Here is a 57,671-nt window from a genome sequence, read left to right as displayed (position 1 = left end):
CGTTGGGTCGTGCCGGCATGTCGACCTCCTCAGCGCCACGCTCGGACCGTGGGGGACGGGCCAGCGGTACGCCCGCGAGGGCATCTCCCTATTAGGACATGCCGCGTGACCAATGAGGAATCACCCGCAGCGGTGACCGGGACCCGGTAGCGGCCGGAGGCGGATCGAGACACTTGCCGGCTTCGTTCAACGTCATCCGAGATTCAACAGGTCCGCAGATCTTTGCCCGACTCTCATGACTTATCGATGTCTATATTCGGACTTCGGTGGGGGACAGAGTGGAACCTCACCCCAGATCACAACAAATCGGGCCGACCCAAGGAGCAACCACATGGACAAGGCCGACGTGCTGGCCGAGCTGCGGACCATCTACGCCGAGGCGCTGGAGTATCCGAAGGAGGTGCTCACCCCGGACGCGCACCTGGAGGCGGAGCTGGGGATCGACTCGCTCAAGCAGACCGAGCTGCTGAACAGGGTGACCGAGCACTTCGGGATGGAGCGGGTACCGGACGACGGCGTGGAGACCCTGGACCGCATCGCGACCGCGGTGCTGGCGTCCGCCCGCCGGACGGGGTCGAAGTGACCGCCGTCGCCGTGGTGGGCATGGGTGTCGCGCTGCCCGGCGCGAGCACCCCCGACGAACTGTGGGATCTGCTGCGCAGCGGGCGAAGCGTGCTGTCGGCCGCCGACGCCGACCCGGCCGGCCTGGCCGGACTCCACGACCCGGACCCCGCCGTCGCCGACCGGAGCTACAACCGCGTCTACGGCCCGCTGTCCGACCTGCGGCCGCACCCGCGTCTGCGGGCGGAGACGGACGTCGGCGACGCGCCACCGGGGCTGACCACCTACTGGCTGCGGCACTGCCTTCTCCAGGCGCTGGACACCACCACCGTCGCCGACCGGGACCGGTGCGCGTTCGCGATCGGCTACGGCGTCAGCGGCTCGATCAACGCCGAGCAGGCATTCCTCGTCGAGGCCGTCGCGCAGGGCGTCGGCGCGTACGACGCGGACGCCGGGCAGATCCCGGACCTCGTACGCCGCGCGCTCGCCGGCACCTACCCGTTCGCCGGCCCCGAACCGCACGTGTTCCTGCCACACGAGGTCGGCCGGCGGGCCGCCGCCGGGCTGCTGCCGCCGCAGACGGAGATCGTGACCATCGACACCGCGTGCTCGGCGAGCCTCTACGCGGTCCAGGCCGCGATCAGCGCCCTGAGCACCGGCACCGCCGACGTGGTGTTCTGCGGCGGAGCCTGCAACGTCACCCCGTCGGAGTACGTGATGCTCAGCCAGGTCGGGCTCGTCTCGGCGAACGACCAGCTCCGGTCGTTCGACGTGGCCGGCACCGGCAGCCTGTGGAGCGAAGGGGCGGCGGTCGTCGCGCTGAAGACCCTCGACCGGGCGGTCGCCGACGGCGACGAGGTGCTCGGCGTCATCGCCGGACTCGGCACCTCCTCCGACGGCCGTGGCCGCGAGGTGCTGGCGCCCGACAGCCGGGGCCAGGCCCTGGCCATCCGGCGGTCCCTGGAAAGCGCCGGCGTCGCGGCCGGCAGCGTCGACTGGATCCTGGCCCACGCCATCGGCGTCCCGGCCGGCGACGCGGTCGAGTTCGCCGCCCTGCGCGAGGCGGCCGACTCCGCGACGGACTGCCTGGTCACGGTGAACAAGCCGCAGTTCGGCCACACCTCCTGGGCGTCCGGCCTGCTCTCCCTGGTCCACGTGCTGCTCGCGTTGCGCAACGAGACGGTGCCCGCCCAGCGCCGGTTCACCCGTACCCCCGAGTCGTACCGGCAGGAGGCCACCAGGCTGCGGATCCCGGTCACCGACGCCCCCTGGCCGCGTACGGCCGACCGCCCCCGGATCGCCGGCGTCAACAGCTTCGGGTTCGGGGGGACCAACGTGCACGCCGTGGTCACCGACACGCCACGGGTGGGCGGGTTCGCGCGGCGCTCCGGCACGGGGGAGATCGCGGTGGTGGGGTGGGGAGCACACCTGCCCGGTGCCCCGACCGCGACCGAGGTCCTGGACCAGCTCCGCCGCGCCGAGTGGCACGTTCCGCCCGGATTCGGAGAAAGCTATCCGCTGCCGGACCCGGTCCAGCTACGCATGCCACCGATCGCGGCGCGCAACCTCGACCGGACGCAGTTGATGCTGATCCAGTCGATGCTCCAGCTTGCCGGCGAGCACGGCGAGGTGTGGGCGCCGTTCACCGACACCACCGGCGTCTTCGTCGGTCACCACGGCGTACCGGGCGCCTTCGGCCCGGTCGTCCTGCGCATCAACCGCGACCTGATCGCGGGCGCCCTCGCCGGCGTGACCGATGCGACGGCGGCGCCGGCGGTCGACCGCTTCCTCAAGTCCCTGCAGGCGCTGGCCGCCGACCCCGACGAGACCGTCGGCGGGCTGCTGCCGAACTTCATCGCGTCCCGGGCGACGAAACGCTTCGACCTGCGCGGCATGGCGATGGTCGTCGACCAGGGAATCGACTCCGCGCTGGGTGCCGTCCACCTGGCGATGCGGGCGCTGCACACCCGGGAACTGGACATGGCCCTGGTCGGCGGGGTGAACGGCAACTCCGGGCCGGAGTTGCGGGCGATCCTCGGCGCCCCCTTCCGGTCGCCGGCGGTGGACCTCGCCGAAGGGGCGTTCACCCTGGCCCTGGCCCGGCCCGACACCGCGGCGGAGCACGGGCTGCCGATCCTGGCCCGGCTGCGGGCCGGGCAGGACCCGCACGACGGCCCCGCCACCGTGCGGTGCGGTCCGAGCGCGGGACGCAGCTATCTGGGTGGCGACGGGGCACTGGCGATCCTGAGCGCCGTCGCCACCGGCGGCACCGTCCGGGTGGAACCCTACGACCCGGCGATCCAGCCGGCCGGCATCCTCGTGAGGGTGTGAGGCGCGATGACCGAGGAGTCGCTTCGCCCCGTGGCGGCCGCGAGCCCGGCCGCCGCGGCGGATACGGTCGCCGTGGTGGGCATGGGCCTGGCGCTACCGGGTGCGGTGACCGTGGAACAGTTCTGGGCGCTGCTGACCGGCGGCGAAGCACAGATCACCGCACCACCGGCGGGCCGCTGGCGGACCGGGGACTTCGTCGACGCCGACCGCTCCGCCACCGACAAGGCGTATCAGCAGGCCGGGGGATTCGTCACCGGGCTGCCGGACGCCGGCACCGACGACTACGCCCAGGTGTGGCTGCGCCACTGCGTGGAGCAGGGACTCACCGGGGTCGGCCGCCGGGACGGCGACCGCTTCAGCCTCTGCCTCGGCTACACCGCCGACGGCAGCCTGCATCAGGAGGAGGCCCTTGTCGTCGGCGGAGTGCTGGCCGAGGCCGAGTCGCTGGGCCGCCGGGACACCCGCGAGATCGAGAAGGCGCTGCGGCGTCGGTACGTCCGCGCCGCCGAACCCACCGACCACACCGCACACCGGATCGTCACCAATGCCATCCGCGGGCTGATGCCGGCCGACACCCGGGTGCACGTCGTCGACACCGCCTGCTCGTCGTCGCTGTACTCCATCGACCTGGGGATGCGGGAGATCCTGGCCGGGGCCGTGAACATCGCCGTGTGCGGCGGCGCCATGGCGCTGACCCCGTCCGTCTCGGTGATGTTCGCCAAGAACGGCGGACTCTCACCCACCGGCACCGTACGCGCCCTCGACGCCGGCGCCGACGGCGTCATCTTCTCCGACGGCGCCGCCGTCATCGTCCTCAAGCGACTCGACCGGGCTCTCGCCGACCGGGACACCGTCCTCGGCGTCGTCGCCGGCTCGGGACTGTCCGCCGACGGCAAGGGGACCTCCATCTACAAGCCGGCGCCCCACGGCCAGGAACACGCCCTGAACCGGGCGTACGACAACTCCGGGCTGCCCCCCGACGACGTGGACCTCATCGTCGCCCACGCGACCGGCACCCCCACCGGCGACCTGACCGAACTCGCCGGGCTGCGCCGCCGCTACCCGGGCCGCCCCCCGGTCCACGTCGTGTCCAACAAGTCCCTCGTCGGCCACACCGGCTGGGCGGCCGGGGCGGTGTCCGTCATCCACCTGCTCCTGGCCATGAGGCACGGGACGATCCCCGCCCAGTACGGCTTCCGGGAACTGCCCGCACCCGCCGCCACGGACGACTCCCGCCTGGTCGTACCCACCACGGCACAGCCCTGGCCCCGGCGGGGCCGCCCGCGCGCCGGCGCCGTGTCCGGCTTCGGCTTCGGGGGCACCAACGCCCACCTGCTGTTCCAGGAGTACACCGGCGACCCGCCGGCACGCCGTCCGACCAGCGTGATCCCACTGGACGAACTGGTCCTCGTCGGGTGGGCGAGCCGACAGCCCGACGAGGGAACCGGTTTCGGCGCCGAATACCCGATGCCGGGCATGCGGGAGCTGCGCCTGCCGCCCGCCACGGTACGCCGCATGGACCGGACCCAGCTCATGCTCGTCCAGTGCGTCCACCAGCTCGACGACACCCTCAAGGACGTGCTGGCCCGCCGCCACCAGCGGGTCGGCGTCGTCGTGGGACACACCGGGCCGACCCGCAACGCCCTCCTCTGCCGGCTGCGCGCCCACCTCGACGAGATCCAGCGGGTCCTCACCGACGACCTCGGGCCCGAAGCCGACGGGTTCCTCGACACCCTGCGGTCGACCGTCCACGGCCTCGTGCCACCGATCACCGAGGACTCCTACCCCGGGGAGATGCCCAACGTCATCTCGGGCCGGGTGGCGAACCACTTCGACCTGCGCGGCCTCAACGTGACCGTCGACCAGGGCGCGGCGTCGCTCCTCGAGGCGTTCGAGGTGGCGGCCCGCTACCTCCAGTTCGGCGACATCGATCTCGCGCTCGTCGGGGCGGTCAACGGGAACAGCCGGCCGGAGTGGCAGGCGATGCTCGGCAGCCCGGCCCCGCCGCACGAGGGCGCCTTCCTGTTCGCGCTGACCACCCGGCAGGTCGCGGCCGCCACCGGCCTACCCGTCCTGGCCGGGGTCGACGACCTCGGCGGGTGCGACGACCGGGAGACGCACCCGGCGACGCACCTCGCGGGTGCGGAGGGCGGTGACGAACTGCTCGCCTTCCTCACCGGAACAGCGCCCACGGCCCGGATCGTCCGGCGCCCCGAACCGCAGGCCCCGGCCCGGGCGCTCACCCTCAGCCGGCCGGCGGCCGTCGCCGAGCCGGCACCGCCCGCCGTCCGGGCCCTGGAGCGCTACGAGCTGAGCCTCGCCCCACTGCCGGCCACCGGGGCGGCGCACGACCGGCCGTTCGTCCCGCCGTCGGCCGTCGTACTGACCAACAACAGCGCGGCCCTGGGACCGCTGCCGCACGACACCACCGTCGTCGCCGTCGGCGACGGTGACGCGCTGCTGCGGCGCGGCGGGTCGACCAGCCGGATCGACCTGTCGGAGGCGGGCTTCGACCAGCTGCTGTCCGATGTGGAGCCGACGCACATCAGGGTCGTCTGCGACCTGACCACGGTCGGCCCGCGGTTCGAGGCGGAGGACACCGGGCATCGCGGCGTGGTCGGACTCCACGACGCGATGTTCCTGGCCGCCCGTGGCGCCGCGACCGGCTGGACGCCCCGCCACTCGTTCGCGGTCCTGCTGCTCGGCGGCGTACGCCCGGACCGGGTCCCGCACCCCCTGACCGGCCTGTTCACCGGCTTCACCAAGGCGCTCGCCGGGGAGTTCGCGTCGTCGGAGGTGTACGCGGTGGCACACGAGGCGGCCAGCGTCGACGCCACCACCGACCTTCGACCCCCGCCGCTGCTACCGGTCGCCTACCACGTCGGCGGGCAGCGGCTGGCGGTGCGGGCGCGGCACCGACCCGCGCCCGCCGCCCCGATCGGCCTCACCGCGAACTCGGTCGTCGTCGCCGCCGGCGGCAGCCGGGGAGTCGGCGCCGAACTGCTGCGCGCCGTGGCGCGTACCGCCGGGCCGCGACTCTACGTGCTGGGAACGACCCGGATCGACGACACCGACACCCGCCCGGTCGCCGGGGGCCGGGCCGCGTTCATCAAGGCGCGGGTCAGTGAAGGCGGTACGACCGCCGTACGGGCGAGCCGGGCCTTCGACCACCTCACCCGGGTGGCCGAGATCCGTGCCACCCTCGCCGAACTGGCCGGCCACTGCGGCAGGGACCGGGTCACGTACCTCGTCTGCGACCTCGGGGACCCCGCCGCCGTCCACGCGGTGATCGACCGGATCCTGGGCACCGAGCAACGGGTCGACCTGTTGCTCAACGTCGCCGGCCGGATCGGCACCGCACCGGTCGGCGCCAAGTCCCTGGCCGGCTTCACCGCCGTGCGGGACCTCAAGCCGCACGCCCACGCCAACCTCACCCGCGCCTTCCACGGCCGGCGCCCCGCCGCCTGGTGCAACGTCGGCTCCTTCAACGGATACTTCGGCCTCGCCGGCGACACCGACTACGCGGCGGGCAACGACTACCTCCTCCACGCCGCACAGCACGCCGCCGCGGACGGCCACCACGAACACACCATCGGGTTCAGCCTCTGGGCGGAGACCGGCTTCGTGGCCGCCCACCACCTGGGCGGCCGGGCCGACCTCGGGCGTACCCCGGACCTCACCCCGATGACCACGGCCGAAGGCGTCGGACACTTCCTCGGCGAACTCGCCGCGCCCGGTCCGGCCGGTGTCGTACACCTGGGATCACGCGAACGCGCCGCCGTCGAGCGCGCCGCACCGGGCTACTTCGCCTGGTGCGGCGAACCGGACGGGGCCGCGCCGCGACACCCCGCGCCGCGACACCCCGGGGCCGCCGCACCCGGCTATCGGGTCGAGGAGCACGACGAGCGCGGTACGACCCTGCTCCGGCTCTTCGACCTCGAGCGGGACGGCTACCTCGCCGACCATCTGGTACGGGGCTATCCGACGCTGCCCGCCTCCTTCTATCCCGAACTCGCCGCCACCGCGGCCACCCGGCTCTGTCCGGGGCGGGTCCCGGCCGTCTTCACCGACCTGGAACTGCTCGGCCTCCTCCGCGTCCACCCGGGCCGGCGGCACCCCGTACGCGTCCGCGCGCGGCTGCTGACCCACGGCGCCGAGGAATCGGTGGTCCGGGTCGACATCTGCGGCGACGTGGTCGCGCCGCCCGGTCAACTTCTCGTCCGCGACAGGCCGTATGCAAGCGTCACCGTGCACCTGCGGGACTCCTTGCCGCCCGCGACCCGTTGGGCCGGCCCCGCCGCCGGCGGCGGGGAGGCCACCCAGCCGCTGTACGGGCCGGCATCCCCCGTCGGGCTGGCCGGGATGTTCCGGTCCCTGACCCGGCCACGGATCCACCCCGGCGGCCGGGACGCCCTGCTGTGGCTGGACCCGGTCGACACGGACCGCTGGTTTGCGGACGAGGCCACCCCGCGGCGGATTCTCGAAGGGCTCGTGCAACTGTCCTACCTGCGTCCGCCGTGGGAGTCGGCGGCCATCGGCATCCCACGGACGATCTCGTCGATCGAGTTGTTCGCCGCCCCGGACCGGAACCCGCACGTACGGTTGCACGGGTCGGCGTACGACCCCGACGGGGTGGCCCCGCGTGACCGGGGGGTCGCGGTCACCGCCGACGGACTGGTCCGGGCGCGGATGACCGGAATCCGTACGGCGCCTCTCGACGGGCGCCGTACCCCGGAATGACGATGCGGTGACTTAACCGTCGACCTCACCTCCCGGACGTGCACCTACCACGGCTGGAACGACGAGTCCTACGTCGAGTCGTATCCGGCCGTGACGATCTGACCCACCGCCGGCTCACCAGGAACAAGCATCTGGGTTGAGCCCCGGGCCGCGAGGTCGGTGAACGTCGGCCCCAAAATCTCGGCGAGCACGACCCCGTCCGGTGCGACCGCCACGCAGGTGCCGCGCCCACCGTCGGCGGCTATCCGGATTCCGTCGCGATAGGTGCCGGCCAGGTGCGTGTCGGGGCCGGCGTGGTGGACCCGGACCTCGCGTAGCCGGCGGGGGACGGCGGCGGCCATCCGGTCCGCGGCGACCAGGGGCAGCGCCGCCACCCGCACCATCGCGTCGAGCAGCAGCGCCGGCACCGCGCAGCCCTCGAGGTGTGCGTCGAGGTGCTCCGGCGGCGGACACCACAGCGCGCTGGCATACCCGGGATCCGCGCGGCATTCGCGGGTGTTGTGGAACATCCCGGTCAGTCGTACGGGGCCGTCCGGGTGATAGGTGGGATCCCGCACCGGTCGCGCGCCATCGGTACCGCCCGGCCAGCGCCGCTGCGGCGTGGGGCCGGCGCCGACCGTCACGACGGCGGTGCAGTGCGGGCGGTCGCGACGCAGTACCCGTCCGGCGCGTACGACGTCGGAGACGATCGTCACCTCGACATCGGTCTCGGTGCCCCGGCGCGCGACCACCGTGGCCCGGACGGCGTAGCCGCGGGCCCGGCCGGCGTCGCCGCGGATGAACGCGTCGAAGGCCGCGCCGCGGAAGGCGATCGGCCGGGTCCCGGGCAGCAGGTCCAGTGCCGCCTCGGCCGCGACCTCCAGCGCGAAGGTGCCGGGCAGGGTGGGCGTGCCGTCGACGAGGTGGTGGCGGAGCACGGGATCGAGGCGTCCGTCGAGCACCAGCGACCACCGGGCCCGGTCCGCGTCGCGGTGTTCGGGCCGGCCGAGGTAGGGCCGGGCGGGCGCACCCCGTTCACCCCGCCGGGCGGCCGGGTCGTCGGCGAGGCGGAAGCCGGGGAACCGGTCCCGTATCGACCTGATCTCCAGGCCCCCGGCGACCGCGACGACCGCGTGGGCCGCGTCGCGCCGTGGGGGCCGCAGTTCCGCCAGGAAGTGCGCCACGCCCTCGGCGTCGCGGATCGCCGAGAAGCGGTCTCCGGAGTACTCCTGGTTGTCGACGAAGTCGCGGGTGACGATGCCGGAGTCGGCCCACTTCGGCCACTCGATGGTGTATTCGTGGGTCGGCCGGTGGCGGGCGGCGGCCGCGAGGATCTCGTTGGCGGCGGCGTAGTCGGCCTCACCGGGCAGCCCGCAGAAACCGGCCATGGAGCCGAAGTTGCACCACCGCCGGGGTGGGCGGGCGGCGAACGCCGTACGCAGGTGGTGGCCGCCGAGCAGTTTGACGTCACGGACCCGGCGGAAGGTGGCCAGGTCCTTGCCGGGCAGGGAGGTGGCGCGGTGCTGGCCGGCGCCGTTGATCAGCAGGTCGACGTCCCCGTGGTCGAGGATGGTGGCGGCGGCGCGGTCGACCGCGGCCGGATCGGTGATGTCGCACCGCAGGTAGGTGACCCGGTCGGCGCCGACCTGCTCGGCGAGGGTACGGAGGTTGGTGACGGCCTCGTGGGCGTCGCGCAGCCGGTCGAACCGCCGGTTGATCTCGGCGACACTTGCCCGTGGGTCCGCGGTGCGCTGCTCGCGGATGTAGCGGGTCCGGCCGCCGTGGACGTTCCGGTCGAGTGCGGCCAGGTCCCCGGTGGAGAACCGGTCGAGATCCCCGCTGCCCAGGACCCACAGCCGTGGCCGGTAGCGGCGGGCCAGCGCGGCGACGACCGCGGCCGTGATGCCCCGGGCACCGCCGACGGCGACGACCGTCGACCGCTCGGACAGGCCGGTGTCGTCGGTGGGCGGTGGTGCGGGGGCGAGCGTCTCGGCGAGCCGGCGGCCGTCGTGGTACCAGGTGACGGGCAGGCCCCCGGCGCCGCCGAGCTCGTGATCGACCTGAGCCAGCGCGGTCTCCGGCGTACCGGTGTCGGTGATCAGTGCGTGGACCGAGGTCGGCGGCAGTTCCCAGGCCATGCTCTTGACGGTCCCGGTGAAAAGGGCGGTGTCGGGATGCACGGCGCCGCCGGTCGCCGGATCCATCAGCGCGACCGCCACCGATCCGCCGTCGGCGATCCCCGCGAAGTTGGTCTTCACCGCGAGGAACATCAGTTCGTGCAGGGCCAGCCGCGCCGCACCGGGCGGCCTCGGCCGGTGGCCGGCGCCGAACGACGCCACCACGCGGATGTGGCGGGCCGGCCCGGTCGCGTCGAGACTGTCCTCGTCGACGTGGGTGACGACGGTGGCCTGCGCCGATGCCGTGGGATCGGTGCACAGCAGCCGCCCGCCGGCCCGGGCGACCATCGGGGCGAGCGCCGCCGCCGTGGCGGCCGAGTCGGTGAGCACGAGGGCGTTTCCGGGCAGTTCGGGTGTCGTACCGGCACGGTGTGGGCGACCCTGTTCGGCGAACGTCGCGAGGTACCGGCGGGCGGCGTACGGCGGGTCGGGTGGGGTGGGCGCGGCGGCACCGTCGTGGACGGGGAGGACCGCGACCTGCGGGCTGTCGGGCGCGCCACGGACCACGGTGCCGGCCCCCGGCCGCAGCGCGGCGCGCAGGACCGCCAGCACGGAGTCCGCGCCCCCGTAGCTGTACCGGCCGACGGGTTCGACCGCGCGGACCTCACCGGTGCCGGCCCCGGACCGCAGCGCGGGCCGGAGCCGGGCCAGGACCGGCCAGTTGTTGTCGGCGACCGTCCGGCCGCGCGCGACGGCCAGCAGGAACGCCCCTTCCGCCAGCGGCGGACCGCCGTCGGTGGGATACGGGTCGAGCAGGTTTCCGTGGGCGCCCAGCACGAGAGCGAGGTCGATCTCCGCGCGGCGCAGGTACGCGGCGGCGGCGTACAGCGCGGCGAGGCCGCTGTCCGGGCCGGTGTCGAGCGTCATGGTGGGCCCGCGCAGGTCGAACTGCCTGGCCAGCCGGGCGGGGATGACGTTGGGCATGAGCCCGGGCATGGTGTCCTCGGTGATGGCCGGGGTCTGTTCACGCAGCCGCCCCAGCCATTCCCCGTAGGGCGCCGCCTGCGGGGTGCCGGCGAGGACGCGCTCGATGCCGTGGGCGTACGAGCGCGCGGTCGCCTCCATCGACAGCCGGGTCAGCCCGGTGTGGGCGCAGAAGACCCCGGTGCGTTCCTCGATGCCGTGCCAGAGCCGGCCGTGCTCGCCGGCGAACGCGGCGGCGGCCGACAGCGCCATGAGCTGGCACCGGTCGACGGCGCGGGCCGTCCGGCGCGACATGCGGATGTCGGCGAACGGCGGCAGCGGGTAGTCGTCGCCGAAACCCGGCTCGGTGGCCGGGCCGAGGCCGGCGGCGATGCGCGCGGCGACCTCGTCGTGTCCCGGGCCGCCCGGCAGGTGTGCGCTGAACGCGACCAGCAGCAGGTCGTCGTCGACGGGGGGCCGGCCGGAGGCGGGTGGCGGCTGCCCGGCCGGGGCGTCACGCAGCAGCAGGTGCGCGTTCGTACCGCCGAAGCCCATCGACGACACCCCGACGGTGCGTACGGCTGCGGTGAACGCGGCGGGCTCGGTCGGCACCCGGACCAGCAGGTCCCGCGCGCCGTCGGGCAGGCCGGTGAACAGCGGCTGGGCCGGGATGCTCCGCTCGCGCAGGCACAGCGCGGCATGGATGACCGACACCACCCCGGCGGCCCAGCCGGTGTGCCCCAGCAACGCCTTGTTGGCCACGCACGCCATGGCACGGGAGGTGGCCCCGCTCGCCAGGGCGGACAGTTCGGTGCCGTCGCCGGCCACCGTTCCGGTGGCGTGCGACACCACGAGATCGACGTCGTCACCGCCGACCCCGTTGACCTCGTACGCCCGGCGCAGCGCGATCCGCTGGCCGTCGACGTTCGGGGCGTAGATGGCGGTGCCGCGCCCGTCGGACGAGGCGCCGAAGCCGGCCAGGACCGCCAGCACGCGGTCGCCGTCGGCGCGGGCGCGGCTGAGACGTTTGAGGGTCACGATCCCCGCGCCGTCGGAGAACAGCGTGCCGTCCGCGGCCGTGTCGAAGCTGCGTACGTGGCCGGCCACCGACAGGCCCTTGAGCTTGGCGAACACGACGAGGACGCGGGGGCGAAGGCGTTCACCCCACCGCAGTGGGCCACGTCCGCGTCGCCGTCGAGCAGGGCGCGTACGCCGAGGTCGATGGCGTACAGGGAGGAGGAGCAGGCGGTGTCCACGGTCAGGCAGGTGGTGTCGGGAGCCAGCACCCCTCGCATCGCGGCCCGGGCGATCTCCCGGGGGGTGTGGCGGGCGGGGGTGTCGCTCACGCAGCCGAACTGCCGGCGCAGCAGGCGCAGGGTCTGCTCCCCGTCACCGCAGGCCGTGGCGACGCCCCGCGCGGCCAGCCGTACGGCGACGCTCTCCTCCAGGTGCTGGCTGCCGTCGGGCCACATACCGACCACGAACGCCGCCCGGTCACCCGGGGCGCGGTGGACGCCGGCGGTGGCCTGCCGCAACGCCCGCCGTAGCCAGGTCGTGGCGAAGTCCGAGCCGTCGGCCGGCGGGTCTTCGTGGATCACGCCGGCCACGCGGGCGTAGGTGCGGTCCATCGCGGCCGGGTCCGTGGAGTGGAAGTCCGTCAGCCGGTACCGCCCACCGGGCTCGCCGTAGGTCGGCCGGCCCACGCCGAGTACCCGCCACAGGCCGTCGACGTCGGCGACGCCGGGTGCCACCAGGCCCATCCCGACGATCGCGACCGGATCGGGCTCGGTCGTCGGCGCGCCGGCCACCGGTGGGGTGGCCGCCGTGTCCTCCCCGCCGCCGCTGGTGCTCACGCCGACGACGGAGAATCCGCCGTCGGCGATCAGGGTCTGCCCGGTGACCCAGCCGGCTTCCGGGGCGGCCATCAGCAGTACGGCCCGGGCGAGGTCCTCCTCCCGGGTCATGCGCCCGCCCGGCGTGCCGGCGATCAGCGCGCCGCGCATCCGGTCGGGGTGGGGAAAGTAGTCGGTCACGCGGTTGTCGACCGGCGGCGCGGACACGACGTTGACCCGCACGCCGTGTCGGGCGAACTCCCCGGCCTGGTAGCGGGTGAGCGCCTCCAGCGCCGCCTTGCTGACGCCGATCACGCCGTACCCTTCGAGGGTCCGCTCCGAGCCGGTCGACGACATGTTGATCACAACGCCGTGGCGGGCCGCCAGCAGCGGCAGCGCGGCCTGCGCGCACCGGCGGGCCCCGTGCAGATTGGTGTCCAGCACGCGGTGCCAGTCGTCGTCGGTGGCGTCGCACAGTTCGCCGAACACGCCGCGGGCGGCGTTGTTGACCAGGACGTCCAGACCGTCGAGGCGCGCGGCGAGCGCGGCGAACATGTCGCGTACCTGGTCGGGGTTCGCCACCGAGGCGCGGATGGTCTCGGCCGACCCGCCGGCTTCGACGACCTCCTGTGCGGTGGCGGTGGCGGCCTCGGGGGAGTGGAAGTAGTTGACGATCACGTGCGCGCCGTGGCCGCCGAAGGCCCGGGCGATCACCCCGCCGATGCCCCGCCCGCCGCCGGTGACCAGTACGGTCTTTCCGCTGAACCGGCCCCGCACGGCTACGCCGTCGCCCGCGACGACGACAGCCGGACGAGGCCGTCGGCGACGGCCGGCAGCGTCCGGAAGCTGGTCACCCGTACGTCCGCGTCGGGCGCGGGCAGGCCGAAGCGGTTCCTGAGCCGGGCGAACATCTCGACCTGCTTCAGCGAGTCGACGCCCAGGTCGGCATCCAGGTCCGCGTCGTCGCTGAAGACGTCCTCGGGATAGTCCAGCGCCTCGGCGTATTCCCGGCGCAGCACGGCGATCAGTTCGTCGCGGGGCGGCAGCCCGGCCGCCGCTGGCAGCCCGGCCGCCGCTGGCAGCCCGGTCGCTTCCGGCAGCCCGGCCGATTCCGGCGGTGCGGTCGCTTCCGGCGGCGCGGGCGGCACGGCGGTGGGGGCACCGGCGGCGGTGGGGGTGCCGGCGCGGCGCCGCCCCGGGCCGCGGCGACGGCCGACGCCGCGCCGACGCGCTGCTTGAGCGGGGCGTGCGTGGTGACCCCGGACAGGTTCTGTCCCACCAGGTCGGTGAGGATGGACCGGGCGCCGCACTCCACGAAGGTCTCGACGCCCTGCTCGTACAGGTCGCGTACGGCGTCGGCGAAGCGCACCGGTGTCGTCAGGTGCGACGCCAGCGCCTGGCGGAGGTCGTCGTCGGCGGTGTAGTAGCGCAGGCCGATGGCGGAGAAGACGCGTACCGCCGGTGGCCGGACGGTGATGTCCCGCAGCCCGGCGGCGTACTCCTCGGCCACCGGACGCAGCACGCGGTTGTGGAACGGGTACGGCGCCCGCAGTCGCCGCGCCCGTACCCCGGCAACGGCGGCCAGGGCCTCGACCCGGGACAGTTCCTCCTCGGGGCCGGACACCACCGTCTGCCGCGGCGCGTTGACCGCCGCCACCTCGACCTCCCACGTGCCGAGGGCGGTCAACATGGCACCGGCGCGGGTCGCCCCGGCCGACAGGCTCACCATGCCGCCGTCCGGCGGTCGTCGCCGGGCGCAGGCGGCGTCGCGGGCCGCGACCATCCGGGCGCCGTCCTCGACCGTGAGCGCTCCCGCCGCCGTCAGTGCCGCGATCTCCCCGAAGCTGTGGCCGAGCAGCACGTCCGGGCGTGCGTCGGTGGAGTCGGTGAGCAGCCGGTACAGGGCGACGGAGGTGGCGAAGATCGCCAGGTGGGCCCGTGGTGGGTCGGTGCCGGCGAGTTCGTCGGCCGGCACGGCACCGGCGTCGAGCAACAACGGCGAGACCGGTTCGTTCCCGTTCCGCCGGGCCACCAGGTCCACCGTCTCCAGGACGTCGCGGACGGCCGCGTCGTCCGTGAGTTCCATCAGTACGCCGGGAAGGTAGGCGCCCTGGCCGGGAAACAACAGCGCACGTCGAGATCTCATGTACAGCCCTCCTGCTGTGGTGCCCGGCTCACGCCACGGGCCAGTCAGTCGGTGATGGGGGCGCCCGGCATCTCCACGGCCTGGAGGCGGGACAGGCTCTCGGATCGAAGTGGCAACTGGTCGTGCAAACCGCCAGTTATCCGCATGGATCAGGCATACCTAGAAGCTACGGCAGCTCAACGGCTCATGTGTCCCGATCATCGAAAGTTGCGGACCGGTCGATGACGGTCTCGCGCGGTGGGTCCGACGCCGCCGGTTCCGGAGGCGGGAGCAAGTGCCGGTGCGGCCCGGCGGTCAGCCCGCCGGAGATGGTGGACGCTGTTCGAGTCTCATCGAGACGTACTCGGTGAACCCGGCGCGCCGGGCGAACCGCACCGGACGCCGCCGGTACGGGGTGAAGCCGAGCTTGCGGTAGAGGGCGAGGGCCGCGACGTTGGTGTCCTTGATGTCCTGCAGGACGTACGTCCGGTGCTCTGGCAGGGCGAGCAGGTGCGTGAGCAGTGCCGTGGCCACCCCGCGCCCCTGATGGGCGGGGGCGGTCGTGACGAAACCGATCTCGGCGACGTCCTCGCCGGCGTCGTCGGGAACACCCATGAACTGACTGCGGACCACCAGATGGCTGATCGTGCCGTGGACGAATCCGAGGTGCCGCCGGAACTCCCGCCGTCTGGGGGCGAAGCACTGCTGCTCCCCGGTGGTGAAGGAGGCGACCGCGGCGGGCTTGCCGTCGACGAGGGCGACGTGGAAGCGGTCGGGCAGGATCATGTGCGCGAACGCGTCGGTGACCTTCGCCGGGTCGGGCGAGAAGTACGCGAAGTCCTCGGCGAATCCGCCGACGAGGACCTCGGTGATCGGCCGGCGGTACTCCTCGCCGAGTTCGTCTCCCCGTACGACGTCGGTCATCGGTCGCTCCGATCGGTGTCCGTGGGGGCGAGCACCCGCAGGACCGCCTCCGGGCTGGGCAGGCTCACCTCGTCGGGCAGGGCGAGTCTGGTCGTGACGATGCCGCTGAGCAGTGCCAGATAACAGAGGACCATCTCGGCCGGATCCCCGGCGCCGAACCGGCCCCGGCGTTGACCGCGCCGGATGACCTCGGTCAGTGCCTGTCTGAACGCCTGATGACCGGGCCGGAGGCGGTCGCGGACGCCCGCCGGCTCGTCGGCCAGGAAAGCCTGGTTGACGACCATGAAGAACTCCGCGGCGTCCCTGTCGGTGGCGATGTCGGCGAGGAAACGCCGGGTGAAGTCGTGCAGCACGGACGCCGCGTCACCGTCCCCGGTGAGGGTGCGCGCGGTCGCGAACAGGCCGTCGGCCGCCCGGGTGACCACCTCGGTGAAGAGTTCGTCCTTGCTCGCGTGGTGCTGGTAGATCAAACCGGTGCTCACCCCGGCCTCGCGGGCGATGTCGCGCATGTTCGTCGCCGCGAACCCGTGCCGGGCGAACAGCCGGACCGCGGCGGTCAACACGGCCTCGTGGGTGGCCGCGCGCATCGCCTCGTTACGGGCCGCCGAGCGTGGCACCGGACCCTCCCATCATTCAGTGAACCAATGTTCACTATACAGAGGTGGGTCGGCCTGCCCGTTTCCGGGCGGTCCTCACGTCCTGCCGGCGGCGCCCCACGCGGCCTCGACCAGGGCCGGGAGTATCCGGGCGGCGGATCCGCGCAGGTTGACGTCGCAGATCGCGTCGAGCGGCGTCGGCAGCGGGTTGACCTGCACGACGGTGGCCCCGGAACGGGCCGCGATCCGGGGGATCTCGGCGGCCGGGTACACCACGCCGGACGTGCCGACGGTCAGCAGCACGTCGCAGGTGGCGGCGGCCTCGGCCGCCGCCGTCAACGCGGCCTCCGGCAACGCCTCGCCGAACCACACCACCCCGGGCCGTACGAGCGCCCCGCAGTGCCCGCACCGGGGCGGTGCCAGCCGGCTGCCCTCGCCCGGATCGGCAACGTCGTTCGCCGGGTCCGCGAAGGCGGCGGGGTGGGCGGCCCGGCCCACACAGCGGGGTGCGAACAGGCTGCCGTGCAGGTGGACCGGGGCCCGGGAGCCGGCCCGCTCGTGCAGGTCGTCGACGTTCTGGGTGACGACGACGGTGCCCGGGACCAGGTCCTCGATCGCGGCCGTGGCCAGATGCCCGGGGTTGGGCCGGGCCCGGCGCACCCGCGCGCGCCGCCACTCGTACCAGCCCCAGACCAGGTCCGGGTCCGCGTGGAACGCCTCCGGGGTGGCGAGCTGCTCGGCGTCGTACCGGGCCCAGAGCCCGGTGAGGTCGTCACGGAAGGTCGGCACGCCGCTCTCGGCCGAGATCCCGGCGCCGGTGAAGACGACGACCCGACGAGCATGCCCGAGGAGTGCGGCGGCACCCGGAAGAACACTCTCCATCCGGGAAATCCTGCCATCGGCGGAGGCTCGTCCACGTGCCGTGCCGTCGCCGGCCGAAACTAGCGCAGCGGCCGGAAGCCGGCGCGGACCTCTTCCGAGAAGGCGTCCGGTCGCTCCCAGGCCGCGAAGTGCCCGCCCTTGTCCAGCTCGTTGTAGTAGACGAGACCGGGGTACGCCGTCTCCACCCAGGTCCGTGGGGCCTGGTACAGCTCGTGGGGGAAGACGCTGACGGCGGTCGGCGTGGCGACACCCTTGGTGGCGAAGAACGAGAGCTTGTTCTCCGCGTAGAGACGGGACGCGGACACCGCCGTGTTCGTCAGCCAGTAGAGCGTGAGGTTGTCGAGGACGTCGTCCCGGGTGAGGCCGCCGGGGCGACCGGTGAAGGCCTGGGAGATCAGCTCCAGGCTGCGCGCGTCGTGGTCGAGCAGGAAGGCCGCCATGCCGACGGGTGAATCCGCCAGTCCGGTCAGCGTCTGCGGCCGCGTACCCATCATCAGGGAGTAGGCGACGTGCTTCCAGACGAAGTCCAGTTGCTCGCACGCGCGCCGTTCCTCGGTGGAGAGGCCGGAAGGAAGCGAGCCGAGTGCGTTGTTCGCCCCGGTGATGTCGCCCTGGAACAACTTGTCGATGTCCGGTGGGACCGCGCCCGGCATGTTGGTGTGGATGCCGATCAGTTCCGGCGGTGCCTGCACGCCCATCAGGTCGGTGATGATCGCGCCCCAGTCGCCGCCCTGCGCGACGAACCGCGCGTACCCGAGGCGCTTCATCAGCTCGGTCCACGCCCGGGCGACGTGCTCGGGGCCCCACCCGGGCGTGGTCGGCTTGCCGGAGAAGCCGTGGCCCGGCAGTGACGGGATCACCAGGTGGAAGGCGTCCGAGGCGCTGGCACCGTGGGCGGTGGGATCGGTGAGCGGTCCGATGATCTTCAGTTGTTCGATCACCGAACCGGGCCATCCGTGGGTGACGATGAGCGGCAGCGCGTCGTCGTGTTTCGAGCGGACGTGGATGAAGTGGATGTCCAGCCCGTCGATCTCGGTCGTGAACTGCGGCAGGTCGTTCAGCCTCGCCTCGACCTTCCGCCAGTCGTAGTCGCTCTCCCAGTAGCGCGCGACGGCCTGGATCGTCGCGAGCGGTACGCCCTGCGACTGATCTCCGACGGTCTCCTTTTCGGGCCAGCGGGTGGCCGCGACGCGCCGGCGCAGGTCCTCGAGTGCCGCCTGCGGGATCTCCACCGTGAACGGCCGGATCTGTGCGGTGCGCGTCGGTGCTTCGGTCTTGACAGCCACGTCGGTCTCCTGCTCCCGTCCTCTTTGGAAGGTCGAGCGCGGATCATGTCCGCCCGGCCTTTCCGGCCAGCCCTCCCGCCGACACTAGAGCGCCGTCAGCGTGGGCCGTGGGGCATCCGAACAATCTCGTTCGTCGTCTCGTTCGACGCCGTTCGGGGTGTTCGTCACCACCGGGTCTCTTCATCCCGGGTCGCCGCCGGCGCGACCGTCAGCGGGATCGACCGGGCCGGCCGGCACCGGTTCCGCCGGCCGGAGCGGGCGTCGGCGCGAACGGACGTACCAGGCGACGGCGAGCGCGACGCCGAGGCCGGGCAGCCCCCACGGGTGGTTCCGGACGGTCGCGCTGAAGACGACCGGCTGGCTGAGCCCGCCGATCTCACCGCGTACGGTGTAGCGGCCGACCGCCGGGGCGGGAATGGTGAAGGGCAGCCGGACGACCCGCTGCTCGCCGGGCGCGATGGTGTCCAGCAGCGGCGGGGGTACGAAGCCGGTCGGTTCGTCACCCCGGCCGAGGGTGACCGAGACGGCCGGCTCGACCGCCGGGGCGGTGCCGTCGTTGCGGACGGTCGCCACGAGCAGTTGTCGCGCGGATCCTCCGAACACGCTGCTCCAGGACGGCTGCGCGCTCACCCGCAGTTCGGTGACGACGAGTTTCGCCGCCGGCACCGTGCCGGTTTCGGTCGTGGGGGCGGCGGCCGGTGCGGTGCCGCCGGTGACGCTCAGCGGTACGGTCCCGCTCGTGCCCTGGTCCAGGCTGGTCGCGCGGACGACGCACGGGCAGGCGGCCGGTGGGGCGGCGACCCGCAGCCGGGTACGGGCCGGCCGGTTTCCGGTGACCGCGACCTGGACCGCCGAGGTGACGGCGCAGTCGGCCGACCCGCGCCGCCCGGCGTTGCCGCACAGTTCGATGTTGACCAGGCCGGCCGGCCAGCCGGTCAGCGTCACGGTGAGCTGGGCGCCGACGGCGACCTCCGCGCGGTCGATCCCGATCGTCGGCGGGCCGGCGGTCGGCTCGGCCGCCGCGGCGACGGGCGTGCCCAGGGCGGCCGCGACCGCGAGCGCCGCGGCTCCGGTCGCGAACCGGGTGCCGCGCCGGCCTGGCCGGGCCCGACCGGCGGTTGAGGATCGGCCGATGGCTAGGGGATGGCCGGCGGCTGGAGGTTGGCCGGCGGCTAGGGGATAACCGGCGGCTGGGGGATGGCCGGCGGTTGGGGAAGGGGGGCGGGTCATCCGGGCCGGCCGGCCGGTGTCGTCGCGGTGTCGGCCGGGCGCCCGTCGGTGTCGGCCGCCGATGCGGCGCGGCCGGCGGTGCGGGGTTTGCGCCGACGGGTCGCCCCCACGGCCAGGGCGGCGGCGAGCAGGCCGAGGACCAGCAGGACCCAGGGGACGGCCCAGACCCCGTGCGTACGGGTCACCGCCGGCAGCGGTACGTCCATGGTGGAGGGTGTGACGGTGACGGCGACGTCGAGGCGGCCGGCGGCCGGCAGGCCGGTGATCCGTTCGGTCACCTCGGTCACCCCGCCGGGCAGCAGTTCCGGTACGTCGACGGTGCCGGTCCGCGCCAGCTTCCACCGCAGCGGCCCGTCGACGCCGACGTGGGCCGTACCGGCGATGCGGACGTTGCCGGTGTTGCGCAGCCGGTACCGCACCTCCACGGTGCCGCGGTCGAGCGGGTTGAGCGGCAGGTGGCTGGTGACCCGCAGGGTCTCGATCTGGAGGGCGGGGGTCAACGGCCCGGCGACGCGTAGGTAGATCCGGGCGGCGACCCGCCGGTCGACGTTGACCCGCTGGCCGTCGGCGGTCGTGCCGGCGGCCGTCACCGAGGCGATCAGGCCCCCGGCGTGGTCGCCCGGGGTGGCGTCGGCCGGGACGATCAGCTGGAACGGGACGACGACGTGGCGCCCGGCCGGCACCACGACCTGCCTGGTGGCGATGGTCGCCCAGGTGCCGACGCCGGTCGGCGGCTGGCTGGCCGGGAGCAGGCCGAAGCTTCCGTCGGCGGTGGTGAACGCGTCGGTGCCGTACAGGTTGAGGGTCAGCGGGGTGCGGCCGAGGTTGCGGACCGCGATCTGGTCGTCGATGCGCTGCCCGGGGCTGGCGTCGTAGACGAAGTAGCTGCGCCCGGTGGGACCGGTGGCGTCGGAGGGCTGGACCGCCCAGGTGATTCCGGAATCGGTGGGGGCGGTGGCGGGGCTGGAAGGTTCGGGCGCCGCGGCCACCGGCGTGGGTACGCCGACGAGCGCCGCCGCGAGTAGTGCTGGCAGCCAACGGTGCCGCATGGGAACTCTCCGGTACGGGGATGACGCGGAGGCGCCCGCCGCAGCGGCGGGCGCCTCCGCAGGGCGGATCAGGACAGGGTTACGGTCAGGGTCGCGGTGTAGTCGCCCGGCGTGCTGGACGCCGGTACGCCGAGGTTGAGCTGCGCCCCGCACTCGAACTGCCCGCCGCTGGCGCCGGCCGCCGAGGAGCAGAGGGTACGGGCCGTACCCAGGCCGGTGCCCGCGCCCGGGTTGGCCGCGGCACCCGGAGTCACCACGCCCGGGGTGCTGACCAGTCCGTCGTTGACGAACGAGGCGGTCGGCACCCAGCCGAGGTTGTCCGGTGCGATGGTCCCGCCGAGCGGGCTGGTGAACTGCTCCACCTGCCCGACGAGGTTCCAGCCCGCGTTGGTGCCGCGCTGGTCCTTGACGGTGACCGTGTTGAGGGCACCGGTGGCGGTGCCGCCCGGCTCGACCGCGGACAGGGCCACCGTCGAACCCGCCACGGCGAGCGTGAGGGGGCCCGTCTGCCGCACCTGGGCGGTGATCTCCTGGTCGGCGCTGCCGGCCGCGGGGGTGGCGAAGCTGACCGGGGTGAAGGTGTCCTGGCTCCGGTCGGCCGAGCCGTGCGCGGCGAAGGTCAGGATGTAGCACTGCACCACGGTGCAGTCGACATCGTTGCCGTTGCCGTCGGTGTAGCGGGCCGCGACGTCGAGCGTGGTGTCGAACGTGCCGTCGGCGTTCAGGACGTCCTGGCCGCCGCTCGGCGTCGTGACGTTCTTGTTGACCCACTTGACCGACTTGTAGCGTCGCGAGTTGACCCAGTAGTCGGCGTCGTTCTTCGGGCCGAAGGCGACGTAGATCCCGCTGCCGTTCGCCGCCTGCGGGTCGAACCCAGAACCGGTGACCGTCGCCGTCGTACCCGCCGGGTCGATGCCGGTTGCGGGGTTGACGGTGACGGTCGGTGCGGCCGCGCCGCCGCCGGCGGTGATCCGTACGGTCGCCGGGTCCAGGGCGGTGCCGGCACCGTAGAAGCCGGCGAACGCCGACGCCCCGATCTCGGTCATCGTCGCGGCCAGGTTGGACCAGGTCACGGTGGGGCCCTCGGACTGTGGGCTGCCGGTGGCCAGCGTCGCGATCTCGGCCTGGTCGACCGAGATCGGTTCGAAGCCGCCGCCGGTGACCGTCAGGTCGACGTCGGCACGCAGCGACCCGGCCGCACCGCTGAGGACCACCGTGGGGTTGGCCATGGTGATCGTGAAGAAGTGCGACGGGTAGGAGAAGACGACCGTGCCGTCGTAGTGGACGGTCGCCGTCCCGGCGGCGGCGTCGTAGTTGCCGTCGCGGAACGAGAACCGGAACGTGCCGTCGGTGTTGCGGGTCGCCCCGTCACTGACCGCGATCGGCGGGTTGCCGTTTCCGGTGGCGACGTAGTTGCGGAACGACGCCTTGAATCCCCAGTCGAGGCTGCCGGCGGTGACGTCCACCGGGGCTGCCGACGCCGGGGTGACCACGAAGAGGGCGGTGGCCCCACCGAGTACGGCGGCCGTCACCCAACGTAGCGGACTGCGCCGGCTGGTTCCGGCGCTGAGTCTGCCCATGTTGCTTCCTTTCGTCAGGTCGGGGGAGATCCCCAAGAGCAACTTAGGTTAGCCTCACCCAACCTCACGTCAACTCGACGTTCCGGTGGGGATTCGGCCGGTCCCGGTGGGTCTGAACTGCCCGGTCGACCGACTTGATCTTTAAGGGTGATGGACTTAGGTTAGGCAGTCCTAAGCTGTCTCGCGTGGAGAGCGTGGAGAGTCTGATGCCATCCCGTCCCAACCTTCGACGCCTCGTCGGCACCGGCCCGACGCTGGCCCTGCTCTGCGCCACCGCGGTCACCGCCGTCGGGCTCGCCCCCGCCCCGGCGTGGGCGGAGACCGTCGGCCAGGGCGCCAACGGACAACGACTGACCGTGAGCAAGACGACCGGGATCAACCGGCAGGGCGAGACGCTCTCGGTCTCCGGCACCGGCTACGACACGAGCAAGGGCATCTACGTCGCCTTCTGCGTCGACAACGGCGCCGGCACCGCGCCGTCGCCCTGCGGTGGCGGCATCGACATGTCCGGCAACTCCGGCGCATCACAATGGATCTCGTCCAACCCACCCGCGTACGGCGAAGGACTCGCCATCCCGTACGGGCCCGGCGGGTCCTTCTCCGTCCAGGTGAAGGTCAGCACCAAGATCGGCGACGTCGACTGCACCGTCACCCGCTGCGCCGTCGTCACCCGCACCGACCACCTGCGGACCGCCGACCGCTCCCAGGACGTCCGGGTGCCCGTCACCTTCGCCGCCGCCCAGCCGGCACCGGGCAACCCGCCCCCTCCCGCCGCGAACCCGAGCAACCCCGGCCCCGGCCGTACGACCCCGGCACCCGGCGCCCCGACCACCGCAACTCAGCCCGCCACCGCCGGCGTCGCGGCCACCGCCTCCGCCGCCACCCCCGGCGGCGCACCCGCGGCCGACGGCGCCGCGACCGCCGCCGCCGACGTCACCCGCGTCAGCCAGAGCACCGCCGCCGACCGCTGGTGGAACGCCGCCCTGATCGCGCTCGCCGGCGTCGTGGCCCTCCTGCTCGTCCTGCGGTTCCGGCGCCGACGGGGGGAACGGTGAGAGGCCGGCGCCTGGTCGCGACCCTCGGCGGGATCGCGCTGCTCGCACTGACCGCCTGCGCCCCGGGACCGACCGGCGCCACCGCGTCCGACGTGGACCCCGCGATCGGCTGCGGCCCCGCCACCGCCCGGCTCCCCGACCAGGACGTCGCCCCGGTCGACGACAACCCGCCGAGCCACCTGCCGGTCACCGTGACCTCCGCCGACGGCACCGACGTCACCGTCACCGACGCCAGCCGCATCCTGCCGGTCAACCTGTACGGGTCCATCGCCGAGATCGTCTTCAGCCTGGGCCTCGGCGACCGGGTCGTCGGCCGGGACACCTCCACGACCCTCGCCGCCGCCGCCCACCTGCCGGTGGTCACGCCGGCCGGCCACGACCTGTCCGGCGAGGCGATCCTGCGCCTCGACCCGACCGTCGTCATCGCCGACAACAGCATCGGACCCCCCGAGGTGCTCAACCAGCTCCGCCGGTCCGGAATCGCCGTCGTCCTCGTCGACGACGAACAGACCCTGCCGGCGATCTCCCGCCACATCCGGGCCATCGCCACCGCGCTCGGCGTGCCGCAGAGCGGGGAGAAGCTGGTCGCCCGGGTCGAGGGCGAGATCGCCGGCGCCCGCCGGCAGGCGCCGTCCGGCCGCCCCCTGCGCATCGCCTTCCTCTACCTGCGCGGCACCGCCGGGGTGTTCCTCATGGGCGGCAAGGGTGCCGGATCCGACGAGATGATCCGGGCGATCGGCGCGGTCGACGCCGGCACCGAGATCGGGCTGGTCAAGTTCCGCCCGCTGACCAGCGAAGGACTGATCAACGCCGCGCCCGACGTCATCCTCGTGATGACCCACGGGCTGGAGTCCGTCAAAGGTGTCGACGGCCTGATCGCGATGCCCGGCGTCGGCCAGACCCCGGCCGGCCAGAACCGGCGCGTCGTCGACATGGACGACGGCCTCCTGCTCAACTTCGGCGCCCGGACCGGGCCGGCGATCGCGGCACTCGCCGAGGCGGTCTACCGCTCATGCCGGTGAACCCGACCACCGAGCGGCGGCCCACCGCCGTACCGCCGCCGGCCGGCACCGAACAGCGGCCCCGGCCGACCGGACGCGCCCGCCGCCGTGGCTGGCTGCTGGTCGCCGGACTGCTCGGCCTGCTCGCGCTGCTCTGCCTGGTCGCCGCCGGCACCGGCCAGGTACGGATACCACCGGACGAGGTCCTCGGCTCGGTCCTGCACCGCCTCGGCCTGCCGATCGGACCGACACCCACCGCACCACAGGGTGACAACGCCCTGTGGGTCGTCCGGTTCCCCCGCGTCGCGCTTGCCGTCGTCGTCGGCGCCGCACTGGGCTGTGCCGGCGCCGTCATGCAGGGCGTCTTCGGCAATCCGCTCGCCGAGCCCGGCGTCATCGGGGTCTCCTCCGGTGCGGCGGTCGGCGCCGCCGCCACCATCGTCACCGGAATCTCCGTCGCCGGCGGCTGGACCGTCGCCGCGGCCGCCTTCTGCGGCGGCCTGCTCACCACGTTCCTGGTCTACGCGCTGTCCCGGTCCAACGGCCGTACCGAGGTCGTCACCCTGGTCCTGACCGGCATCGCGGTCAACGCCGTGGCCGGCGCGCTGCTCGGAGTGCTGATGTTCTTCGGCGACGCCGACGCCGTACGCGCCATCGCGTTCTGGCAACTGGGCAGCCTCGCCCAGGCCAACTGGGCGGCCGTCGCCGTCACCGCACCGTGCGCGGCCGTCGGCATCGCCGCCTCGGTCGCCGCCGCCCGGCGGCTGGACCTGCTCGCCCTCGGTGAGCGACCGGCCCGGCACCTCGGCGTCGACGTCGAGCGGCTGCGCATCGTGATGATCACCGTCACCGCGCTGCTGGCCGCGTCCGCCGTCGCGTTCACCGGCGTGATCAGCTTCGTCGGCCTGGTCGTACCCCACCTGATCCGGATGGTGACCGGCCCCGGCCACCGCATCCTGGTCCCGGCCAGCGCGCTGGGCGGGGCGGCGGTCGTGGTCGCCGGCGACCTCGTCGCCCGCACCCTGATCGACTATCAGGAACTGCCGCTGGGTGTGCTGACCGCGCTGATCGGCGGCCCCTGCTTCTTCTGGCTCCTGCGCCGCACCCGGGCCCGTGCCGGAGGCTGGGCATGACCGGGTGGCGGCGCGGCGACCGGGCCGCCAAGGCGGCACCATCCACATCGGAGCCGCCGGTCGCCGCGCACGGGCTGCACGTCCGGCTCGGCGGCCGGCCGGTGCTGCACGACGTCAGCCTGCGGGTCCGCGCCGGCGAAGTGCTCGCCCTGGTCGGGCCGAACGGCGCCGGCAAGTCGACCCTGCTCGCCGCCCTCTGCGGCGACCTACCCGTCACCGCCGGCGAGATCCGGATCCAGGGGACGCCGCTGTCGGCGTGGCGGCCGATCGAACTCGCCCGCCGCCGGGCGATGCTGCCGCAGCGGGCCACCGTCGCCTTCCCGTTCACCGCAGCCGACGTCGTGCACATGGGCCGGGCCCCCTGGGCCGGCCGGCCCGAACAGGCCGAAGACACCGAAGCCGTCGCCACGGCGCTGCGCCTGGCCGACATCGAACACCTCGCCGACCGGCCGTTCCCCAGCCTCTCCGGCGGGGAGCAGGCCCGGGTCGCGCTCGCCCGGATGCTCGCCCAGCGGGCCCCGATCCTGCTGCTCGACGAGCCGACCGCCGCGCTCGACGTACGCCACCAGGAACTGGTGCTCGGCATCGCCCGCGACCGCGCGGCGGCCGGCAACGCCGTCGTCGTCGTGTTGCACGACCTGACCCTGGCCGCCGCGTACGCCGACCGGATCGCCCTGCTCGCCCAGGGCCGCCTGGTCGTCGACGGGTCCCCGGCCGAGGTGCTGACCGCGGAGCGGCTCAGCCGGACCTATCAACACGACATCGAGATCGTGCTCCATCCCCGCACCGGCACCCGCCTGGTGCTACCGATCCGAACGACGGAGAATGCCAGATGACCGACACCCTTGACGCGGCCGCCGACGCCGGGATCGCCGCCCGGCTGCGTGCCGCCACGGACGCCGCCCACCAGGCCGCGGAGTCGACCACCTACGTGACCGACCTGATCGCCGGGAAGTTCGCCGTGGAGGGCTACGCGCTCCTGGTCACCCAGCACTACTTCATCTACGAGATCCTCGAGGAGGCGGCCGGGGCGATGCGCGACGACCCGGTCGCCGGACCGTTCGTCGCCGACGAGCTCACCCGCCTGCCCGCGCTGGTCGAGGACCTCGACTACCTTCGCGGCCCGGGCTGGCGCGAGGAGAGCGTCGCGGGCGCGGCGACCGAGGCATACCGGCAGCGGCTGCGGCAGGTCTGCTTCACCTGGCCGGCCGGATTCGTCGCCCACCACTACACCAGGTACCTCGGCGACCTGTCCGGGGGTGCCGTCGTGGCGAAGGCGATCCGTGCGACGTACGAGTTCCCGGCCGGGCGCGGCACGAGGTTCTACGAGTTCGACGGTATCCCCAGCCGGGGCCGGTTCAAGCGGGAGTACCGCGAACGGCTGGACGCGCTGCCGTTGACGCCGGAGGAGTTCGACCGGATGGCCGGCGAGGCCGTCGTCGCCTTCGACCTCAACCGGGCGGTCTTCACGGAGCTGGCGCAGGCGGCCCGGCCGTACCCGCGCCGGCTCGGGGAACCGGCCGGCTGACGGCCGGTGCGCGGGGCGGGACGGGACGTTCCCGTCCGGCCCCGCCGGTCGGCCCGATGTGCACCCTGGTGGGGCGGCGACGGGGTGGTTACGCTCAGTATGCCAGTGGTCGATGTCCTGCATGGGAGAGTCGGATGGCACCCGTTGCCGGCCAACCAGGACCTGCTCCGTGGTGCCGGGAGCGGGATTCCGGCGGAGGCCGTCGACGCCGGGCTACGCTGGCTCCGCGCCGGTGGACCCGCGCCGAGACCCCTGTCGGTCCACCTCGACGTCACCCTCCGCTGCGCCGCGCGCTGCACGCACTGCGCACAGTGGACCTGGAAGGAGCGGCCCGACCTCGACCCCGCACGGATTGACCTGCTGATCGCGACGCTCCAGAGGTGGCGGGTCCGTACGGTGACGCTCGGCGGGGGCAACCCCCTGCTGCCACGACGTCCTCGACCCGGTCCAGGCCGATCGACGCCGGACGGCCCGGCCGCTGCTCGTCGATCAGGCCGTCCAGCCGCAGCTTCAGGAACCGCCGCCGCCACTTACCCACAGTGGACAGATGGACGCCCAGTTCCGTCGCCACGTCGACGTTCGAGGCGCCCTCGGCGCACGCCAGGACGATCCGTGAACGCATCGCCAACACCTGCGACGACTTCGCCCGCCGCGACCAACGCGTCAACGTCGCGCGCTCTTCGTCCGTCAGCGTCAACGGCGGGGTCGGACGCCCGGTTTTCGGCACCCCGCAGCTTACACCCACTTATCAGGCGAACTTCTGGCGCAGGACACTAGTGTCCTGAGTCGTTAGTTCGGCCGCAGATAGTGGTCTGTCGGGATGGCTGGTCGTCCGCGTGGTGCGGTGGAGCTCCGAGGCCTCCGGCCTGTCGCTGATCAACCGGAAACCGCGCGGATCCAGCCACCGCAGCCTCGCCGAACTCGAAACCGACGTCCAAGCCTGGATCTACGCGTGGGCCGCCGACCGAAACCCTTCGTCTGGACCAGAACCGACGACGACCTCCTCAACAGCCTCCACATACTGCCCGCGAATTGACGACTCAGGACCCTGGGCGAGCGAATCCTTCCTGACGGGGCGCCTGCCGTAAGCCGTCTATCCCGCCGAAGTGGCGGCGATCCGCGGGCTGGCCGCCGCAGCCCTCGCCGGTCACAATAATCCCGACATACCGTTGGATTTCGGTTCTGACGCATGCATCCACCATCGTCGTTACGTTCGCTCCGCGCCAAGCGTCGGGCTTATCAGTCAGTGACGATCCGACTACGGTGAGAATTCCCAGAGAGAGAAAGAGAGGGACGTTATGCCGTTGTCGTTAGCGGATTTCGCCACGCTCGGGAACAAGCCGATCACGATCAAATCGTGGTACTTTCCGAATGTATATCTGCGCATGGACGGTGCCGGGGTGACGACCTTCAGCGGGTCTGGCAGTGGGACGGTCAACTGCCAGTTCGGCGCGGGGCCCTTGGAGAAGTACAAGCTCCACCGGCAGGCGGACGGTTCGTTCTCCTTCGAATCGGTGACCTGGCCAAACGTGTACTTGCGTATGGACGGCGCCGGGTTGGTGCCCGGGGGGGCTGGCGGCGGGAGGGTCAACTGCCAGTTTGGCGCGGATACCCACGAAAAGTTCAAGCTTTTCCCGCAGTCGGGCGATTCGTTTTCCTTCGAGTCGGCGACGATCTTTCCGGGTGTGTTCTTGCGCATGGTCGCCGACGGGGTGACCGCCGCCACCGATCAGGGCGGTGGGATAGTCAACTGCCAATACCTCGAAGACGTCACCAGGTTCGGTCCCAGCGGCGGCGCCCACGAAAGATTCATTCTCGACGTGGCCAACTAGCCGCGCTCCGGCGAGGTGGTGGGACGTCCTGGTTGGATGACCTGGCTGGGACGTGCCGGGTGTGGTGATCAGCAGATAGGGCAGGCACGCCCTTTCCAGCCATATGTGGTGTCGAAGCCGACAAGCGTGCTAGAGGGCCGTGCCTGCGCCTATCTTCCACCATCGCTCGGATAGCGGTCCGTTGTCACCCCCCTGCCAGGCGATCCAGGACTGCGTGACCCACAGGGGGGTGCGCGCCCGCTTCGCGCTGGTCGACCCCGCCTCACCCCGGCCGACTGGCTGGTGCCCGCCGACTACGCCCACCCTCGACGTCGGCGCGGCGGTCGAGAAGTTCCGCAAGATCTCGTCGCCGCCCGGGGCGGACGGCTCGTGCGAGGTCTACTTCCTGCCCAACGCGCCGACCTTCGTTCGTGATGGGAGTTTCCGACCAAGCGGCGACGTGTGCTGCTGAGCCGCTGCGGCGACTATGTGCTGTACGGCCCCGGGGTTGCGCACAGTTGGCACGCCGTGACCGACTCCACGGTGCTGACCGTCAGGTGGCCGGCGGACGGATGACGGCCGCCCACCGGCCACGGCGGACGGTTGGCTACCCGACGGTCCCGTTCCGTCCCGTGTGGCCACCGCCTACGGTGTACGTGCCACCGGCAGCCGGGCGGCAGAAAGCGGGCGGGCGATGGATCTTGGTGTGCTGAAGGGCAAGGGACACGGGCTGCCGGATCTGGTCGCCCCCGCCCTGGGAGCACTCGCCGGCGCGGGACTCAGCACCCCCGGCGACGAACTCGTCGACGCGGTCCGCCTGACGTTGACCCACCGGTCCTATCTGAACGACGACCGGCACCGGCCGGACCCGCCCGACCCGCGCTACCTGGAAGCGCTGGAGACCCTCGGTTCCATCTTCCAGCAACATACGGCCACCATCGCCGCCTATCGCAACCCCGGCGCCGACCAGCGGCGCCTGCACCGCGAGGTGACCCGACTGGCGGCCGCCTTCCCCGGCTGGGCGGCCCGCCTCGACTGGCTGCGCGAGTCCGCGGTGCTGGGCCAGAGCCTGGGGCGGGGACCGGTCCCGGACCGCGTGTTCGCGGCGCTGTTCAACCGGTTGCTGGGCCTGCTGTGCCTGGTCGGCGAGACCCGGACCGCCGAGAACCTGATGGCGGGCCTCCTGGCCGAGATCCGCGACGACGGCGGCGGCACCGGCAATCCGAAACAGTTGCTGCAGGAGTCGCTGCCGGAAGGGTCGACCCGCTTCGAATACCACCAGGAGGGCCCCGGCCACGCGCTGGTCTACCACGCGGTGGTCACCGACGCGACGGGCCGCAGCGGCACCGGAACGGCGAGCAACAAGAAGGCCGCCAGCCAGGCCGCCGCCCTCGACTTCATCCGTACGCACAGTCCGGGGCTGCTCGCGGCCCAGCGGTCGGCGGTCGGCGACAGCCGCCCCGAACCGCAGCCGGTCGACGAGTCCACCGCCCACATGGCCGTGGTGCTTCGGCTGCGCCGCACGCTCCGCCTGCCGGACCGCTGCCTCGGCCTGTTCTCCCAGGCGCTCATCCACGGCTCGTGGGCGCACGAGAACCAGACCCTGCTGCGCAAGTACGGCCAGCGCGACAACCAGGCCCTCACCGCCCTGGGCGCCCGGGCAGTGATGTACGAGTACTACCTGTCGATCGTCCGGACGGTGCTGCTGACCGGCGCCGTCGACAGCCTGTCCCTGGCCACCCCCGAGGGCACGATGTACGCCCGGGCGCTGGAGTTGATCGACGCCGGCCCCGGACTGCTGCTCGGCGCCGGCCAGGCCCAGCAGCAGTCCAGCGTCACCGTGGCCGCGGCCGCGTTCCAGGCCCTGTACGGCGCCGCGCTGGCCGCGAACGACTTCGCCCCGCTCGGTGAGAGGTGGTCCCGGTCCTACCAGGCGGCGTGGGACACGATCGCGCCGGGCGGCGCCCGGCAGGAGGACGGCCGGACCCGTTTCGACACGTTGTGCACCGCCCTGGACCTGCACGCCCAGTACCAGGTCAGCCGGCACGGGCCGGAGCACGAGCCGCGCTACCGCACCGTCGTCGACCTGCACAGCCTCGCCACCGGCGAGGTGGTGACCCTGGCCGGTCCGGACGGGCGCAGCCAGTCCGTCGCGAACAACCACGCCGCCGAACTCTTCCTGGCCTTGACCGACAGCCTCGCGCTTCCGGTTCCGCACCACGTCGACGACCCGGCCGCCCTACGGTTCCTCGTCGCACACCAGGCGACCGCCTTCGCCGCCGAACCGGCCCTGTGGCGCAAGTGGGCCAAGCGGAAGCTGTTCGGGCTGCACCTGGCCGACGCCCCGGACGACCTCCTCGCCTGGGCGGCGGCGGTGGACCGGCTGGTCGACGACGACATCTCACCCTGCCTGCCGGACGACCTCACCGCCGCCTACGCGTACGCCCTGCGCGGCGCGGGCGCCGCCCGACCGGAACCGGCGCCACCGGCCGACGGGCCGAGCGGACCACTCGCGAGCGCCGTCCGCGCCGCTCTCGCCCGGATCGCCGACCGGTGACCGGACGCCCGGCTCAGTCCAGTTCGGAGTCGAAGCTCAGGTCGCCCTGGAGGAATTCGACCCGGTCGAACAGCCGCCGGTCGGTGCTGTGCAGCACCACCGGCAGCCCCTGAGCCAACTCTTCCACCAGCAGCGCCTTGATCTGGCCGTACTGGGCGTTCCGGTCGCGGTCCACATTGTGCAACCGGAGGCCCTTGGCCCGCAGCGCCGAACGCATGCCACGCAGCTCCGGAATGTCCGGGCAGACGACGATGCTCCGGGCGGTCCGCCCACCGGCGATCCGGCGCGACAGGCCCGTCTGGTCGATCCGGCGGCCCTGGCGGGCCAGCCGGCCCAGCCCCCAGTTGTCGATGACGACGACGAGTTCCACCGGCCCGGCCGGCGCCTGCGCGTCGACACCGAACTCGGGCTCCTCGGCCAGCCGGACGTCCACCCTCGTCAGGCCGCCGTAGCGGTCGGCGACGAGAAAGCCACCGGGAACGGCGGCCAGCGCCCTGGGCAGCGCCACCGGGATCAGTTCGCTGCCGGCGGGCAGCCCGGCCACCGGCCAGCGCCAGCACCGGACCGCACCGTCGTCGGCGACCGTGGCGACCCAGCGGTTGTCCGGGTCGACCACGATGTCGCGTACGGCGGAGCGGCTGCGCCCCTCGTGCAGCTGCATCGCCACCCGGTGGTCGTCCAGCGACCAGACGATGGTGCGGCCGTGCTCGTCCCCGGCGATGACGAAGCCGCCGTCCGGGGTCACCGCTATCGCGGTGACCCGGGCGTGGTATCCGCTGAACGGCCGGGGCAGACCCGGGCCGAGCGCACTCCACCGGAAGACCTCGAGGCCGTTGTTGGTGGTGATCGTCGCCGCCCCGTCGGGGGTGACGGCCACCGCCCGGGCCCGGCCGCTGCGGTGCCACCCGAGCCGCATCACGTCGACCTGGCCGCCCCGCCCGATGTCGATGCGTTCGACGTTGCCGTTCTGCCTGGTCGCGATCACCGCACGGGCGCCGGGCACGGCGGCCAGCCGGTAGTACGGCGCGTCGCTCGGCTTCGACCGCAGCAGCACCGTCGGTTCGCCGCCGGCCAGCGTCCACAACTGCAACTCGTCGCCCGTGCGGACCGGCTGCTCGGTCGCGCCGGTCTCGTCGGCTTGCCCGGGTCCGCCGGTCGTAACGGCCTCGGCGGTCTCGCTGGTCTCGCCGGGTTCGCCGGCCTCGCTGGCCTCGTCCGGCTCCGGCGGGGGCGGTGCGGGGCGTACGAGGGCGACGAACTCGTCGCGTGTGCCGTGCAACCGCACGAGCGTCCGCACGTCGACATCGGCGATCCGTTCCGGCGCCGGCAGCTCCGCGCCGTCCAGCGGCCAGCGGTGGATGCCGGTGCGCCCACCCGTGACCGCCGTCCGCTGGTCACCGGTCACGGCGATCGCCCGGATCTCGGGCTCCTCGCTTCGCGTCCGGCCCGGCCGCCCCGCCGCCGCCCGGTCGCCGACGCCCGACCAGCGCAGCAGCAGCCCGTCGCGACCACCGCTGATCACGGTGCCGTCGCGTGCCGCGCCCAGGGCGGTCACCGTACGGTCGTGGGCGCCGACGACCGTACCGGCCGCGGCACTGCCGTCGACGGGCCAGGACAGCAACGTGCCCACCCCGGTGCTGGCGACGACCCAGGTGTCGTGGGCGGTCAGCACCCCGCGCCAGAGCCGGCCCTTGTGCCGGCCGACGATCGACGGCTCACCGGCACCGTCGGCCACCGGCCAGCGCCGGATCGTGCCGTCGTATCCGCAACTGACCACCCACTCCCCGGAGCGGGCCGCGACCAGTCCGGTGACGACGGTCGGCCGACCGTGGTCGCCGACGACGTGGCCCTCTCCGGTGGCATGGCTCCAGCGGTGCAGCCGACCCCGGGCGTCCGCGGCGAGGACGTGGTCGTCGGTGGCGGCGAGCGCGAAGATCTCCTCGCCCAGGTCGGCGAACACCTCGGGGCCGGCGTCCGGAGCCCGCCGGTCCCACCGCAGCAGCTGGCCGTCGACACCCGCCGAGAACAGGTGGGTGCCGGTGGCGCAGACCGCGTGCACGATGCCCGCGTGGGCGCCCAGCCGGACGACCGGCCCCCAGCCGTCGGCGAGGTCGACGACGTGGACCGCCCCGCTCTGGTCACCGATGACGGCGACGTCTCCGGTCCCGGGGGCCAGTGCGACGGCGGTGGCCGGAGCGGACAGTTCGCCGACCGGTCGCCAGCCCGGGCCGCTGTCCGCCCGCCAGCCGAACAGGGTCCCGTCGTCGCCGCTGGCGATGACGAGGGACGCGTCGTCGCCGACCGCCACCGCCGAGATCGCGCCCCGCCCGATCCGGTAGCGGTGCCGCAGCCAGCTGGTGGAATAGCGGGTGATCAGTGCCGGCGCGGGGATGCCGGAGCCGAGCAGGTCGTCGACCCGGGCGGCGATCACCGGGGCGATCAGGTCCGTACGCGGTCTTCCGTCCGGGCTGTCGGCCCTGGTCCGGGTGGTGTAGAGCAGTTGCTGCGCGAGCGTGGCCCGGGCCCCGCCGGCCGACTCGACGCTCAGCTCCGGCAGTTCGGCCGCGGCGGCCCTGAGCAGGCCGAGCAGCTGCCCGACGCTAGAGTTCATCGGGGCCGCCCTCCGGGTCGAAGTCCTCGTCGACCGCGCGCACGACGTAGCCGCCGACGGTCGCCTCGATCCGCAGCGAGTACTGGTGTGTCGGCTTCTCGCTGCGCTCCCGGCGCCACCCCTCGTAGACCAGGACGCCCAGTCGCCCGGCCCGCCAGGCGGTGCTCAGCGGGTAGTCCTCGCGCAGGGTGTCGAGTTGGGACTCGGCCTCGGCACGGGTGGCGAAGATCTGCGGCCGCTGCTGCGGCCGCGGACTCCCCAACGCCCTGCGCAGCACCCGGTGACCCCAGTTCGGGTGCGCCTGTCCCGGCGAACGCCGTTCCGGATGCCGGTCGATGCGGTCGACGCGGTGCTTGTGCACGCCGATCCGCCACTGGCCGGCCCCGACGGGTTCGGGCTCCAGGTCGACGTAGTGGCCGACGAAGCCGGCCTCCCAGTCCTGGATGGTCAGCCCGAACCACTTCACCCACAGCCGCACCGAGTCACTGTCGTCGTCCTCGCGCCGGGCGATCGGGTAGACCTCGCGCAGCCGCTGCAGCGAGGCCACCGCCTCGGCACGGCTGGTGTAACGGAGTTCGCCGGTGAGGAAGGCGACGATCTCGCCCTGTCCCAGCACCGCGTACCGGCGCTGGCCGGGCGCCGGCGTCTCCGCCGATTCCTCCACCGGCGGTGGCGGCGGTGCGCTCGCGATGACCCGCGACGGCCTCGGCAGGACCGGGACACTCCGCGCGGACAGCAGCCCCGGCGCGAGCCGCCCGCTGTCCAGGAGCCGCTGGGTCACCGCCAGGCCGGCGATGGCGGCGTCCAGGCCGAGCGGGATGTCGCCGGCGGTCGGCGCGGGAGCCAGCAGGCAGGCTTCCAGCCACTCCCATGACTCGACCAGCAGTGCCAGCCGGCCCTGCCACAGCGCCAGGTCCTCGTCGTCGTGGCCGAGTTCGGCCGCCGCGTCGATGATCTCGGCGAGCCGCGCCGGCGTCTCGGCCAGGGCGAGCCGGCCGGTACGGGCATCCCACTCGACCCCCTCGGGGAACAGCGGGGTGAGCGCCCGGACGAACCGGCGCCGTTCCAGGTCGGCGCCGGTCCACTCACCGTCGGAGGCGGCCATGGCCCGTACCGCCGCCGCGGCCGCGGGATGGAAGAGCATCACCCGACCGGCCGGCCCGGCACCCGCCGCCGGATCCGGCAGCACCAGGTATTCCCGTACCGGCCCACGCAGGACGTTCTCCCGGGCCCCGCGCCAGGTCTGCGAGCCCGGCCGGCCGCGGCCGGGCTCGTCGGCGACCGTCCACACCCGGGACATCTCGGTCTCGGTGAGGCCGTGCCGGGTCGTCGCCGCGATGAACAACGCCCGTTCGCTGTCCCGCAGCACCCGCTCCGGCCAGGCACCCGGCCCCAGGTCACGGCCGAGCAGCCGGGGCAGCGCGCCGTGGTAGTAGTCGACCAGGCTCCCGATCGGTTCGGACCGCCACAGGTCGGCCGGCACCTGCCCGGCCGCCCGGATCTCCGCCAGGTAGCCGGCGGCGACCAGGAACTGGCCCGCGCAGCGGCGCACCACGGCGGCGGCGACGGCGTCCATCCGCTCCGCGCGAAGCCGTACGGCCAGCGCCGGATCGGTGAGCGCGGTCAGGACGTATTCGCCGATGTCGGCGTCGGCGCTGTCGGCGAGGTCGAGCCGACGCGGGTACGGCCCGTCCGGCGGGAAGCCGACCGGCGGGTACTGGGAGAACAGCAGCAGGCGCAGACCCCAGCGGGCGAAGTCCGCGTACCGGGTGAGCAGTTCGGTGAGCACCCGCAGGCTTTCCGCGTCGCGGCGCTGGTCGTCCATTGCGTCGACGACGAGGACCAGCGTGTCCGGTTCGTCGCCACGTTCCCGCGCGATCCTGGCCCGGGCTTCCAGCACCCCGTAGAGGAAGCCGAGGGTCGGGGTGGCGATGACCGGCTTGTTGACACCGATGGCGGTGCCGCTGCCGACCTGCTGGGTCAGCTTGATGAAGGTCGCACCGTGCGCCAGCAGCGCCTCGGGCGCGTCGCGGCCGATCACGTCGGCGACCGCGTGCACGAGTTCGCTCTCCCGCACGGCCGGGCCGCCGGCCTGCCCCACCTGGTCCCAGACCGTCGCGTAGGCGACCGTCACCCCGGTCTCGTCGGCGAGCCGGTGCAGCACCGTACGTGCCAGCGTGCTTTTGCCGGCACCCGGGCGACCCGTGACCAGCAGGACGTCCTGCCCGGAATCGTGGCGGGCCCAGGCGGTGACGTGGTCGAGGGCGGCGGTGCGCGGCTGGATGAAACCGACCTGCTCCACCCTGCCCTGGAACGGTTCGGCGGGACGCTGCGCCATGCCCACGACCAGCGCCAGCCGGTGCCGGTGCACGTCGGTCACGCTGCGCACCGCCCGCGCCACCAGGTCGGCGAGCGACGGGTTACGGTCCCGCAACGTGTCCAGGTCGGCGGTCAGCAGCAGCGTGGACCGTCGCGGTGCCGGCGGTGGTTGCGTGCCGGCGGCGGCGACCGCCTCGCCGAACGGGGCGAGCAGGGTGAGCGCCCGCTCGTCGGTGCCCGGATCGTCGAGCCAGACGAGATCGACCTCGGCCGGTCGTATGTGGTGCCCGAGCTGGCTCGCCGCCTCCCGCAGAAGCTGCCGCTTGCCGAGGCCGGCCAGGCCGGTGAGGCAGAGCACCGGCCTGGTGCCGGTCAGTGCCCCCTGCAGCCAGCCGACGACATCCTGTGGCCTCATCCAGCGGTGGGCCGGGTGAAGTCCAATCCGGTCACGGGGCCGTCCGCTTCCTCGACGACCTGGTCGATCTCGTAGCTGCCGGCCGGAAGTTCACCGTGGACGGCGCGCAGCGGCTGCCGCAGCTTCTTGACGTCCTGCTTGAGCTTCACCCGTACGCCGGTGGCCTCCCGCGGCTCGCCGACGAACGTCAGCCGCTGCCCGACGACCGTCTCGGCGAGCCGGCGCAGCGTGTCGAGCTGCGTCAGCAGGTCCTGGTCCGTGCCGCTCGCCGGTAGGTGGCCCTCCCGGTAGGGGCTGAGCATCGCCCGAGCGGTAAGGATCTCCCTTTCCCGCTCGGCGAGGACGTCGTGGTCGATCGTCACCGACCGCAGCGGCTGGTCGAGCACCTGCTCGCCGCCGGACACCGCGACGACCTCCTGCGCGGGCTCCTCCTGCCCGGCCGCGCGGGCGGCGTTCCGCTCCCGCCGGCGTTCCAGCCAGGCGCCGGTCTGGTCGTAGAGGAAACGCACACCTTCCGCGAGAACTATCGCGCTCACCGCGGCGATCGTCAGAGGTTCGGGCACGTCGGCCTCCTACCGGGGGTGAAGGTCTCCACCGTACCGCCAGCGGTCACGCGATCAGCCCGATCGGACGGTCGCGAATCCGTCAGCGGTTCCGGTTGCGCGGATGGGCCGACCAGCCGGTTCCAGCGGTCTCATCGTCCATAGTGGAGCGTTCCGGTCGTCGGCGGTCAACCGACGATGACGACGTCGAGCCGGCGTGGGCCGTGCACACCCTCGATGCGGTGCAGTTCGATGTCGCTGGTGGCGCTCGGGCCGCTGACGAAGGTGAGCGGCCGGGTCGCGTCCAGCCGGGCCAGTGCCTCGGGGACGAGGCCGACGACCTGTTCGGCCCGGACCACGCAGACGTGGTGGTCGGGGACGAGGGACAGGATCCGCCGGCCCTGGCCCGGCCCGCAGTCCAGGACGATGGTTCCGGTGTCGGCGACCGCGACGGCGCAGCCGGTGACGACGGCGTCGGCGGCGTCGAGGTCGCCGACGGTCAGCGGCGGCTCGTCGGTGAGTACGGCCGTGTCCGCCGTCGCCCGCCAGCCGGTCAGCCACCGCGGCGGGGTACCGGCGGGGACGACGAGCCGCCGTACGTCGTGGAGTGCTCCGGCGACCGCGTCCGCCACCTCGTCGGCGCCGCACCGGCGTACCCCGGCCCGGTAGTCGTGCAGCCGGTCGGCGAACCGGTCGAGCAGGTCGGGGTGGCCCGGGGGAAGGGCGCCGGCCCGGCGGTAGTCGCGCGGCACGGTGACCCCGTCGGCACCGTCCGGCACCGCCTGCCGGAGGCGGGCGAGGATCCGTTCGCGGGCGTTCATGGTGTGTTCCCTCCGTCTTCGGCCCGGCCGGACCGGGCCCACCATTCGCGGAACGTCTGGGCCGGTGGTGCGGGCAGGTCCCGGCTGCGGGTCCAGGCCGCGCCCGGGCCGGGCAGCCGGCGGATCCGTGGCGGGGCGGGGTCGCGGCGGCTCTGCCAGCGGGCGAGTAGCCGGCCCCAGCGGCTGAGTCGTTGGGCGATCCGTAGCCGGCGGGGGTCACGGAGCGTCCACGCCACCGCGCCGAGGCCGGCCGCCTCGGCCGACGGCAGCGGCCCGGACCGGGCGTCGGTCGCCCGGGCGCGCAGGTGCACCAGCATGGCCGGGATGTCGATCCGGACCGGGCAGGCGTCGAAGCAGGCGCCGCAGAGTGACGACGCGAACGGCAGCGCGGCGTTCGGGTCGTCGCCGCCGGTGATGCCGGTCAGTTGCGGGGAGAGCACCGCCCCGATCGGGCCGGGGTAGACCGACCCGTACGCGTGCCCGCCGGCGCGCTCGTAGACGGGGCAGACGTTCAGGCACGCCGAACAGCGGATGCAGTGCAGGGCGGCGCGGCCGTGCGGGTCGGCGAGGACGGCGCTACGGCCGTTGTCGAGCAGGACGACGTGGACGTGCTGCGGCCCGTCGCCGGGCGTCACCCCGGTCCACATCGAGGTGTACGGGTTCATCCGTTCGCCGGTGCTGGAGCGGGGGAGGAGTTGCAGGAACACCTCCAGGTCCTGCCAGGTCGGCACGAGCTTCTCGATCCCGACGACGGAGATGAGGGTTTCCGGGAGGGTGAGGCACATCCGGCCGTTGCCCTCCGACTCGACCACCGACAGGGTGCCGGTCTCGGCGACGGCGAAGTTCGCCCCGGAGACGGCGACCCGGGACCGCAGGAACGTGGCGCGCAGGTGCCGGCGGGCCGCCTCGGCCAGTGCGGCCGGGTCGTCGCCCAGCTCCGGGTCGACGCCGGGCATCTCCCGGCGGAAGATGTCGCGGATCTCCCGCCGGTTGCGGTGGATGGCGGGCACCAGGATGTGGCTGCCCTCGTCCCGGCCGAGTTGGACGATCAGTTCGGCGAGGTCGGTCTCCACCGCCCGTACGCCGGCATCCGCTAGCGCCTCGTTGAGGCGGATCTCCTGGGTCACCATCGACTTGACCTTGACGACCTCGTCGGCGCCGGTGGCCCGGACGAGGTCGGTGACGATCCGGCGGGCGTCGGCGGCGTCGGCGGCCCAGTGCACGGTCGCCCCGCGGGCGGTGGCCGCGGCCTCGAACGTGGTCAGCAGCTCCGGCAGCCGGGCCAGCACGTCGGCCTTGATGGCGCTGCCGGCCAGGCGCAGCTCTTCCCAGTCGGGTACCTCGGCGACCATCCTGCGCCGCTTCTCCCGGATGGTGGCGGTGGCGTTGCCGAGGTTGTGGCGCAACTGGGTGTCGCGCAGCGTACGCGCCGCGGCGGCCGGGAACGGCTCGTCGCCGCGCAGCCGCGACCCGGGGTCCGCGGTCGGTGGGCCGGGCATGCCGAGGAACGTCGTCACGGTGTCGCCTCCGTCGCCAGGATCTCCGCCAGATGCGCGGTCCGCACCCCGCCGTGTGGTGTCGAGGTGGTCAGCCGGGCCAGGCCCCCGCCGATGTGCAGCAGGCACGACGCGTCGCCGGCGGTCACCACCCGGGCCCCGGTCGACCCGATGTGCCGCAGCTTGTCCGCCAGCATCGCCGCCGAGGTGTCGGCGTTCTTCAGCGCGAACGTGCCGCCGAAGCCGCAGCACTCGTCGGCCGCCGGCAGTTCGACCAGGTCGATGTCGCGTACCCGGCGCAGCAGGCGCAGCGGGCGGTCGCCGACCCGGGTCATCCGCAGCGAGTGGCAGGTCGGGTGGTAGGTGACCCGGTGCGGGTAGGTCGCGCCGACGTCGGTGACACCCAGCACGTCGACCAGCAGTTCGCTCAGCTCGTAGGTGCGGGCGGCGACCGCGCGGGCCCGCGCCGCCAGTTCGTGGTCGCCGGCCGCCTCGGCGACCACGGCGTGCTGGTGCCGGATCGAGCCGGTGCAGGAGCCGGACGGCACGACCACCGCCTCGGCGTCCTCGTACGCCTCGACGTAGCGGCGGACCAGGGGGAGTGCCTGGCGCGGGTAGCCGGAGTTGACGTGCATCTGCCCGCAGCAGGTCTGGGCCGGGTCGAAGGTCACCCGGTGGCCGAGGCGACGCAGCAGCGTGACGGTGGCGATACCGACCCGCGGGGCGATGGTGTCGGCCAGGCAGGTCACGAACAGGGCGATACGCACGGCTAAATGGTCAGGCCATTTCTCTCGTGGTGCAAGCCCGGATGTCTAGACTCGCGCCGTGACGGTGGAACAGCTCTTCTCGCCGGTGGTCGGCGCCCGCCCCCACGAGGCGATCCTCGGCCAGGTCGAGCAGCTGCTCAGCGCCGGACTGCTGCGTCCCGGCGACCGCCTGCCCAGCGAGCGGAGCCTCGCCGAACGGCTCGGTGTCAGCCGTCCCACCGTCCGGGAGGCGATGCGGACCCTGGAGGCGCTCGGCGTCGCCCGACCCGCCGACACGGCCGGACGTGGCAGCGCCGCGGTGATCGCCGGTCGGGCCGACACCGCGCTCGGGGCGGTGCTTCGGCTCGCGATCGCCACCAGTGACCTGTCGGTGCCGGACGTCGTCGACACCAGGGTGCTGCTCGAGCGGGACGCGGTGTCCCGGCTGGCACGTACCCCCGAACCGGCGCTCACGGCCGCCGAGGTGCTGCTGCGGGAGATGGACGAGCCCGGGCTCACGCCAGAGCGGTTCCACGCCGCCGACGTACGGTTCCACATCGCACTCGCCGAGGCGGCCGGCAACCGGGCGGTGGCCCTGATGATGTCGTCCCTGCGGTACGCGATCGAGGGGTACGTCCTCGACCTGGTCGCCGGACTGGACGACTGGCCGGGCGTCAGCCGGCGGTTGCGGATCGAGCACCGGGACATCCTGGCCGCGATCGCCGACCGCGACGCCGACGAGGCTGCCCGGCGGGTCGAGCGGCACATCCGCGCCTTCCACCGCACCGCGACCGCGTCCCGCTGACCGCCGGGTCCGGCGTCACCGGCCCCTGTGCTCCCGTCATGGGTGCAGGCGAATCGAGCGCCGCCGACGTCTCCCGGCGAGGCGACTCGATGCCTTGACAGCCGTCGTAACACGGTTGATACTTCCAGGCTAAGTGAAACGATTCATAGAGTTGTCGAGATCACGAGTGACGCTGAAGAACAGGTGGGCACTGTGGAGATGGCCGAGGTGGTGAGACCCTCCACCGCGCCCCGACCGGGGCGGTCCGCGGACGGCGGGGCTGACCGGAAAACCCGGCGGGCGCCGCGCCGCGGCGGTCGCCGGGCACCCGGCGCGGTGGCCGTCCTCCTACTGCCGTTCGTCGTACTCTTCCTGCTCTTCTACCTGGTGCCGATCGGTTACGCCATCCACCAGTCCTTCTTCAAGGTGCGGCGCGAGGGGACGTTCGGCCGTCCGGAAACCGTCTTCGGCGGCTTCGAGCAGTACGTCAGGGTCTTCGAGAACGAGGCCTTCCGGGAGAGCGTCGGCCGGGTGCTGCTCTTCGGGGTCGTCCAGGTGCCGGTCATGCTGGGACTGGCCCTGCTCTTCGCCCTGCTGCTCGATTCCGGCCTGCTGCCGTTGAAGCGTTTCTTCCGCCTCGCCTACTTCGCGCCGTACGCGGTGCCCGGCGTCATCGCGGCCATCATCTGGGGATTCCTCTACTCGCCGTCGCTGTCGCCGTTCAGTTGGGTCACCGAGCGGGTCCCGTTCATGTCCGGCTCGCTGGTCCTGTGGTCTCTGGCCAACGTCACCACCTGGATGTTCACCGGCTACAACATGTTGATCATATATGCGGCTCTCAAGGCCGTACCCCAGGAGTTGTACGAGGCCGCCAGGCTCGACGGAGCCGGCAACATCCGCATCGCACTGTCCATCAAGGTGCCCATGGTGCGCCCGGCCCTGGTCCTGACCGGCGTCTTCTCCATTATTGGAACGCTGCAACTCTTCACCGAGCCGCAGGTCTTCCGGTCGCTGACCACCGCGGTCACCGGCAGCTACACACCCAACCTCGTCGTCTACAGCACCTCCGTCATACCCAACTTCAACCTCGCCGCCGCCTTCTCGGTCGTCCTGGCGCTGGCCACGTTCGCGTTGTCGTTCACCTTCCTCCGGATCGCCCAGAGGGGATCGTCGCTGTGACCGCGACCGCAAAGACCTCGGAGCGACACGTGTCCACCAGCCCATACGTCCGGAAGCTGCTGCCGCTGCTGGTCATGGTGGTCTTCGCCGGCTACATGCTCGCGCCGCTGTGGTGGCTGCTGATCGCCGCCAGCAAGAGCCGGGCCGACCTGACCTCGACCAACCCGCTGTGGTTCGCCGACTTCAACCTCGCCGACAACCTGGGCGACCTGTTCGCCTTCCAGGACGGCCTGTTCCTGCGCTGGATCCTCAACAGCGTCCTGTATGCCGGCGTCGGCGCGCTCGGCGCGACCGTCATCGCCGCGATGGCCGGCTACGCCCTGGCGAAGTTCGAGTTCCCCGGCCGGGAGGTCGTCTTCAACGTGGTGCTGGGCGGCGTACTGCTGCCGGCCACCACGCTCGCACTCCCACTGTTCCTCCTGTTGAGCCAGGCCGGTATGGCCGACACCCTCTGGGCGGTGCTGCTGCCCAGCCTGGTCAGCCCGTTCGGCGTCTACCTGAGCCGGGTGTACGCCGCCAGCAGCGTCCCGGACGAGCTGCTCGAAGCCGCCCGCGTCGACGGGCACGGCGAGCTGCGCGTCTTCTTCCGGGTGGCGGCGCCGCTCATGGCGCCCGGCCTGGTCACCGTGTTCCTCTTCCAGTTCGTGCAGATCTGGAACAACTTCTTCCTGCCCCTGATCATGCTGCGTGACGAGTCACTCTTCCCGGTCACGCTCGGCCTGTTCGCCTGGAACAGCCAGGCGACCCAACAGGCACCGGAACTGCGCACGCTGGTGATCGTCGGCGCCGCCGTCTCGGTCGTCCCACTGATCATCGCATTCCTTTCCCTGCAACGGTTCTGGCGGTCCGGGCTGACCACGGGCGGACTGAAGTAACGCCCTGACCGGCGGCCCGGACAGGCACTCACCCCGAATGAAAGAAAGAGGGTTCTATCGTGGATCGCTGGATGAGGCGCGGCGCCGCGGGCGCGCTGGCGGCGGTGCTCGCCGCGACCGTCGCCGGCTGCGGAGGCGGTGACGAGCCGGACAACGCGGCACAGGCGTGCGAGCCCGCCGACGGCCCGGTCACCCTGGAGTACTACTCCTGGGTGCCGGGGATCGACAAGGTCATCGACATCTGGAACGCCAAGAACCCCGACATCCAGGTCAAGTTCGTCACCGGCCCCGCCGGCCCCGACGGCGCGTACCAGAACTTCTTCAACGGGATCAAGGCCGGCAACGCGCCGGACCTCGCGCAGGTCGAGTACGACTCGCTGGCGAGCTTTCGGCTGCAGGACGGCCTGGTCAACCTGGCCGACTGCGAGGGCGTGCCCGAGGTCAAGGACAAGTTCGTCCCCTGGACCTGGCAGCAGGTCTCCTTCGGTGAGGCCGACGCGGTCTACGCCGTGCCGCAGGACATCGGTCCGATCGGCATGTACTACCGCGCCGACCTGTTCCAGGAGGCGGGGCTCCAGCCGCCGACGACCTGGGAGGAGTACTACGAGGCGGCGAAGGTGATCCGCACCAAGGGTGGCCACATCCACCACTTCGCCTCCGGCGACGTCAACTGGTTCCTCGGCCAGATCTGGCAGGCCGGCGGCCAGTGGTTCTCCGTCGACGGCGACCAGTGGACCGTGAGCCTGACCGGGTCGGAGTCGCAGCAGGTCGCCAACTACTGGCAGCGGATGCTGGACGAGGATCTGGCCCGGCCGATGGCGGGCTGGTCCGACGAGTGGTGGAACGCGATGAACACCGGTGAGATCTGGACCTGGGTCAGCCCGTACTGGGCCAACGCCCTGCTGTCCCAGAACGCCCCCGACGCCAGCGGCAAGTGGGCGGTCGCGTACATGCCACAGTGGACGGCCGGACAGCGGGCCGCCGGCAACTGGGGCGGATCCACCACCGCCGTGCTGCGCTCCACCGAACACCCCTACGAGGCGGCCAAGTTCGCGACCTGGCTCAACAGCGACCCCGAGGCCCTGCAGGCACTCAACGAGAACGGCGGCCTCTACCCGGCCACGGTCGAGGGCCAGCGGATGCCGGCGCTGGCGAAGCCGCTGCCGTACTTCGGCGACCAGGACATCTCCGGCATCTTCGCCGAGGCGGCCGGAAACGTGGACGCGGACTTCCCGTGGGGCCCGACCATGACGCAGACCTACAGCGACGTCCGGGACGGGTTCGCCCGCGCCATCGAAGGCAACGGCAACCTGACCACCGCCCTCGAATCCGCCCAGAACTCCACCGTCGACGCGCTGAAGTCGCAGTCGATCCCCGTCGCGGGCAACTGACCCGACGCTGACCGCATCCCCGACCACGGTCCGTCAGCACAGTTCACGAAGGAGACCTGAATCGATGTTGTTGCAACGCGCCTTCCGGGGCAGGTTCCGCCGCCACCTGGCGGTCGCCGCGACCGTCACCGTCGTCGCAGCCGGGCTGTCCGGCTCGGCCAACGCCGGCGCCACCCGCAAGTTGGACCACGTGGCGGGCACGGCGGGGGCCACGGCCGCCACCAGCCTGCCCTGTGCGGCCACCCAGCAACTGCGGGACATCCGCGTCCACGACCCCTTCATCATGCCGGACCCGGTCAGCGGCATCTACTACCTCTACCAGGGCAACACCGTCCGCCGCAGCATCGACCTCAAGCACTGGTGCGCGCCGGTGACGGTGTTCACCAACCCGCAGGGGTCCTGGGCGAACGCCGCACACGGCACGTGGGCACCGGAGGCCTGGCACTACAACGGCAGGTACTACTGGTTCGCCACCCTGCACAACCGGGACCGGGTGCTGGCCACCGCGTCGACCAACGGACAGCACTGCGGCGACTGCGGCCAGATCTGGCAGAACCAGCACTGGCGGGGCACCGTCATCGCCGCCGCCGACTCGCCGATGGGGCCGTTCGAACTGCTCAACCTCGACTCGCCGGTCGCCCCGTCGAACCACATGACGCTCGACGGGACGCTCTACGTCGACCCGGAGGGCCAGCCGTGGATGGTCTACGCCCACGAGTGGGTTCAGAAGATCGACGGCACGATCGAGGCCATCCGGCTGGAGCGTGACGCCGCGGGCAACCTGACCGGCCGCGGGCAGGGCGACCCGATCTACCTGTTCAAGGGTTCGGACGCCCCGTGGTACTACCAGGAGGGCCGGGTCGACGACGTCCAGCTTCCACCGTACGTCACCGACGCCCCCTCGTTCTACCGCACCTACAACAACGAACTGCTCATGTTCTGGACGAGCTACCGCAAGCACAACAACGAGTACGTGGTGACGCTGGCCCGCTCCAAGTCCGGCGACCTCAAGGGCCCGTGGACCCAGGAGGACGTGGTGATCACCGAGAACAAGGGCCACTCGATGCTCTTCCGCACCTTCGCCGACAAGCAGTTCCCGCAGGGCCGGATCATGATGTCGCTGCACAACAACATGAACGGCGGCAGCGTCATCCGCACCGAGCTCTACGAGATGCGCGAGGCCGTGAAGAACCTCGTGGTGAAGAAGCAGCGGACCGACCTCGACGGCGACCCCGTGTCGCACTGGGTCTGGCCGCGGCAGTAGCACCGGCGGGTGACGGACACCCGCGATCGACAGACAGCCGGCCCGGACCCGGGCGCGCCATCCCCGGCGCCCGGGTCCGGGCCGGCGGCCGGTTCAACGAAGGGGCGAGCATGACTCGATGGATCGACTGGCCGACCGAACCCGGCCGACCACGGATGGGCTACGGCGCCGACTACAACCCGGACCAGTGGCCGCGCGAGGTGTGGGACGACGACGTCGCCGCCATGCGCGAAGCCGGGGTGAACATCGTCTCGCTGGCGATCTTCTCGTGGTCGCGGATCCAGCCCGCACCGCAGGAGTGGGACTTCGGCTGGCTCGACGAGGTGATGGACCTGCTGCACGACAACGGCATCGCCGTCGACCTTGCCACCGCCACCGCGTCGCCACCCCCGTGGCTGACCGCCGGGCATCCGGAGATCCTGCCGGTCAACCAACTCGGCGAGACGGTGTGGCCCGGCGCCCGGCAGCACTGGCGACCCACCTCGCCGGTCTTCCGGGAGCACGCGCTGCGACTGGTCGACGCCATGGCCCGCCGGTACGCCGACCATCCGGCGCTCGTCGCCTGGCACGTGTCGAACGAACTCGGCTGTCACAACGCCTACGACTACTCCGACGACGCGGCCCGCGCGTTCCGCGCCTGGCTGCGCGACCGGTACGGCACCCTCGACAGGCTCAACCACGCCTGGGGTACGGCGTTCTGGTCGCAGCGGTACGGCGACTGGAAGCACATCCTGCCGCCCCGGCTGGCCGCCGCCCACCCCAACCCGACCCAGCAGCTGGACTTCAAGCGGTTCTCCTCCGACGCCCTGCTCGATCACCTGCGCGCCGAGCGTGACCTGCTGCGTACGCTGACCCCCGGGGTGCCGGTGACGACCAACTTCATGGTCACCGGCCAGGTGAACGCCCTCGACTACGCCGGATGGGCCGACGAGGTCGACTTCGTCGCCAACGACCACTACCGGCGTCCCGGCCCGCAGACCTTCGACGAGCTGTCGTTCTCGGCCAACCTGACCGGCAACCTCGCCCGCGGCCGCCCCTGGTTCCTGATGGAACACTCCACCAGCGCCGTCAACTGGCAGCCGGTGAACCTGACCAAGCGGCCCGGCGAACTCGCCCGCGACTCCCTCACCCACGTCGCGCACGGCGCCGACGCCGTCTGCTTCTTCCAGTGGCGGCAGTCCGCGGCCGGCGCGGAGAAGTACCACTCCGCGATGCTGCCCCAGGCCGGCCGCGACAGCGACGTCTTCCGGGCCGTCACCGCACTCGGCCGTACGCTGGCCGAACTCGCCCCCGTCGTCGGATCCGACCGGCGGCCGGCACGGGTCGCCATCGTCTACGACTGGGACTCGTGGTGGGGCGGCGAACTGGACTCGCACCCCACCGGCCGGCTCGACTACCGGCAGGAGGCACTCGACTGGTACTCCGCCCTGCTCGCCACCGGCACCCGGGCGGACGTGGTACCCGTCGACCACGACCTGGACCGGTACGACCTGGTGATCGCACCGGTGCTGTACGTCGTACCGGCGCGGCTGGCCGCCCGGCTGCGGGCGTACGTCGACGACGGCGGCCACCTCGTCACCACGTACTTCTCCGGCATCGTCGACGAGAACGACCACCTGTGGCCCGGCGCCTTTCCCGGCGCCCTGCGCGACCTGCTCGGCATCCGGATCCAGGAGTTCGGCCCACTGCTCGACAACACGACGGTGACCCTGTCCGACGGCGGCACCGGGAGCCTGTGGACCGACCACGTCGACGTCGTCGACCCGGCCGTCGAGGTGCTGGCCCGCTACCTCGACGGCGAACAGGCCGGCCGGCCCGCGATCACCCGCCGGACCGTCGGAGCCGGCTCGGCGACCTACGTCTCGACCCGGCTCGGCGTCACCGGCCTGCGACAGCTTCTCGACCCGATGCTCGTCCGTCTCGGCCTGCGCGGCGAGGTCGCCGACCTGGCGGGCCGCGTCGAACTCGCGGTACGCACCGACGGCGTCCACGACTTCTGGTTCCTGGTGAACCGGACCGACGAGGACGTCGTCACCGGCATCGAGGGGGAGGTGCTGGTCGGGGCCGGCGAGGCGTCCACCGTCCCCGCCCGTGGCGTACTGGTCCTGCGCCGCCCGGTCTGACCACGGCCGCGCCCGGCCCCCGAGGCGCCGGGCGCGGCCGCCGTCAGGCGGTCAGCCGACGCTCGGCCGCCGCCCAGGCCGCCTCGTGACCACGCGGCTCGTACCGCACCACCGGCTGGGTCCGGGCCACCAGTGAACGCAGCTCGGCCAGGCCACCGCCGACGGCACCGACCGCGCGCGCCTGGACCAGCACGTTGCCCAGTGCTGTCGCCTCCACCGGCCCGGCCAGCACCGGCAGCCCGCAGGCATCGGCGGTCAGCTGGCAGAGCAGGCCGTTGCGGGCGCCGCCACCGACGACGTGGATGACGTCGACATCGCGGCCGGACAGCTCGCGCGCCTGGCGGGCGGTACGCCGGTAGGCCAGCGCGAGGCTGTCGAGGATGCAGCGGGTGACCTCCGCCGGCGTACCCGGAACGGGCTGCCCGGTACGGCGGCAGACGTCGGCGATGCGGGCCGGCATGTCGCCCGGTGGCAGGAACACCGGATCGTCGCAGTCGACGACGGCGGCGAACGGGGTCACCTCGGCGGCGGCGGCGAGGACCGCCGCCAGGTCCGGCCGCGGTCCGGCCGCCGCCCAGCCACGCATCGCCTCCTGCAGCAGCCACAGTCCCATGACGTTGCGCAGGTAGCGGACGGTGCCGTCCGCGCCGGACTCGTTGGTGAAGTTGGCCTGACGGCTCGCGTCGGTCAGCACCGGCCGGTCCAGCTCGACCCCCACCAGCGACCACGTGCCGCAGGAGATGTAGAGGAACCGGTCGTCGCGGGCGGGTACGCCGGCGACGGCGGACGCGGTGTCGTGCGACCCGACCACCGTGACCGGGACCGCACGGTCGGCCCCGACCTGTCGTGTCACCGCCGGCAGCAGCGTCCCGCCGGGCTCGCCCGGTTCCCGCAGGCGGGGGAGCAGCCCACCGGGCAGCCCCAGCCGCTCGACGAGGTCGAGTGCCCAGCCACGCCGGCGTACGTCGAGCAGTTGGGTGGTGGAGGCGTTGGTGACCTCGGCCCCGAGTTCACCGGTGAGCCAGTACGACAGCAGGTCCGGGATGAGCAGCATCGTGCCGGCCGCGTCCAGCAGCCCCGCCCGCTTGGCCGCGACCAGCTGGTAGACGGTGTTGAACGGCAGCGCCTGCAGGCCGGTGACGTCGTACAGGTGGCCGGCACCGAGCTGCGCCGACACCTGCGCCATGACGCCGTCGGTGCGCCGGTCCCGGTAGTGCACCGGGCTGCCGAGCAGGTGCCCGTGCCCGTCGAGCAGGCCGAAGTCGCACCCCCACGAGTCGATGCCGACACTGGCCAGCTCCGGGTGGTCGGCCAGCGTCGCGCGCAGGCCGGCGAGCACCTCCGCGTACAGGCCCAGGATGTTCCAGTGCAGGGTGCCGCGCACCTCGACCGGATCGTTGCCGAACCGGTGGACGGCGGTGAGGTCGAGGTCGTCCGGGCCGACCCGGCCGGCCATGACCCGGCCGCCGGAGGCGCCCAGGTCGACGGCCGCCACGACGGCCGGCCGCCCACCGGTCGGCCGGGTCAACGGAGGAAGGCGGCGGCGACGCCGGCGTCGACCGGAACGTGCAGCCCGGTGGTGTGCGACAGTTCCCCGGCGGTCAGGACGAAGACCGCGTTGGCCACGTGCTCGGGCAGCACCTCCCGCTTCAGCAGCGTGCGCTGCGCGTAGAAGGCGCCGAGCTCGGATTCGGGTACGCCGTACACCGCCGCCCGCTGCGCGCCCCAGCCGCCGGCGAAGATGCCGGAGCCGCGTACGACACCGTCGGGGTTGACGCCGTTGACCCGGATGCCGTGTGCCCCGAGTTCGGCGGCGAGCAGCCGGACCTGGTGCGCCTGGTCCGCCTTGGCCGCCCCGTACGCCACGTTGTTCGGCCCGGCGAAGAGCGAGTTCTTGCTGGAGATGTAGACGATGTCGCCGCCCAGGCCCTGTTCGACCAGGATCCGGGCGGCCTCGCGGGAGACCAGGAAGGAGCCCTTGGCCATCACGTCGTGTTGCAGGTCCCAGTCCTGCTCGGTCGTCTCCAGCAGCGGCTTGGAGATGGACAGCCCGGCGTTGTTGACGACCAGGTCCACCCCGCCGAACGCGAGGACCGCGTCCCGCAGCGCGGCTGCGACCGCGTCGGCGTCGGTGACGTCGGCGGCGACGGCGATCGCCGTGTCGGCGTCACCGATCTCCCGCGCGACCGTCCTAGCGGCACCGGCGTCCCGGTCGGCGACGACGACGCAGGCGCCCTCGGCCGCGAGCCGGTGGGCGGTCGCCCGGCCGATCCCGGACCCGCCGCCGGTGACGAACGCGACCCGGGTCGCCAGCGGCTTCGGGCGGGGCATCCGGCGCAGCTTCGCCTCTTCGAGGGCCCAGTACTCGATCCGGAACTTCTCGGCCTCGTCGATCGGCGCGTACGTCGACACCGCCTCCGCCCCGCGCATCACGTTGATCGCGTTGACGTAGAACTCGCCGGCGACCCGGGCGGTCTGCTTGTTGGCGCCGTAGCTGAACATGCCGATCCCGGGCACGAGCACGATCGCCGGGTCGGCACCGCGCATCGGCGGCGAGTCGGCGTCGGCGTACCGCTCGTAGTAGGCCCGGTAGTCGCGGCGGTACTCCTGGTGCAGTTCCCGCAGGCGGGCGACGACGGCGTCCAGCGGGGCGTCCGGCGGCAGGTCCAGCACCATCGGCCGCACCTTCGTGCGCAGGAAGTGGTCGGGGCACGAGGTGCCGAGCGCGGCGAGGCGCGGATGCCCGGCACGGGAGACGAAGTCCAGGACGGTGTCGCTGTCGGTGAAGTGGCCGACCTGGGGCCGGTCGGTGGAGGCCAGGCCGCGGATCACCGGCGCGAGCGCGGCCGCCCGGGTCCGCCGGTCCGGCTCGGGCAGCGGTTCGTATCCGGGGATCGGGGCACCGAACGGCTCGGGCCGTCCGCGGGTGGCCAGGAAGTCGGCGGCCGTACGGATGATCTCCAGTGAGCGGGCTTCGCACTCCTCGCTGGTGGCCCCCCAGGCGGTGATGCCGTGCCCGCCGAGGATCACGCCGATCGCCTGCGGGTTGTCGCGGGCGATGGCGGCGATGTCGAGCCCGAGCTGGAACCCGGGGCGGCGCCACGGCACCCACACGACCCGGTCGCCGAAGATCTCCTTGGTCAGTTTCGGCCCGTCGGCGGCGGTCGCGATCGCGATGCCGGAGTCCGGATGCAGGTGGTCGACGTGCGCCGCGTCGACGAGGCCGTGCATCGCCGTGTCGATCGACGGCGCCGCCCCGCCCCGGCCGTGCAGGCAGTAGTCGAACGCGGCGACCATCTCGTCCTCGCGCTCGATGCCGGGATAGCCGCCGACCAGCGCGCGCAGCCGGTCCAGCCGCAGGACCGCCAGGCCGGCCGGCGTGAGTGTGCCGAGGTCGCCGCCGGACCCCTTCACCCACAGCAGGTCGACCGGCTCGCCGGTCACCGGGTCGGCGGCCCGCCCTTTGGCTGAGGTGTTGCCGCCGGCGTAGTTGGTGTTGCGCGGGTCGGCGCCGAGCCGGTTCGACCGCGTGACCAGATCATCCACTGTAGACATTCTCAGGCCCCCCAGCCCGCCTGCTCGCCGCCGACCCGTTCGGCCCTGACCTTCTCGAGATAGCCCGACCGCCGGTAGGCCCCGACCGGGTCGGGGTCCAGGCCCATCTCGGTCCGCAGGTCGCGCAGGAGCGGGCGTACGTCGGTGTTGTACGCGTCCATCAGCACGGCGTTGGCCCCGAGCACGTCACCGGAACGCTGCGCGGCGGCCAGTGCCTCGACGTCGACCAGGAGCGCCTTCGCCGTCGCCTCCTGCACGTTGAGCACCGAGCGGATGACCGCCTCGACCTTGGGCTCGATGTTGTGGCACTGGTCGAGCATGAAGGCGATGCCGTACGCCGGCCGCAACGCGTCCGCCCCCACGATCTCGTGCATGACGCGGAACAGTTCGAAGGGGTTGGCGGCGCCGACCATCAGGTCGTCGTCGGCGTAGAACCGTGAGTTGAAGTCGAATCCGCCCAGCCGCCCGGCCCGCAGGAGGAACGCCACGATGAACTCGACGTTGGTGCCCGGCGCGTGGTGGCCGGTGTCGATGACCACCTGGGCCCGCTCGCCGAGTTCGACGCAGTGCGCGTAGGCCGTGCCCCAGTCCGGCACGTCGGTCATGTAGAAGGCCGGCTCGAACAGTTTGTACTCCAGCAGCAGCCGCTGGTCGCCGGTCAGCCGCCCGTACGCCTCGCGCAGTGCGGCCGCGAGCCGGTCCTGGCGCTGCGGGATGCTGTCCTGTCCCGGGTAGTTGGTGCCGTCGGAGAACCACAGCTTCAGGTCCCGGGACCCGGTCGCGTCCATGATGTCGACGCACTCGAGCAGGTGACCGATCGCCTTGCGGCGTACGGCGGGATCCGGGTTGGTGACCGACCCCAGCCGGTAGTCGTCGTCCTGGAAGACGTTGGCGTTGATGGTGCCGAGTTCGACACCCTGCTCCTTGGCGTACGCCGCCAGGACCGCGTAGTCGTCGACCCTGTCCCAGGGGATGTGCAGCGCCACGGTCGGCGCCACGCCGGTGAAGCGGTGCACCGTCGCGGCGTCGGCGATCTTCTCGTACGGGTCGCGGGGCACGCCCTCCTGTCGGAAGACCTTGAACCGGGTTCCGGAGTTGCCGTAGGCCCAGGACGGTGTCTCGATCCGTTGTTCGCGTAGGGCGGCCAGGACCCGGGTACGCGTGGCGGGGGCGATGTCGGTCATGGTCGGCCTTCCAGTTGGTCTTCGAGGTGGAACACCTCGTCGAGGACGAGGAACCCGCGGTCCGGTCGTCCGTCCGGCAGGTCGACGAAGAACGGCGCCATCTCGGCCTGCCAGCGCCCGTTGACGTCGGTGCGCTCCATCGCCGCGACCGCCTCGTCGAGGTTCCCGGTCACGAAATAGCCGACGAGCAGCCCGTCGTCGCGCAGGAACAACGAATAGTCGTGCCAGCCCGCCGCCTTGAGTGCCGCCAGCATCTCCGGCCACACGGCGGCGTGACGGTCCCGGTACTCCGCCAGCCGGTCGGCTCTCACCTGCAGGGTGAAGCAGATCCTGCCCATGCCGCACCTTTCGCAAGTCGTGAAACGTTTCATGGAGCATCAAGAGGATATGGGGCCGCCCATGCGGGGTCAAGGACTCTGAAAACCGCCGCGGTGGTGTTACGTTGAGGAGTCGTACGCTGACGGTCCGACGTTGATATGTCACATGCGTCTATTGACTGTCGCCGTGGGGGCATCCGTGCGCGCACTGCGCGTATAGTTAACTGCCCTTCTGCTGGTACGTTTCATCCATCGGGTGCTCATGTCGGCCTCGGGGCTGTACATGCCGGGATCATGTCGATAGTTGAGGGGAAGATGGCGTCCGCCAACATCAAGCAGGTCGCGCAGCACGCCGGCGTGTCACTCGGCACCGTGAGCAACGTGCTCAACCGGCCCGACCTGGTCTCGCCGGCAACCCGCCAGCGGGTGCTCGACTCCATCGCGACGCTCGGCTACGTGCGCAACGACTCCGCCAGGCAGTTGCGGGCCGGCCGTAGCCGCACCGTCGCCATCGTCGTCCTGGACGTCTCCAACCCCTTCTTCACCGACGTCGTGCGGGGTGCCGAGGCAGTCGTGGAGGAGGCCGGCGGGATGCTGGTGGTCTGCAACAGCGGCGAGGACGCCGACCGTGAGACCCGCCACCTCGACATGCTCGAGGAGCAACGCGTCCAGGGGCTGCTCATCACCCCCGTCTCCGACGGTCGCCACCCCCGCCTCGACGCGTTCGTCGCCCACGGCATCCCCGTCGTGCTCGTCGACCGCGGATCCGGCCATCCGAGCCGGTGTTCGGTGGCGGTCGACGACATCACCGGCGGGCGGCTGGCCGCCGACCACCTCGCCGACCACGGCCACAGGCGCATCCTCTACGTGGGCGGCCCGATGACGATCCGCCAGGTCGCCGACCGGCACGCCGGTGCCGCGGCCGCGCTCACCGAACGCGCCGACGGCGTACGCTTCGACGTCCACGAGACGCCGACCCTCTCGGTCGCGGCCGGACGCCAGGCCGCCGACGATCTCGTCGCGCTACCCGCGAGCCGGCGACCGACGGCGGTCTTCTGCGCCAACGACCTGCTGGCGCTCGGCGTCCTGCAGGGGCTGACCGCGCACGGTCTGCGGGTGCCCCACGACATCGCGCTGGTGGGCTACGACGACATCGAGTTCGCCGCCGCCGCCGCGGTCCCGCTGAGTTCCGTACGCCAGCCTCGCGAACAACTCGGCCGTACCGCGGCCCAACTGCTTCTCGAAGAGTCCGGTGGCAGCGCGAAGCACAGCCACCGGCACGTCGTGTTCCAGCCGGAGCTGGTGATCCGGGCCTCCAGCGCCCGCGAGCGGAAACGTGCCCGGAGCTGACGGTGGCGGTGGAACGTCGACCCTGAGCCGGTTGGTGGGGCGGTCGCCGCTGACCGGTGTGGGCAAGATCCTTCAGCTTCCCGCCTGAGCGGAACCCGCGCCTTCCGACGTTTCGACGAGGGACAACGCCTGCCGCCCGGGCCCGGCCGGGGAGTCGGCGCAAATGGCGTACCGGCCGAACGGACTGCATCGCGATGTCAATGTTATGTTAGCGTTATCAAGCGTGGGTGGAAGGAGTGCGGTGGCGGAGGCGCCCGTACGGATGGCCGGGCCGCATGGCCCGGGCGAGGTCCGCGGGTACGCCGACCACGGCGGTGTGGTCGATCGGCCGGTTTCCGTCCGGGCGGCGATCCCCGCGCGGCCGTCGGCCGGCACGGCTGCCGCGACGACGGCCGGCGCGAGGTGAGCCCGAAGCCCGTTCCCCTGCCGCGCGCGTACCCGGAAGTGTTCTCCGGCGGCGGGGCGACCTCGGCGCGTCCGTGTACCGCGCCGTCGGTGGAGCCCGTCGGATATGGTCCCATTGGTCTGATGATTGTGTGGTTGGCGGGCCGCCTGACCTGGGCGGCAGGCCCGCCGGCCGGGGCGGGCGAGGCGATGGTGGCGGTGTGGAACGGGTACCCGGCCCCGGTCCACCCGCGGCGGGGGGAAGCATGGCCGACGTGAGCGTGGCGAAGAGTCGACGGATGCCGGTCATGGGGGATGTCGCTCGGCTGGCCGGCGTGTCGCACATGACCGTCTCCCGCGTCCTCAACGAGCCCGAGTCGGTCCGTCCGGAGACCCGCGAGCGGGTCCTGCTGGCCATCGAGCAGCTCGGCTACCGACGCAACAGCGCCGCGCGGAGCCTGGTCACCCGGCGTTCGCAGACCCTCGGCGTGGTCTGCTTCGACACCACCCTGTACGGGCCGGCGTCGATGTTCAACGGCATCGTGCACGCCACCGAGGAGGCGGGCTACGCGGTCAGCGTGGCGAGCCTGCGTCGCCCCACCGCCGACGCCGCCACGCAGGCCGTCCAGCGCCTCGTGCACCAGTCGGTGGAGGGGCTGGTCCTGATCGCGCCGCAGGCCGCCGAGGCGATGGCGTTCGTCCGGGCACTGCCGACCAACATTCCGGTGGTCGCCGTGGAGAACGCGCTGCCGAACGTCACGAGTGTCTCGGTCGACCAGGTGCTGGGCGCCCGGATGGTCACCGAGCACCTCCTGTCGCTGGGGCACGAGACCGTGCACCACGTGCGCGGGCCGCTGGACTGGAGCGAGGCGAACGGGCGGGTCGAGGGCTGGGCGGCCGCGCTGGAGGAGCACGGCCGGATGGTGCCGCGCGAACTCGTCGGCGACTGGAGCGCCAGGTCCGGCTACGCGGCGGGGCAGAAGCTGGTCCGGGACCCCCGCGCCACCGCGGTGTTCGCCGCCAACGACTCGATGGCGCTGGGTGTGATGCGGGCGTTGCTCGACGCCGGCGCCCGGGTGCCCGAGGACGTCAGCGTGGTGGGTTTCGACGACATCCCCGAGGCGGCGTTCGTGACGCCGCCGCTGACCACCGTGAGCCAGCCGTTCCGCGAGGTCGGGCAGCGCAGCATCGAGATCCTGCTGGACGAGATGGAGGGGGGAGAGGCGGGAGCGACCTCCGTCATCCCCCCGGAACTGGTGGTTCGCGACAGCACGTCGCACCGCCGGTCGTAGGGCGTTCGGCGGGGCCGCGTACGTGGGGGCGCCCACGGCGGCCCCGTGCGCAACCTATTGGAAACAATCTCTTCGCCACATCTTGACGGTAGTGAAGTTAACGCTAACATCGTCCGTGACTCCAATCACCACCGCGCTGAACCCCCATCGGAACACGCGTAACTGGTAGGGAGAACGCTTTCGATGTGGCTCCGCACTGTTATCGCTCACCGATTCCGGGCCCGGGATCGGCGTCGATACGGCCCGCCGTCCGGCGGGGTCATGGCGCTTCGCGCCGCCGGTCCCGCGGTGGTCACGACAACCGGAACGTCCCCGGCTCGCCGGACCGCACGGCGGCTTCCTTTCGCACGATGAACCCCAGGAGAGGCATCATGAGAAGAACCTTGGGCAGACGCACCGCCCTGCGTTCGCTGGCGGGAGCCCTCGTCGCCGCGCTGGCGATCAGCGTCGGGGCGTGCACCGGCGACGACTCGAGCGGGCCGAGCGTCGCCGAGGCCGGCCCCAACGGCATCGACGACGGCAGCGAACTCACCCTGTGGACCCGCGCCCCGCTGGAGAAGCAGGCGAAGCTCCTCGTCGACGCCTACAACGCCAGCCACCAGAACAAGGTCAAGCTGACCGTCGTCCCCAACGACGACTACGTCGCCAAGGTCGGCGCCGCGGCCGGCTCGGACAGCCTCCCGGACCTCTTCGCCGCCGACATCGTCTACGTGCCGAACTGGGTCAACCAGGGACTGTTCCAGGACCTCAGCGCCAACGTCGGCGGCCTCGGCTTCAAGGACTCCATCAACAAGGGACACCTCGCCGCCGGCACCCTCGACGGCAAGGAGCACGTGCTCCCCTTCGTCCTGGACCTGTCGATGCTGTTCTGGAACAAGCAACTCTTCCGCGACGCCGGCCTCGACCCGGAGAAGGCCCCGGCCAACCTCACCGAGTACGCCGCCGCCGCCAAGGCCGTGCAGGCACTGAAAAGGGAGGGCGTCTACGGCACGGCCGCCGGCCTGAACTGCGGCGGGTGCCTCGTCTTCACCTGGTTCCCCGCCATCTGGGCCGACGGCGGTGAGGTGCTCAGCGACGACGGCACCGAGGCCAAGCTCGCCGACGACACCGCCCAGAAGGTCTACAGCACCTGGCAGGACCTGTGGAAGTCCGGCGCCGTGCTGCCCGCCTCGGCGGGCGAGACCGGTCCGACCTGGACCGCCGCGTTCACCGAGGGCAACGTCGGCCTGATGCTCTACCCGGCGACGCTGCTGTCCTCGACGCCGTTCGACGTCGGTGTCGCCGGCATCCCCGGCCCCAGCGGCGGCGCCTCCACCTTCGTCGGCGGCGACGGCATCGGCGTCTCCAAGGACTCCAAGAAGGCGGCCCAGGCCTGGAACTTCCTGAGCTGGATGATGTCCGAGGAGGCCCAGGTCGAGGTGCTGGCGAAGAACAAGGACGTGGTGTCGCGCTCCGACCTCGCCAACAACAAGTACGCCGCCGAGGACCCGCGGCTGGTCACCATCAACGAGGTGGCCGGCAAGGGCGACACCCCCGTCGCGCTGAACTTCCAGCAGGCGTTCAACGCCCCGAACAGCCCGTGGCTGACCCTCGTACGCAACCAGGTGCTCAACGGCAGCGGCAACCTCCAGCAGGACAACGGCGAGATCACCACCTACCACTCGTACGACGAGGCCGGCCGCGCGGTGAAGACCACCGCCCCGCCGGTCCTGGCCGAGGTCCACGGGCAGCCCGCCACGCTCG

The 57,671-nt window shown here is 72.6% G+C and carries 40 protein-coding genes and 2 pseudogenes; 21 read left to right on the top strand and 21 right to left on the bottom strand.

Annotated features, from left to right (window positions below; translation table 11 throughout):
* Positions 1-331 precede the first annotated feature (331 nt).
* From AB0M79_RS22410 to AB0M79_RS22400, 3 genes are read left to right on the top strand one after another with little or no spacing between them, the layout of a single operon-like run.
* Positions 332-583: a phosphopantetheine-binding protein gene (locus AB0M79_RS22410; RefSeq protein WP_364216871.1), complete on the top strand. Its 252-nt coding sequence runs from the start codon at positions 332-334 to the stop codon at positions 581-583.
* Positions 580-2,892 (top strand): beta-ketoacyl synthase N-terminal-like domain-containing protein, encoded by a 2,313-nt coding sequence (locus AB0M79_RS22405; protein ID WP_364216868.1) that lies wholly within the window; start codon positions 580-582, stop codon positions 2,890-2,892. Before AB0M79_RS22410 ends, AB0M79_RS22405 begins: the two co-directional genes overlap by 4 nt.
* 6 nt (positions 2,893-2,898) lie before the next feature.
* Positions 2,899-7,632: an SDR family NAD(P)-dependent oxidoreductase gene (locus tag AB0M79_RS22400; protein ID WP_364216865.1), complete on the top strand. Its 4,734-nt coding sequence runs from the start codon at positions 2,899-2,901 to the stop codon at positions 7,630-7,632.
* A gap of 71 nt (positions 7,633-7,703) precedes the next feature.
* Here AB0M79_RS22400 and AB0M79_RS22395 read toward each other — a convergent pair.
* From AB0M79_RS22395 to AB0M79_RS22350, 10 genes and pseudogenes are all read right to left on the bottom strand, one after another.
* Positions 7,704-13,270 (bottom strand): annotated as a pseudogene (locus tag AB0M79_RS22395) (SDR family oxidoreductase); the annotation flags it as partial.
* A 32-nt stretch (positions 13,271-13,302) separates the two neighbouring features.
* Positions 13,303-13,542, bottom strand: a complete 240-nt coding sequence (locus AB0M79_RS22390) for a phosphopantetheine-binding protein (protein WP_364216862.1) — start codon at positions 13,540-13,542, stop codon at positions 13,303-13,305.
* Between the two features lie 5 nt (positions 13,543-13,547).
* A complete protein-coding gene (locus tag AB0M79_RS22385) occupies positions 13,548-14,669 on the bottom strand; it encodes an acyltransferase domain-containing protein (RefSeq protein WP_364216859.1) in 1,122 nt (373 codons plus the stop codon).
* Between the two features lie 294 nt (positions 14,670-14,963).
* Positions 14,964-15,572, bottom strand: a complete 609-nt coding sequence (locus AB0M79_RS22380; protein ID WP_357539087.1) for a GNAT family N-acetyltransferase — start codon at positions 15,570-15,572, stop codon at positions 14,964-14,966.
* Complete coding sequence (locus AB0M79_RS22375; protein ID WP_364216855.1) at positions 15,569-16,189, bottom strand: helix-turn-helix domain-containing protein; 621 nt, start codon at positions 16,187-16,189, stop codon at positions 15,569-15,571. Before AB0M79_RS22375 ends, AB0M79_RS22380 begins: the two co-directional genes overlap by 4 nt.
* A gap of 75 nt (positions 16,190-16,264) precedes the next feature.
* On the bottom strand, positions 16,265-17,050 hold the full coding sequence (locus AB0M79_RS22370) for an NAD-dependent protein deacylase (RefSeq protein ID WP_364216852.1): 786 nt from the start codon (positions 17,048-17,050) through the stop codon (positions 16,265-16,267).
* A gap of 59 nt (positions 17,051-17,109) precedes the next feature.
* Positions 17,110-18,336, bottom strand: a complete 1,227-nt coding sequence (locus AB0M79_RS22365) for an epoxide hydrolase family protein (RefSeq protein WP_364216849.1) — start codon at positions 18,334-18,336, stop codon at positions 17,110-17,112.
* A gap of 180 nt (positions 18,337-18,516) precedes the next feature.
* Positions 18,517-19,566: a hypothetical protein gene (locus AB0M79_RS22360; protein ID WP_364216846.1), complete on the bottom strand. Its 1,050-nt coding sequence runs from the start codon at positions 19,564-19,566 to the stop codon at positions 18,517-18,519.
* Entirely contained in the window at positions 19,563-20,615 is a 1,053-nt protein-coding gene (locus AB0M79_RS22355) for a DUF916 domain-containing protein (RefSeq protein WP_357539092.1), read from the bottom strand. The genes AB0M79_RS22360 and AB0M79_RS22355 overlap by 4 nt, the downstream gene beginning before the upstream one ends.
* A 68-nt stretch (positions 20,616-20,683) precedes the next feature.
* Positions 20,684-22,195: an HtaA domain-containing protein gene (locus AB0M79_RS22350; RefSeq protein ID WP_364216842.1), complete on the bottom strand. Its 1,512-nt coding sequence runs from the start codon at positions 22,193-22,195 to the stop codon at positions 20,684-20,686.
* A gap of 206 nt (positions 22,196-22,401) precedes the next feature.
* Between AB0M79_RS22350 and AB0M79_RS22345 the strand changes: the two genes are divergently transcribed.
* The 6 genes and pseudogenes from AB0M79_RS22345 to AB0M79_RS22320 all read left to right on the top strand — a co-directional run.
* Positions 22,402-23,250 carry a hypothetical protein gene (locus AB0M79_RS22345; protein ID WP_364216839.1) on the top strand — a complete coding sequence of 283 codons (849 nt, stop codon included), beginning with the start codon at positions 22,402-22,404 and terminating at the stop codon, positions 23,248-23,250.
* Complete coding sequence (locus tag AB0M79_RS22340) at positions 23,247-24,272, top strand: ABC transporter substrate-binding protein (protein ID WP_364216836.1); 1,026 nt, start codon at positions 23,247-23,249, stop codon at positions 24,270-24,272. Before AB0M79_RS22345 ends, AB0M79_RS22340 begins: the two co-directional genes overlap by 4 nt.
* Positions 24,269-25,384, top strand: a complete 1,116-nt coding sequence (locus AB0M79_RS22335; protein WP_364216833.1) for an iron ABC transporter permease — start codon at positions 24,269-24,271, stop codon at positions 25,382-25,384. The genes AB0M79_RS22340 and AB0M79_RS22335 overlap by 4 nt, the downstream gene beginning before the upstream one ends.
* Positions 25,381-26,220, top strand: coding sequence for a heme ABC transporter ATP-binding protein (locus tag AB0M79_RS22330; RefSeq protein ID WP_364216830.1), 840 nt, complete (start codon positions 25,381-25,383; stop codon positions 26,218-26,220). Before AB0M79_RS22335 ends, AB0M79_RS22330 begins: the two co-directional genes overlap by 4 nt.
* Positions 26,217-26,912, top strand: a complete 696-nt coding sequence (locus AB0M79_RS22325) for a biliverdin-producing heme oxygenase (RefSeq protein ID WP_364216827.1) — start codon at positions 26,217-26,219, stop codon at positions 26,910-26,912. The genes AB0M79_RS22330 and AB0M79_RS22325 overlap by 4 nt, the downstream gene beginning before the upstream one ends.
* Before the next feature lie 99 nt (positions 26,913-27,011).
* A pseudogene (locus AB0M79_RS22320) lies at positions 27,012-27,281 on the top strand (hypothetical protein); the annotation flags it as partial.
* Here AB0M79_RS22320 and AB0M79_RS22315 read toward each other — a convergent pair.
* Positions 27,184-27,534, bottom strand: a complete 351-nt coding sequence (locus AB0M79_RS22315; protein ID WP_364217232.1) for a helix-turn-helix domain-containing protein — start codon at positions 27,532-27,534, stop codon at positions 27,184-27,186. The pseudogene AB0M79_RS22320 and the gene AB0M79_RS22315 overlap by 98 nt on opposite strands.
* A 682-nt stretch (positions 27,535-28,216) precedes the next feature.
* Here AB0M79_RS22315 and AB0M79_RS22310 point away from each other — a divergent pair.
* From AB0M79_RS22310 to AB0M79_RS22300, 3 genes are all read left to right on the top strand, one after another.
* Positions 28,217-28,744 carry a hypothetical protein gene (locus tag AB0M79_RS22310; protein WP_364216824.1) on the top strand — a complete coding sequence of 176 codons (528 nt, stop codon included), beginning with the start codon at positions 28,217-28,219 and terminating at the stop codon, positions 28,742-28,744.
* 214 nt (positions 28,745-28,958) lie between these two features.
* On the top strand, positions 28,959-29,195 hold the full coding sequence (locus tag AB0M79_RS22305; protein WP_364216821.1) for a hypothetical protein: 237 nt from the start codon (positions 28,959-28,961) through the stop codon (positions 29,193-29,195).
* A 234-nt stretch (positions 29,196-29,429) separates the two neighbouring features.
* Positions 29,430-31,280 (top strand): putative dsRNA-binding protein, encoded by a 1,851-nt coding sequence (locus AB0M79_RS22300; RefSeq protein ID WP_364216818.1) that lies wholly within the window; start codon positions 29,430-29,432, stop codon positions 31,278-31,280.
* Positions 31,281-31,293: 13 nt separating this feature from the next.
* Here AB0M79_RS22300 and AB0M79_RS22295 read toward each other — a convergent pair whose 3' ends face one another.
* The 6 genes from AB0M79_RS22295 to AB0M79_RS22270 form a co-directional block, all read right to left on the bottom strand.
* Positions 31,294-33,891: a WD40 repeat domain-containing protein gene (locus tag AB0M79_RS22295; protein ID WP_364216815.1), complete on the bottom strand. Its 2,598-nt coding sequence runs from the start codon at positions 33,889-33,891 to the stop codon at positions 31,294-31,296.
* Positions 33,881-36,625 (bottom strand): ATP-binding protein, encoded by a 2,745-nt coding sequence (locus AB0M79_RS22290; protein WP_364216812.1) that lies wholly within the window; start codon positions 36,623-36,625, stop codon positions 33,881-33,883. The genes AB0M79_RS22295 and AB0M79_RS22290 overlap by 11 nt, the downstream gene beginning before the upstream one ends.
* Positions 36,622-37,188, bottom strand: coding sequence for a hypothetical protein (locus AB0M79_RS22285; protein ID WP_357539104.1), 567 nt, complete (start codon positions 37,186-37,188; stop codon positions 36,622-36,624). The genes AB0M79_RS22290 and AB0M79_RS22285 overlap by 4 nt, the downstream gene beginning before the upstream one ends.
* Before the next feature lie 167 nt (positions 37,189-37,355).
* A complete protein-coding gene (locus AB0M79_RS22280; RefSeq protein WP_364216808.1) occupies positions 37,356-37,988 on the bottom strand; it encodes a lactate utilization protein C in 633 nt (210 codons plus the stop codon).
* A complete protein-coding gene (locus AB0M79_RS22275; protein WP_364217230.1) occupies positions 37,985-39,487 on the bottom strand; it encodes a lactate utilization protein B in 1,503 nt (500 codons plus the stop codon). The genes AB0M79_RS22280 and AB0M79_RS22275 overlap by 4 nt, the downstream gene beginning before the upstream one ends.
* A gap of 14 nt (positions 39,488-39,501) precedes the next feature.
* Positions 39,502-40,251: a (Fe-S)-binding protein gene (locus tag AB0M79_RS22270; protein ID WP_364216805.1), complete on the bottom strand. Its 750-nt coding sequence runs from the start codon at positions 40,249-40,251 to the stop codon at positions 39,502-39,504.
* A gap of 58 nt (positions 40,252-40,309) precedes the next feature.
* Between AB0M79_RS22270 and AB0M79_RS22265 the strand changes: the two genes are divergently transcribed.
* The 6 genes from AB0M79_RS22265 to AB0M79_RS22240 all read left to right on the top strand — a co-directional run bounded on the left by AB0M79_RS22265 (position 40,310) and on the right by AB0M79_RS22240 (position 47,846).
* Complete coding sequence (locus tag AB0M79_RS22265; protein ID WP_364216802.1) at positions 40,310-41,035, top strand: FCD domain-containing protein; 726 nt, start codon at positions 40,310-40,312, stop codon at positions 41,033-41,035.
* 315 nt (positions 41,036-41,350) lie between these two features.
* The gene (locus AB0M79_RS22260) at positions 41,351-42,193 is read left to right on the top strand and encodes a sugar ABC transporter permease (RefSeq protein ID WP_364216799.1); all 843 of its coding nucleotides are present in this window, start codon (positions 41,351-41,353) and stop codon (positions 42,191-42,193) included.
* Between the two features lie 29 nt (positions 42,194-42,222).
* Complete coding sequence (locus tag AB0M79_RS22255) at positions 42,223-43,068, top strand: carbohydrate ABC transporter permease (RefSeq protein WP_357539109.1); 846 nt, start codon at positions 42,223-42,225, stop codon at positions 43,066-43,068.
* A gap of 71 nt (positions 43,069-43,139) precedes the next feature.
* Entirely contained in the window at positions 43,140-44,459 is a 1,320-nt protein-coding gene (locus AB0M79_RS22250) for an extracellular solute-binding protein (protein ID WP_364216794.1), read from the top strand.
* Positions 44,460-44,523: 64 nt separating this feature from the next.
* Positions 44,524-45,723, top strand: coding sequence for a glycoside hydrolase family 43 protein (locus tag AB0M79_RS22245; protein WP_364216791.1), 1,200 nt, complete (start codon positions 44,524-44,526; stop codon positions 45,721-45,723).
* A 110-nt stretch (positions 45,724-45,833) separates the two neighbouring features.
* The gene (locus AB0M79_RS22240; RefSeq protein ID WP_364216788.1) at positions 45,834-47,846 is read left to right on the top strand and encodes a beta-galactosidase; all 2,013 of its coding nucleotides are present in this window, start codon (positions 45,834-45,836) and stop codon (positions 47,844-47,846) included.
* Between the two features lie 43 nt (positions 47,847-47,889).
* On the opposite strand, the gene AB0M79_RS22235 is transcribed toward AB0M79_RS22240, so the two are convergent.
* From AB0M79_RS22235 to AB0M79_RS22220, 4 genes are read right to left on the bottom strand one after another with little or no spacing between them, the layout of a single operon-like run.
* Entirely contained in the window at positions 47,890-49,374 is a 1,485-nt protein-coding gene (locus tag AB0M79_RS22235) for a rhamnulokinase family protein (protein ID WP_364216785.1), read from the bottom strand.
* Complete coding sequence (locus AB0M79_RS22230; protein ID WP_364216782.1) at positions 49,371-51,401, bottom strand: bifunctional aldolase/short-chain dehydrogenase; 2,031 nt, start codon at positions 51,399-51,401, stop codon at positions 49,371-49,373. Before AB0M79_RS22230 ends, AB0M79_RS22235 begins: the two co-directional genes overlap by 4 nt.
* Before the next feature lie 2 nt (positions 51,402-51,403).
* Positions 51,404-52,585, bottom strand: coding sequence for an L-rhamnose isomerase (gene rhaI / locus AB0M79_RS22225; RefSeq protein ID WP_364216779.1), 1,182 nt, complete (start codon positions 52,583-52,585; stop codon positions 51,404-51,406).
* Positions 52,582-52,923, bottom strand: a complete 342-nt coding sequence (locus tag AB0M79_RS22220) for an L-rhamnose mutarotase (RefSeq protein ID WP_364216776.1) — start codon at positions 52,921-52,923, stop codon at positions 52,582-52,584. Before AB0M79_RS22220 ends, rhaI begins: the two co-directional genes overlap by 4 nt.
* 273 nt (positions 52,924-53,196) lie before the next feature.
* Here AB0M79_RS22220 and AB0M79_RS22215 point away from each other — a divergent pair, with 273 nt between their 5' ends.
* The 3 genes from AB0M79_RS22215 to AB0M79_RS22205 all read left to right on the top strand — a co-directional run.
* A complete protein-coding gene (locus tag AB0M79_RS22215) occupies positions 53,197-54,252 on the top strand; it encodes a LacI family DNA-binding transcriptional regulator (RefSeq protein ID WP_364216773.1) in 1,056 nt (351 codons plus the stop codon).
* A gap of 692 nt (positions 54,253-54,944) precedes the next feature.
* A complete protein-coding gene (locus AB0M79_RS22210; RefSeq protein WP_364216770.1) occupies positions 54,945-55,928 on the top strand; it encodes a LacI family DNA-binding transcriptional regulator in 984 nt (327 codons plus the stop codon).
* A gap of 371 nt (positions 55,929-56,299) precedes the next feature.
* On the top strand, positions 56,300-57,671 hold a 1,372-nt coding region (locus tag AB0M79_RS22205), incomplete at its 3' end, for a sugar ABC transporter substrate-binding protein (RefSeq protein WP_364216767.1).

It is taken from the genome of Polymorphospora sp. NPDC051019 (assembly GCF_040683055.1).
Classification (GTDB): domain Bacteria; phylum Actinomycetota; class Actinomycetes; order Mycobacteriales; family Micromonosporaceae; genus Polymorphospora; species Polymorphospora lycopeni.
Note: the sequence above shows the minus strand (reverse complement) of the source record. Positions and strands in the feature narration are given on the sequence as shown.

What these genes read in the sequence shown, in the direction of transcription:
- AB0M79_RS22315 (WP_364217232.1), bottom strand. Translation starts at nt 27,534, where the DNA reads ATGCGTTCACGGATCGTCCTGGCGTGCGCCGAGGGCGCCTCGAACGTC.
- AB0M79_RS22410 (WP_364216871.1), top strand. Translation starts at nt 332, where the DNA reads ATGGACAAGGCCGACGTGCTGGCCGAGCTGCGGACCATCTACGCCGAG.
- AB0M79_RS22330 (WP_364216830.1), top strand. Translation starts at nt 25,381, where the DNA reads ATGACCGGGTGGCGGCGCGGCGACCGGGCCGCCAAGGCGGCACCATCC.
- AB0M79_RS22370 (WP_364216852.1), bottom strand. Translation starts at nt 17,050, where the DNA reads ATGGAGAGTGTTCTTCCGGGTGCCGCCGCACTCCTCGGGCATGCTCGT.
- AB0M79_RS22275 (WP_364217230.1), bottom strand. Translation starts at nt 39,487, where the DNA reads ATGCCCGGCCCACCGACCGCGGACCCCGGGTCGCGGCTGCGCGGCGAC.
- AB0M79_RS22245 (WP_364216791.1), top strand. Translation starts at nt 44,524, where the DNA reads ATGTTGTTGCAACGCGCCTTCCGGGGCAGGTTCCGCCGCCACCTGGCG.
- AB0M79_RS22250 (WP_364216794.1), top strand. Translation starts at nt 43,140, where the DNA reads ATGAGGCGCGGCGCCGCGGGCGCGCTGGCGGCGGTGCTCGCCGCGACC.
- AB0M79_RS22385 (WP_364216859.1), bottom strand. Translation starts at nt 14,669, where the DNA reads ATGAGATCTCGACGTGCGCTGTTGTTTCCCGGCCAGGGCGCCTACCTT.
- AB0M79_RS22220 (WP_364216776.1), bottom strand. Translation starts at nt 52,923, where the DNA reads ATGGGCAGGATCTGCTTCACCCTGCAGGTGAGAGCCGACCGGCTGGCG.
- AB0M79_RS22380 (WP_357539087.1), bottom strand. Translation starts at nt 15,572, where the DNA reads ATGACCGACGTCGTACGGGGAGACGAACTCGGCGAGGAGTACCGCCGG.
- AB0M79_RS22230 (WP_364216782.1), bottom strand. Translation starts at nt 51,401, where the DNA reads ATGTCTACAGTGGATGATCTGGTCACGCGGTCGAACCGGCTCGGCGCC.
- AB0M79_RS22355 (WP_357539092.1), bottom strand. Translation starts at nt 20,615, where the DNA reads ATGCGGCACCGTTGGCTGCCAGCACTACTCGCGGCGGCGCTCGTCGGC.
- rhaI (WP_364216779.1), bottom strand. Translation starts at nt 52,585, where the DNA reads ATGACCGACATCGCCCCCGCCACGCGTACCCGGGTCCTGGCCGCCCTA.
- AB0M79_RS22240 (WP_364216788.1), top strand. Translation starts at nt 45,834, where the DNA reads ATGACTCGATGGATCGACTGGCCGACCGAACCCGGCCGACCACGGATG.
- AB0M79_RS22400 (WP_364216865.1), top strand. Translation starts at nt 2,899, where the DNA reads ATGACCGAGGAGTCGCTTCGCCCCGTGGCGGCCGCGAGCCCGGCCGCC.
- AB0M79_RS22350 (WP_364216842.1), bottom strand. Translation starts at nt 22,195, where the DNA reads ATGGGCAGACTCAGCGCCGGAACCAGCCGGCGCAGTCCGCTACGTTGG.
- AB0M79_RS22295 (WP_364216815.1), bottom strand. Translation starts at nt 33,891, where the DNA reads ATGAACTCTAGCGTCGGGCAGCTGCTCGGCCTGCTCAGGGCCGCCGCG.
- AB0M79_RS22215 (WP_364216773.1), top strand. Translation starts at nt 53,197, where the DNA reads ATGTCGATAGTTGAGGGGAAGATGGCGTCCGCCAACATCAAGCAGGTC.
- AB0M79_RS22345 (WP_364216839.1), top strand. Translation starts at nt 22,402, where the DNA reads ATGCCATCCCGTCCCAACCTTCGACGCCTCGTCGGCACCGGCCCGACG.
- AB0M79_RS22290 (WP_364216812.1), bottom strand. Translation starts at nt 36,625, where the DNA reads ATGAGGCCACAGGATGTCGTCGGCTGGCTGCAGGGGGCACTGACCGGC.
- AB0M79_RS22360 (WP_364216846.1), bottom strand. Translation starts at nt 19,566, where the DNA reads ATGACCCGCCCCCCTTCCCCAACCGCCGGCCATCCCCCAGCCGCCGGT.
- AB0M79_RS22210 (WP_364216770.1), top strand. Translation starts at nt 54,945, where the DNA reads ATGGGGGATGTCGCTCGGCTGGCCGGCGTGTCGCACATGACCGTCTCC.
- AB0M79_RS22325 (WP_364216827.1), top strand. Translation starts at nt 26,217, where the DNA reads ATGACCGACACCCTTGACGCGGCCGCCGACGCCGGGATCGCCGCCCGG.
- AB0M79_RS22280 (WP_364216808.1), bottom strand. Translation starts at nt 37,988, where the DNA reads ATGAACGCCCGCGAACGGATCCTCGCCCGCCTCCGGCAGGCGGTGCCG.